We start from the raw sequence: 55,951 nt of genomic DNA on the forward strand, positions 1-55,951 counted from the left end.
CTTCATCTGTCCGTCCCTTTCCGAGGTCGGACTCTAGCTTCAACTGGAGGAAAAAACGGGGGTCACGTCAGTGTAGTGGCCATTCGTCTAGACATCACCGCCGTCCCAATTCGCTGACGGAAAGCTGCCTTCCGTCAAACCACGATATTCCCGAAACTCGATTTCAAGCTGGAACTCTGGTCAGGAGCTAGGGCAAGAGCCTGGGTGTCCTAAGGCGCGGTCGGGGAAGCAAAGATGGCCGGATCGATCCGCCCACATTGGAACGAAGCAACGGTTCCCTGATCCATGACTGAACCATCAGGTCCGAAAACGTCCAGACGATAAGCGACCATCAGCCCGCCCGCGCCACGACGGTAGTCACTGGCCTCAACTCTGACGGCGGGCGTCCCCTGGGTATCGACGACGCGCTGAATGAGATGGGTGCGGCTATCGAACCAGACCTCAAGAGGGCGGCCGCCCTTTGGCGTGATTTCGACGATATCTAACCGCCGCTTATCTTCTGCTGCTGTCCGGACAAACTTGAAGGTGGCCGGGAAACGATTGGGAAAGAAGAAGCCGTTGATGCTGAGGTAGTTGGTTACGATCGCCTCTTGCAGCGACGCCGGATCCGACCCGATATCCGTCTTGCCGGGACCGGCCGTCTGCCATCTTACCTTACCATTGAACCCCATCGAACGAACCTTGCCGCCCCGATCGCCATCTGTTCGCATGCCGTACTCGCGCAGACTGAACCGGGTCAGGTAGGTGATGGCACCGCTGGCATGGGTCCCACGTTCGATGCAGCCCTGTGGCTTGTCCCACGCGACACCACCTGTCGCGCGCTTCGACGCCGCGACGATCATTTCGGCATTTGGTGTAGCGGTGCGGGCCTCGCTAATCCCAGCGACGGCAGGACAAAGCGTCAGCGCTATGATGGTGCGTACCGAGGGCATTATGAGCTCTCCTGAAAACGCCGGTGCCGACGATGGAGCCAAACGAGCAGCACTGGCACTGCAACAGCCTGCATAAGCAGCGCATGGAACTCCGAAGGTACGCCCGCGTCATTCGGAATGATCGATAGCTGGATGGCAACGGCGATGCCGGCGATCAGGCAAGCAGTACACCAAGCTGTAGCGAACAGGCGAAATTGCCCGCGGCTTAGAAACCAAGCTGTCGTGAGTTGGACAATCCCGAGCGCAAGAAAGCAACTGACCACGATTGGGCGAGCGGTTTCATAGTTGGCTATGATCGTTGACGACGCTCCGTTGCGAAGAAGGGCCTCCAACATCCCGTCGTGCCCGCCAAACAGGACGGCCACTCCATGAGCCGCGCAGACAAGCTGGACCACGGCATAGAGCGCAGTGACCACGGCAATCGTCCAGAGGGTAGCCATAATATGCGTGTCAGCGTCGCACGCGCGCTCACGCAGGGCCGCAACGAGGCATCCGCTCGCGAAGTTCAACGCCGCCCGATTATCGTCCGCATGCGACAATTCGGCAATCATGGCATCGGCCCATAACCGCCTGCTAGCGGGGAGCAGGCGGGTTGCGACGTTACACAAGATAAGCGGAAGGCGGTCCGTCATGCCGGTACCGGCGTGCGCCCAACCTGCGCGCTGGCAGTGGCATCGATGTTGGCCGAGGCGAAGGCAACGCCTGTTTGGGTAAGTCGATAGGCATGCCGTGGCGGCGCGCCGGGGCGGTCGGACTCGTGCCAAGCAGATTCAAGCAGCCCCTTGTCCGCAAGGCGCATCAGCACTGGATACAGCGTGCCTGATTGCAGACCGATTTCCTTGGTCAGATCGTAGCCATATCGCCACTCGGTAGCCCGAACCAAGAGCGCCCGAAGCACGAGGATCGTCTGTGGAGAGGGTCGGCGCTGACGCATTCCATAACTCTACATATATGGATTATGATGTCAATTGTTTGTTGTTGTCTGTCGAATACTCTTTCCCAATTCCGATCCGGGCAGCTTTCGGGAAGGCCGGCGCGTTCTCTTTTTCCGATCGATTGTGAGAACACTCACGCGGTCTCGGTCGTCCTTTTTAATCGGGAAGGTGAGGGCCGTATTGCGGTCAGGTGATGGGAGCGGCATTTTGGATGCAAATGGAACGCCTCTTTTGGGGGAACAGCAATGGAAACGCGCGCCGCATCGGCAGATGATGCCGAGGGAATGGGCCAGGTGCTTCGGGAGATCATCGAACATACCGGCCGTGAGCGACCGAACGACGTTGATTTTGTGATGGGTCGCTACATCGCCGATCCTACAAGCATACGCTGCACCGTTGCCATCGGCGGATCAGGGAATATCGTCGGCTTTCAGTCATTGAAGAAGGCCGTTGCGGGCAACCCATATGATACACCGGAGGGATGGGGCATCATCGGGACCCATATCAGCCCCAAGGCGCATCGACAGGGCGTCGGCAAGCTTTTGTTTTCAGCTACGAGCGAGGCCGCACGCGAAGCCGGTCTAGAAAAGATCGACGCCTACATCGGGGCCGACAATACATCCGGCCTGAAATACTATGAAGCTATGGGTTTCCGTACCTACCGGACGCCCGATGGAATTGTGCAGAAGGTCCACGACGTCTAGTTTAATCGATCGTTCCGCGTAGCGAGAGCATTTCCCGACTAACCATCTTAATCGAGAACGCGACGACCTTCTCGATTGCCGTTCCAAATGGAAAAGGCAGTCTGTCAGGGCGGTCTCGGATTTGCGAATGAAGGAGACGGTACAGCGCCTAAGCGCTTACGGCTCATTTAGCATTCGGCACTAAATCGGGATCATGTCACTCACCAACCTCCCCGGTGTCGGGTTGCCGAGCCGCCAGCGTCTTACACTAACCGAACGCATCGTGTTCGGGCTCTATGCAGCGGTATTCTGTCTGTGGGTGTTCGACATCAATGCGGCTGATACTGCTCTGGTCACGCCGATCAACGGGCGCTTCCTTGGCGGGGTGACTTGGCTTGGCGCGTTTCTTGGAGTCATGCTCGGCTGGTTCGTCGTCCGCTACTCTACGCGAACGCGAGCGGAGGCGTCACTCCGACGAAAGGCTATCATGGCCACGCTGGTGCTTGTTACGTTCGGGACGTTCTACGCGGTCATTTTCGACCATGTCGCGTGGCGCGCAGCCAACATGCGAGCCTTTGCGGATAGTAGCTCCCCGATTACCTGGGCGCACTTTCCGATCGTCTCATATCGTATGCGCAAATCGCAGCCTGTTGTTTTGATCGACAGGCGGGGGGAGGAACGCCCGATCCCGATCTCACTAGCCGACTATCAATTGCTGGAGGCCACGGCCCACTCGTCCCGTTACTGTCTCAACCTACAACGTCAGCAGGTCGGAAGCGCCGTTCGCGTTTTTCGCCCTTCGGGTGCCACGCCTAACGTTATCCCGGTAGAAGCTTGCGTTCCCAGCTAAGGTAAGACCGAAGGGTGTGACACCGCATACAGATGGCAATTTGTTTTCGGATCAGACAGGTCGGGGGGCGGCTGTTTCTCAAAATACCATCGAATTTCGGGAATTAACCGCCACGTCGTATTGTGGTGTCGAACAAGGATATCGGACCGAGTTGTGCAGTCTTACCCAATAGGCATGATCTTACCGGTGCCAGGCATCGGGCGTCTGGTGCTGTTCGAAGCGTATCCGGCGAGAAATGTCATTCATCGGGAGATCTGGGGCCGAGAGGTGTTCCTGTTCGACGCCAGCAATCGGCCTGTGTGGCAGATTGCGCCGGAACAGGGCGCGACGGACGACATGCACCGGAATTTCGATGCGACCCGCCCCGCGACCGACACCTTCTCCGCCATCAGCAATATCGACGGAAGGTTCTATGCGAGCCGGATCGGCGGTGATACCTTCGTGATCGATATGACGACCGGCGCTGCCTCGTATAGCGGCTGGGCACGGACATAGCCCGTCCGTAGCGGTCAGATGGCGGGATTGACCGGAAGGCGACGACCTAGATGGTAAGAGCTTTAGCTGCCATGTTAACAGTTGCAGGTTTAACGTTCATGGACAGCCCGATCCCAAGTCAGGCGATTGACCCGCAACGGCTCTCTATCCATTTGAAACTGGCGAATGATGATTTTGGCATCGAAGGCGAGACGTTCCAACTCTATGATGTCGAGGACGCGATAGGCGCTGCCATAGAGCCTGCTGGCGTTATCGAGGGACACGAGATCGGGAACGGCTTCTTCGTCGTGTTTGTTACCGGAGCGCACCCCGATAAACTCCTGTCATCGATCCAGACCAGCCTTTCGGAGGTCAGTGTTCGACCGGGCTCATTCATAGAGCTGTGTCGGTCTGACGGCTCTTGTTCACGGTATTTGCCCTAGCTTCGCGCGAAGGCGTCCGCGTCGGAACGACGGACCTTGACCTTGTGGTAACCCATAGCTTTCGGCGACATAGGTGTCGATTGCTGCGTCTTGCTGCATTACCGCCATTCCCAAAAAGGATCAAATTTCGAGAATGTTCGGCTTGGAGAGGAAGGCGGTAGGGATCGCTTACGTAGGCTCCGCCACCGGGTCGATAATTGCCATCGGCTTTGTTGATCCCGGATTGCCGGATAGCTACATACAAATCAGGGAATGGAGCCTCCCTTGTAACCGCGCTGATGCTGATGGCCCCTGATGATCGCCCAATGGGCGCAGGGGAGTACGCGCGTGGAGTTCCTGCTTGTTTTTCTGGGTTCGGGCATTGGTGGCATGTTGCGCCACGGGGTCGGTCGCACCGCCCTCGCACTGTTCGGCCCATCGTTTCCCTACGGCACGATGGCGATCAACATCGTTGGATCGTTTGCGATGGGCATCGTCGCGGGCTGGTTCACCGCTCGGGGCGGTGCCGATCAAAGCCTGCGCCTGTTCCTGACGACCGGCGTCATCGGTGGCTTCACCACCTATTCGACGTTCAGCCTCGACTATGCCTTTCTGTGGAAGGGTGGCCATGCCCTGTCCGCGATCCTGTATGTCAGCGGCTCGCTGGTCATCGGCATCGGCGCGCTTTTCGTCGGCCTCGCGCTATCGCGCTTCCTGTAATGCGTGATCGACCCTAGCGATCTAGCCGATTGGGATCGACGCGGGCGCGCCGGTGTCGGGCTGTTCCCACGGCACGACGCAACGCCGGATGATGTCGGCAAGTCGACGATAGGTCGCCTCCCTCGGTGACGATGACCGCCACACCATCGTAAGGTCGCGCAACGGTGCCCGCTTCGCCAGCGGCCGTGCGACGATCAGCTTCTCGCGGAGCACGTCTGATCGGACATACAGCGCGGGGAGGAGCGACAGGCCCATGCCGGTCGTCACCATGAGACGCAGCGTATCGAGCGTGGTCCCGGCGTAATCATCGACCTCGATCGCGCCAAACTCGGCACAGAGTGAAGCGATCTGGTCATGCAGCCGTGGTGAGCGATCCATGACAAGAACCGTTTCACCGGCAAGATCCTCCGGACACGCTACCTCACATCGGGCAAGCCGGTGATCGCTTGGCATAACGAGATGCAGCGGCTCCCGGATCAACCGGGCAGAACTGAAATCGGGCTGGGTGGGTCCATGCGGCAAGAGGAGCACGTCATGCGTGCCGTCCGACAATTTCCCCGGCAGGCTTTCCAGCCTGTCCTCACGCACGACGATCCGCAGATCAGGGAACGTCTCGCGAAGCGCCGGCATTGCTAGCGACAGGACGTACCCGCCGACTGTCTGGAGAACACCCATTTGAAGCGTTCCCTGTAGTGCGGCGGGATCGTCACGGCGCGCGATTTCCCGAATATCCTCAATCTCGGAAAGGACGAAGCGCGCACGGCGGGCTATCTCGGTGCCAACCGGCGTCAGCACCACGCGGGCGCGCGTACGCTCCACCAATTGCGTGTTCAGTCGGCCCTCTAGCTCCTTCAACTGCATGCTGAGCGTGGGCTGGGTGACACGGCACTGATCGGCTGCACGGCTGAAACTGAGCGTGTCGGCGACGGCCACGAGGTAGCGCAACTGTTGGATGCGAGGCATTACCAACCTTATAGCCAACCTCTATAAGCGGCAATGTAACTTCCGATTTTCTCATGATGATCGGGCCTGCTACCGATAGAGGGTCCACGACGATCGGCATTCCGACTGTCGTTCGGACAACTTCTCACCATTGATCCGCACGTCCCGCCGGCGGTGCCGATACCGCAAAGGGCAGGACTGCGCATGGCCGCTCATCTTCAGACAGGTGCCAAGGTGCGCTTCGCCTTCCTTCGTAGCGAGGCTGCTGGCGGCCTGCTGCTTATGGGCGCTGCGGCGCTGGCGATGGTCGCCGCGAACCTGCCCGGAACGTACGCTTACAACGACGTGCTGCACATGGTGGTTGGGCCGACATTGTCTGACCAGCTAGGCCCAATGACGGTGCACCTCTGGATCAACGACGGCCTCATGGCGCTGTTCTTCCTGTTGGTGGGGCTGGAACTGAAGCGCGAGTTTTTGGAAGGCCGGCTGTCGCGCTGGTCCGACCGGATGATGCCTGCGCTCGCTGCCGCGGCTGGCATGGCTGTCCCGGCGCTGATCTATCTGCTCGTGGCGGGGTCCGACCCGTCGCTGCACGGCGGATGGGCAATCCCCGCCGCTACCGATATTGCCTTCGCGTTGGGCGTACTGGCGCTGCTTGGCAACCGCGTGCCGGCCTCGCTGAAACTCCTTCTCATGTCGGTTGCGATTGTTGACGATCTCGGCGCGGTCGCGATCATCGCGCTGTTCTATACGGCGTCGATCGACGCTCTCGCGATTACCGCTGCCGCGACGCTCTTCGGGATTATGCATCTGCTCCGCTGGCGGAGGGTGAACGCACTGACGCCCTATCTAATTCTGACCGGGTTGCTTTGGTACGCCGTGCTTCTGTCCGGCGTCCATGCGACAATTGCGGGCGTCCTTGCCGCAACCGCTATCCCGCTTCGCGCGAGCGGCGACGGAGACGCACCGCTCTATCGCCTCGAACACGCGCTGACGCCGTTAGTCGGGCTACTAATCGTACCGCTGTTTGGGTTTGCCAATGCCGGCGTATCGCTGGGCGGTATCGGGTTGCAGGCGATCATCGCACCGTTGCCGCTGGGCGTCGCTGCCGGCCTGTTCCTCGGCAAGCAAATCGGCATATTCGGCGCATTGCAGATCGGCAGGCGGCTGAGGCTGTTCGGTGCTTTGCCCGGTGCCAGTATGATGCAGACATACGGTGTCGTTCTGCTGTGCGGCATCGGCTTCACAATGAGCTTGTTCATCGGTGCCCTGGCATTCCCGGCATCTCCGCATCTCGCGGAGGAAGCGAAGATTGGCATCCTGCTGGGATCGATGATGTCCGCTCTCGCCGGATATGGCGTTCTGCGGTTCTCCCGGCCCAAGGCCTTCTCGGCGTCAACGATCTAGTTGCCGGCGCCCGACTGACCACCGCCACCAAGCCTTCATCATTCTACCCGCTGTTGCGGATACCCAAGGACGCCTGCCATTTCCCGCGAACATGTTCCCGTCGCGATCAAGTCGCTGCCATGGTCGATGCTTCTCGCCGTCTGCATCGTTATGTCTGCAAGTTTGCTCACGCTCTACTCTGCGGCGAACGGAAGCATGACACCGTGGGCATTCAATCAGGGTCTCAGGTTCGGCTTCCTGTTCGTAGTCATGCTGCTGGTGTCGTTCGTCCCAGTGTCGTTCTGGCGCGATTATTCGCTGCCCTTCTACGGCATCACACTCGGGCTGCTGCTGATCGTCGAGCTGTTCGGCAAGATCGGGATGGGTGCGCAGCGCTGGATCGATCTCGGGATCATCCGCCTGCAACCCTCCGAGTTCATGAAGATCGCTATCGTGCTTTCACTGGCCAGCTATTTCGACCGTGTGCCCCCCGGGTTCATCCGCCGCCCCATGACCCTGCTGCCACCTGTGGTGATGATCGGGCTGCCGGTCGTGCTCGTCCTGCTGCAACCCGATCTGGGCACCGCGATGATGATCGCGCTCGCCGGCACCGCCGTCCTCTTTCTTGCCGGCATCCCGCTACGCTGGTTCATGGGGGGAGGGCTGGTATTCGCCTGTGCGCTTCCCGTCGTCGTGAACAACCTGCTCCACGACTATCAGCGACACCGGGTGCTGATCTTTCTTGATCCCGAGAGCGATCCGCTCGGCACGGGATACCATATCGCGCAGTCAAAGATCGCGATCGGATCAAGCGGCATCTGGGGCAAGGGCTTCATGCAGGGCACCCAAAGCCACCTCGCCTATCTGCCTGAGCCTCACACCGACTTCATCCTTGCGACGATGATGGAGGAATGGGGCCTGGTCGGCGGGGTCGTGATCCTGTTGGCCTATGCGTGGATCATTCGCTGGGCGAGCGGGGTGGCGATGCGTTCGGCCAGTCGCTTTGTGAAACTCGCTGCGGCGGGTCTGTCGTTCACGATCTCATTGTACGTCGGGATCAACATGGCGATGGTGCTGGGGCTTGCCCCGGTCGTGGGCATCCCGCTGCCGCTCCTGTCCTACGGTGGATCGGCAATGATGACGGTGCTGATCCTGCTTGGCATCCTCATGTCGTTCGACAGGGCCGAACGCAAAAGGGGAGACTCCTCCGTCCTTGGCCTTTCATTGCCCTGATAGATTCTCGATTACGATCGACTTTCGGGAACCGCTGGCGACGGACCTCGTATGCTAACGAGCTGGTAAGCTGCTGCCGGTCCCATGGACACCAGGTTAGGCTAGCCTGCTTCTCGAAAGCTATGGCGCGCGCGAAGCATCCCCTAGGTACAATGGCGGCAATGATTGAACATCGAATCCGAAATTTATTTTGAGTAGATTATCTATATAAGCCTTGCGGACCGCAGCCAGGCGGACAGGACTCTTACCCCCGAGATAGTCAGGGCCTTCTTTGCCGCGACGCACTGCGATTTCACGGAGGTACTGAAATTCGTCGTCAGAATTTACACCGGTGGTTGGCGTAAATCCAATCTCGTCATGAAGACCACGTCCGTGGTAGCGCTCAATGTCCAGCATGGCGTAAATATAGGTTGGTGGATCTTCCACTTCGTCAATTACGCGTGCGGCCCAATCGGCAATTTCACTCCGATCGACAGTGCCAGTTATCAAAGCGGCGACTGCGAAGCCGAGGTCGATTGAGTCGTTGAATATCACGCGCACACTACTAATCCTTTGAGATGTGCAATGTCTTGATTGCTGCATTATGAGCACACCGACTGTCTCGCAAACGATCGCATTTTGGGAATGCGCGCGCTTTCCGAGCGCCGGTTAGCGGAGGCGGCAAGCAGCTTACCCTCGTGGAGTGTCCACGTAGGCCCTGTACGGGTTCTGACCATCGGTCACTATGAGCGTGATAGTACCGCCGGATGCATCAGGGGGTGGAATAAAGTAAATACTATCCACATCCTTATTAATATTGGCCAACGGAAAATCTTCAATAATAGCCCCGTCTCGAACGACATAATGACCTAGATGGCTAGTATGATCGCTCCGTTCTATTCCAAAGAAGGATTTTTCATTTCCAAAGCTGCTACACAGCTTCAGGCTCGAACTGATAGATGCTATTGTATTGATGCAGCTATCTGTCTGAACCTTTTCACGGGGAATGTCTTCATATTTCATCGTATAGGACTTTTCGATCGGATCACTAAAGCCAAATGCGGGTGCGAACCCGAACGGGTTATTTTCAATGTAGCGCCTTACCTCGCTACCGTTGGTTAAAAAGAGACTCCAACCGGATCGGTCATCTATTTTGAAGCCACATGGCAATGTCAGCATTGCGATGTCACGAACCTGAATACCTTTTTGCAGCGGTACGATAGATTTCTTGATACGGCTCGTGATATTCGAACCCACCGAAGCATGGACAAGTTGATCAGTAGTGCATGCGCTACCATTTGAATCACGCTTGAGCACTGGCGTTCCAACGTCTTCCGTAGATTGCTTGCTGCGCGAAGACGCTTGCTCGTTTAGCACCTCATAGAGCGTTGAGGCTGACCGATTGGCTTTGTGTTCGGAAGCTTTGTCATTGGTTTGCGCAGTCGCTTGAGGGGCGGCTCCCGCCCCGCCAATCGATATAAGCACGGCCATCATCATGACAGTCTGGGTTCGCATTGCTTCGATCCTAGCCTCCGCAGATTTTGCAGGGTCACCCGCCATCCCGCAAACCGAGGCGATGATCAACCGCCGAGGATTAAGCTTTACCAAGACGGACGGCTATCTAGCCGCGGTTTGTAGAAGCCGAATTTGCTTACCGTTTAGGCCTTCGCAGCTGTTGGCTCATTTCCCCAAAAGGAACGGCTTGCGAGGCGGCCGGGGCATTTCCATTGGGATCGAGATTCGGGAATGTCCAACATGGGCAGGAAAGCGGACAGGCTGCTTTCGGGAATGCGGGTGTCGATAGCAGACATTGGGCGGCTGCCGGCTTTCCCAAAAAGGATCGGATTTTGGGAATGTACGAGTTGGGGAGGAACGCAGATGGTCTGCTTACGGGATCGGGGGCGTCTTCCTTACTTGCTGGGCGCCAGGGGCGTACCATGGTGCGTTCAAATCATCCCGTTCCGTATAATTTTATGGTCAAAAATCCGTCCTGCCACATGGCCCGTAGGATTGGCTCATGATCTTCATCATAGGGACAATCGTCATATCCCAATTTTTCGCTACTGGCGGCGTTAGCGCCAGCGGTTCGGGCTCTTTCGTACTCCAGAACGTGATCTGCCACACACCCCCCTCTTTGTTAAAAAGGATGTTATGATAACGACTTAAGCTATGTTCTGATCCCACCTTTCCACTTTGATAAACGAACGTCTGCAATTGGAAGCGGGGTGAATGCGAGTGCGCGACCACAACCGCTGTCGGTTAGGCAATCGGTATCGGTCGTAACCAAGTTCTCGCTTCTAAACGTCCTTCTGCGTTACACCATTACCCTCTGCATATTCGCGCAGATCGTGAAATATCTCACGCCACAGTTCGTCACTCATATCGAAGCTGAACAGATCGCGGAGGTAGTACGCGCCTTCGGCCGCAAGAAAGGCGATCCGCAGACGGCGTGCTTCTTCGGTGTTCGCCTCAAGCGTGCCGGCACGTGCACGATACCAGCGCGTCGAACTCGTTTCCGCCTCTCCCGCGCTAACCAGGGCAGCCATGAGGGCTGCCACGCTGATACTTTCCTCGCGAGTAAGTTCGGACGTGATGCGGATGTGGGCGAGCATACGATCACGCTCTGACGTGCGACCGCCAAGTTCCGCGTCAAACCGCGCTTGCTCGCGGGTCAGCCAGCGGTCGAGCACCGCGTCCATCAATGCTTCCCGGCTGCCGAATGCCGATTGGATACTCGCCTTCGGAACGTCGGCAGCGGCCGCCAGACTACCAAACGTCAGCCCTGCGGCACCCGCCTTGGCAACGATCGTCTCCGCTGAATCGAGCAATCGCGCACGGTCGATCGTTCTTGGGCGTGACATGCTTTTACCATCCTCTTGCGTTTGAATACGATCGTATCTAAATAGGTGTGACTGGATCGTAAAGCCCGAACCACGAAAGGAGCCCTACGTCGTGAAACGCAAGCAGGTAGTCATCGTGGGAGCCGGCTTTGGCGGCCTCGCTGCGGCCAAGGCGCTGAGCGGGCGCGACGTGACGGTGACGCTGATCGATCGCACCAACCATCACCTCTTCCAACCTCTCCTCTATCAAGTCGCCACCGCGGCATTGGCACCGTCGGACATCGCGACAGCGACCCGGACGCTGATGGCCGGTCACGGCAACGTCACGACCCTGCTGGACGATGTCACCGACGTTGATGATACGAAGCGGGAGGTGCTGACGGCATCGGGGGAGCGCATTCCCTATGACTATCTCGTACTGGCGACGGGGTGCAGCTACAGCTTCTTCGGCAACGACGCGTGGGCTGAGCACGCCCCTGTACTCAAGACCCTCGCAGACGCCCTCTCCATACGCGAACGGTTGCTCGACGCCTTCGAGCGCGCTGAACGCAGCGTCGATGCCAGCGAGATCGCGTCGTTACTGACCTTCGTCGTTGTCGGTGGTGGTCCAACCGGCGTCGAGATGGCGGGTGCGATTGCCGAACTCGCGAAGACGGCGCTTGCCCGGGACTTTCGCAACATCGACAGCAGAACGCTGCGGATCAAGTTGGTGGAAGCCGGCACGACGATCCTTTCCACTTTTCCGGACGATCTGCCCCGTTACGCCGCAGCCGCGCTAACCCGCCTCGGAGTCGAGGTCATACTGGGTGCTCCGGTCCTCTTGATCGACGCGGAAGGTCTGCAGGTCGGTGACACGCGGATCGATGCGGCCACAGTCATCTGGGCCGCAGGCACACGTGCCAACGAGGCGGCTACATGGCTCGATGCCGACGCGGCCCGTAACGGCGCATTGCGAGTGTTGCCCGATTGCTCGGTCGAAGACAGGCCGCACGTCTTTGCCATCGGCGACGTCGCCAGCTTCACCGGAAGCGATGGAAAGCCGCTCCCCGGTCTTGCACCCGTCGCCAAGCAACAGGGTCGATATGTCGGCGATCTGATCTGGTCCAAGGTTCAAGGGCGCAGGACCTCTGCACCCTTTCAGTATCGGAACTGGGGCTCCATGGCCGTTATCGGTCGTTCGCATGCGGTCGCCGACTTCGGGACCATTCGCCTGCGCGGCTTCGTCGCCTGGCTGTCCTGGTCGCTCGTCCACCTCATGCTGCTGGTCGATTTCCGAAGTCGGCTCACCGTCTACGTCAACTGGGCATGGTCCTGGTTCACGCGAGGTCGCGGCGTGCGCCTGCTGACGCGCGCCACACATCTGCCGACCGCCAAAACGGCAAGCGCTTCAAACCTGATTCCTGAAGGACATATCTAATGGCGTGGATTTACCTGTTGCTGGGTGGCGTGTTTGAGGTCGGGTTCACGACCTGCCTGCGCTACACCGATGGCTTCAAGAACCTGACATGGACGGGCGGTTTTGCCGTTTGCGCACTGCTGAGCTTCCTGTTTCTCGAGGTCGCGACGCGCACTATTCCCCTCGGCACCGGCTATGCCGTGTGGACGGGGATCGGCGCACTCGGCACCGTCGTCATCGGCATGGTCTGGTTCGGTGAACCGTCTACGCCCATCCGCATCCTTCTCATCCTTGGGCTCGTCGCCTGCGTAGCAGGACTGAAGCTCACCTCCGGGCACTGACGATGGCGGGATCGACATGCTCCTTCCTGAGCGGGGCGGCACTGTGCGTCTATGCGCTCTTCTCGTACCTCTTCCGTCACGCCTTCTCATTCTGGGGAATGGCCGTCGTCGTCGTGCTCGGCATCGGCACAATCTGCATCGGGTTGTTCCAGTTGATGATCGAGCGATGGGGTGTCCCCCTTGAGCTGCCACCAGAACCGCCTCGGCAGGAGTTCAACGGCGGCAAACGCCAAATCTGAGATTCCCGTGCGAAAGCAATCCCTTCGTGCATTTCAAATTACCCGATCAGGAGGATTAGACATGGAACAAAGCCCCGGAGATCTTGCTCGCTACCTGGCTTATGCGGGCACCCCTACATTCTGGCGTCTTGATCAGACTCGCGACCTGTCGAACGTCGATATCGCCGTCATGGGCATCCCGTTCGATCTTGGCACGAGCAATCGGCCTGGCGCGCGATTTGGTCCGCGCGCCATCCGCGACATCTCGCTGCACACGGGAAATTTTCATTATCCCTGGTCCTTCGATCTGAAGGAGCGGCTGCGACTGATCGACTACGGAGACGTAGGGGGCGGCGTACAGACCGATCTTACAAACTTCATGATCCAGGATGCGTACGAACATGCGGGAACCATCTTCGCAGCAGGCGCGAAGCTGCTGACGCTCGGCGGGGATCACACCATACCCTACGGGCTTATCAGGGCTGCCAAGGACAAGCATGGCCCGATCTCGCTCGTGCATTTTGACAGCCATCAGGACTCCGAAAGCAGCAACGGTGGTCGGTCGATCTTCCACGGCTCGTTCGCCCACGACCTTGCGGAAGAGGGGACGGTCGATCCAAGCCGGTCGGCTCAGGTGTTCATACGCACAGATATGGAGAACCCTGGTTATCAGATCATACACGCCAACGAGGCGCTCTATCTCAGTCCGAAGGAACTGGCTGAGCGCATCAGAGCCGTGGTCGGGACGAACCCTGTCTACATTACCTTCGACATCGATGCGCTCGATCCGGCCTATGCACCGGGAACCGGTACGCCCGTAGTTGGAGGCCCGACGACATTCTTCGCACGCGAAGTGCTCCGGAATCTGCTCGGTCTCAACGTCGTTGCGGCGGATGTCGTCGAGGTGCTGCCTGCGCTTGATCCGTCTGCGATCACGGCTCTTGCGGCAGCGACGATCGGGGTCGATCTTCTCTACCTCATGGCAGGTGAAACCGGCACCGACGGACGATAGAAACACGTATCCGCGGCTCTTCGAGTAACTGAGGTGTTCATGACGAAAGCCCCCTCCATCGATCTCGATCGCGTCCGTGCGGACACGCCCGGTGTCACGCATCGCACTCATCTCAACAACGCCGGGGCGGCTCTGATGCCGCAACCGGTCATCGATGCGGTCGTGGCCCACATAAACCGCGAGGGGGCTATCGGCGGTTACGAGGCGGCAGCGGAGGCCGCTGACCGTCTGGGCCGTGTGCACGACAGCGTCGGTCGGCTCGTCGGCGCTGACGCCGGCGAGATCGCCATTACCGAGAACGCGACGGTCGCCTGGCAGCGGGCGTTCCAGTCGCTGGAGTTCATTGCCGGTGATCGCATCCTGACGACGACTGCGGAATTTGCCGGAAACTACATTCCGCTGCTTCAACTCGCACGGCGAACGGGGGTCTCGGTCGAGGTAATCCCCGACGACGCGAGCGGCGCGCTTGATACCGCAGCGCTCGAAAGCATGATCGATGAACGGGTCAAGCTCATCGCGATCACCTGGCTCCCGACGAACGGTGGTTTGGTGAACCCTGCGGCCGAAGTCGGCCGGATCGCTAACGCGCACGCCATCCCCTATCTGCTCGACGCGTGTCAGGCGGTCGGTCAAATGCGCGTAGATGTGAACGCCCTCGGCTGTGACATGCTGACTGCTACGGGTCGCAAGTTCCTGCGCGCCCCTCGCGGGACAGGCTTCCTCTACGTGCGGCGGGCAATGCTGGAGCGTACCGAGCCTGCTCTGCTCGACCTCTTCGGCGCGGTTGTGGATCGTCCGGGCCACTACGCGATGCGTGCCGATGCACGCCGCTTCGAAACCTGGGAAACCAATTATGCGACACGGTTGGGAATAGGGGCAGCGGCCGACTACCTTCTAGATATTGGTATCGACGCGATCGAAGCGCGATGCGGATTTTTGGCCGAGTTGCTCCGGGTTGGCCTTTCAGCCCTCGCCGACGTTACGCTACGCGACGCCGGCACCGTTCGTTCGGCGATCATATCGTTCACCGTTGCCGGCATGGAGGCGGCGGACGTGATGCAGCGACTTGCCGCACAAGCGATAAACGTCTCGGTGTCCCCCCCCGTCAGTACGCCGCTCGATGCAGTCGCGCGGAGACTGCCACCGGTCCTCCGCGTATCGCCCCACTATTACAACAGTGAGGAAGATATTCGCCGGTTCCTCACCGTGATTGCGACTTTGTGAGCCAGGAAGTTGGCAGGGTCCCATATTCATGGAAGACCGAGAGCTGCCAGACGAAGCCATTCACAACTGGCGCCGATGGCCCAGCTCGACAGTCCACCCCGCCCATTTGACCACCGTTGGCGAAGATGGGAGCGAGTGCGCCCTATTACCGCGGTCCTTTCTGCCAGCCTGTTAAACTACGAAGCCGGTGGATCGTACCGTATTGATGCGTAGGACGGGAGATCGACCAATTCATACAATGAAACCGATGCGCTCTACCCGAGAGAATGAATATGATTTTCAGTGGGTTCCCCGTCATACGATCGTCCGGGTTAACTCGATCGTAGCGGAACGGCGGTAATTTGCCACATGAGCTTCTCGTCCGATCTGATGTACCGCCTCCTGGTCAAAAGCGTCAAAGACTACGCGATCTACATGGTTGATCGCGACGGCAAAGTCCTCAACTGGAACGAAGGAGCACGACGGGCCAAGGGCTATTCGGAAGACGAAATCGTCGGCCGCAACTACGACATCTTTTACTCTCCCGAAGATCGGGCAGCTGGAATACCCCAGCAAAATCTTGAAACGGCCCTTACACAGGGGCGAGTAGTGCTCGAAGGGCGACGGTATCGAAAAGATGGCTCATGCTTCTGGGCGAGCATCACCATCGACGCGATTTACGACGATAATGCCGAATTTCTCGGCTTTGCCAAAATAACCCGAGATCTGACCGAGCACCATGATCTCGTTTCGCGGCTGGAGTATAATGCGACACATGATCCATTAACTGGGTTACTGAACAGAGCTGGGTTTTTCAAAAGACTAGAGACCGATATGGCGATACAAAGGCCCATCACCGTCTTCGCCGTAGATCTCGATCACTTCAAACCGATCAACGACAGATATGGCCATGCCGTAGGCGACGCAGTCCTGAAAGCGGTGGCCGAGCGCTTGGCGGATCGGTTGAACATGGATTTCGTCGGAAGGCTGGGGGGCGACGAATTCGTTGCCGTACAGTGCATCGAAGCTGATCCTGCCGCGATGATCGGAATGGGTTTGGCCGTGACCAAGGAGATTCGGATGCCGATCGTCTTTGGGCAACATCGAATGACGGTGGGGGCGAGTGTCGGCGTGGCTTACGCCACTGGCAACGAGGACAACGCGGACATGCTACTCGCCAGGGCTGACGTCGCCCTGTACCAGGCTAAGGCCCGCGGGCGAGATGCAGCCTGTCTGTATGGCGGCGAGGCAGACACAAAACCGGCGTCGGATCGCTATCGTCGATAGCGGAACTTGATACGATATCCGCAGGAATGCGGCCCCTTGACCTCGAACCATGGCGGGATTTCGCGAGCCCCTGCCACCTCCACCAGACAAAGCCGTGGCTTCACGGGCCGGCAGGACCGGCACGGCTCTTGATTGGGCTGGAGTTATCATCGCGTCACGGCGTGGGCTCAAAAAATGGTACCGCAACCATAAGATGGTGATACATGCAATGGAGCCTCGCAGAAGGCTATTTTTGGGAAGGATCAGAGTCCATGCGCCATTTCGGCTTATCGGCGTTCCTCGCTGCTGCATCCATGACGTTACTCGCGGGGCACGCATGGTCTCAGAACGATCGCGCCACACCGTCGAACGGCAAGCGTGCAGCGATGCCGGGGGGCAGCGTCGAGCCACGAAGCCCGGAAGGTCGCGGCTACCTGGCGCAGCCGCTGACCACCGAGATCTACACCGCCGACCCTTCTGCCCGCGTGTTCAACGGGAAGATCTACATCTACCCCAGTCATGACATCGACGCCGGCATCCCGGACGACGATATGGGTAGTCAGTACGCTATGCGCGACTATCGGGTCCTGAGCATGGATCGCCCGGGTGCGCCAGTCACCGTCCATCCTGTTGCCATCAGTGTGAAGGACGTACCATGGGCCGCCAAACAAGCTTGGGCACCCGACGCGTTGTTCAAGGACGGCACCTACTACCTCTATATGCCTTTGAAGGATAAAGAGGGCATCTTCCGTATGGGAGTTGCCACGTCCAAGTCGCCTGTTGGCCCCTTTGTTGCCGAAAAGCAGCCCATTCGGGGCAGTTTCTCTATCGACCCGGGCATGTTTACCGATGACGACGGCCAGAGCTACATGTATTTCGGTGGTATCTGGGGCGGGCAACTTCAGCGCTGGGCAACGGGCAAGTACGATGCTGCTGCGGGAAACACCGATCGGAAGCAGGATGACAAGCCTGCGCTAGCTCCCAAAATGGCGCGTCTGTCGGCGGACATGAAGCAGTTTGCCGAACCGGTGCAAGACGTGGTTCTACTCGATGAAGCCGGCAAACCTATACTGGGTGGCGATCACGACAGGCGCTTCTTCGAGGCCGCATGGGTGTTCAAGCGGGATGGGAAATACTACTTTACCTATTCCACCGGCGACACGCACTTTATCAACTACGCAATCGGCGACACACCTTATGGCCCGTTCCGCTACACGGGGCATATTCTCGCGCCAGTGCAAGGTTGGACATCGCACCATTCGGTCTTCAAATTCGAGAACCGTTGGTGGTTAGCCTATCATGATACACAGGTAGGCAAAAAGAACTCGCTTCGATCCGTAAAAATGACCGAAGTGTTCTTTAACCCGGATGGCACCATCCGCCAGATAGATCCGTTCAAGGACTGACTATTTGGTAAAGCATCCGAACTGCTTCACGATCGTAAGGCAGCCATGTGGCTCATTTCAAAGCCGGAAGATTTTGAAATCGCTCACCTGGTTGCCGTTCGTGGTGCTTATCCTCGCTGCGACGGGTGATGATGCGGCTATCTGCCGCAATACCACAGGTGATCGGGACGGGTTATTTCACACCTTTTGGCATGACAGCGGCGAGGGCTGCCTGACGCTGGCCGATGATGGTGGCTACAAGGTGCAATGGAAACTCGGACCACAGGGCAATCTCGTAGCGGGCCGTGGCTGGCGGCGAGGCTCTGCTGACCGCATTGTCGGCTACCGTGCCCGGCATTTCGATCCGGGGGCGAATGGCTACCTGGCTTTATACGGCTGGTCGAAAGATCCCCTGGTCGAATATTACGTCGTAGATAGTTGGGGTCGCTTCACGCCTCCTGGACCCGGCGCGGTGGCGTTGGGTACGGTGCAGAGCGATGGCGGGACCTACCGCCTATACCGCACTCGTCGGATTGATCAGCCTTCGATCGCGGGCACTGCTACCTTCGATCAATATTGGAGCGTTCGCACCGAACGACGCCCATTTGACCATGAAAACATCATCACCTTAGCCAACCATGTCACCGCTTGGCGACGTGTGGGGCTGACGCTCGGAGTGCTTGATTATCAGGTGCTGGCGACGGAGGGTTTTGGCAGCACGGGTGCCTCAGCAATAAGCCTCCGGGATGCGCGAACTCGTCCGCGCCCTATCTCTCGGTCGCAATGATGATTTCATACAGTCGCTTCGCGGACGCAGTGCGCTCGCCCAGCGCGAATCCCAGCAGAAAGGTGGTACTAGGCGTGCTTGCTTCGCCGTCGTCTGCACGTCGCATTGCCCAATTACCGAACTGGCGGGACACTACTGCGCGATCAAGAACCACCTCGATATCGGTGTGCCTCGGATCGGATCGGATTCGGTCCATCGTGGCACCAACTTCGTCATGATCACCTTCGATAACCTGTGCGAAATTCGCACCGTCTGACCACAGCATACCCGTAATGCCAACCTTGGTATTACGGGCAATCGATTCCGCTACGATGGCATCAAGCTCAGCAAGGTTGGCTTCGGTCAGGGGTCTGCTGGTGTAGATTATTCGACGCATCGGTGAGAAACGAGTCTGTGGGCATTTGGAAGCCAAACGCCATTGATTTTACGCGATCATCCGAGCCGGCGGTTGGGATGCCCGGTAAAGAAAACGGACGTTTTGCAAACAGCCTTTCATAATTTTAGCCGCTAAAATTTAGGCGTGGGGCGACGCTAAACGGTACCCGCTTCTCGTTTGAAGCTGCCGAATTGCAGTATCACCAACACAAACTAGCGTTCGTTTATATATCGGCTATGCTGGATTTATGGATAACAATTCGGCTATCGCTGCGCTCAGTGCGCTTGCGCAAGGCACACGGCTTGATGTGTTCCGGCTGCTGGTACGACACGAACCGGACGGCCTTGCGGCCGGCGAAATCGCCCGCCAGCTCGATGTGCCGCAGAACACCATGTCCGCGCACCTTGGCATTCTCGCTCGCGCCGGGATCGTGCGCTCGGAACGGCATAGCCGGTCGATCATCTACCGGGCCGATCTGGACGGACTGCGCGCGCTGACGCTGTTCCTCGTCAAGGATTGCTGCGCCGGTTCGCCTGAACTGTGCGCGCCGCTGCTGGCCGAACTCACCCCCTGCTGCTGAAAGGACGCCCCATGGCCGTCGATATCGTGATCTATCACAACCCCGAGTGCGGCACGTCGCGCAACACGCTGGCGATGATCCGCAATGCCGGCATCGAGCCGCATGTGGTCGAATATCTAAAGACACCTCCCTCGCGCGCGTTGCTGGTCGAGCTGATCGATCGCGCCGGGATCACGCCCCGCGATCTGCTGCGCGAGAAGGGGACGCCTTACGCTGAGTTGGGCCTTGGTGACACCACGCTTCCAGACGCGGTGCTGGTGGACGCGATGATGGCGCATCCGGTCCTCATCAACCGGCCACTGGTCGTCTCGCCACTCGGCGTGAAGCTGTGCCGACCTTCTGAGGCGGTCCTTGATCTGCTGCCCGGGCCGCAACAGGAGGCGTTTGCCAAGGAAGACGGCGAACAGGTCGTAGACGCTTCGGGTCAGCGCATCGCCTGATGCTGCTCGCGCTCGCTATCTTCGTCGCCACGATCACGCTCGTCATCTGGCAACCCAAAGGCCTCGGCATCGGCTGGAGCGCGCTAGGCGGCGCGGCCATCGCGCTCCTCGTTGGTGTCGTCTCGCTCTCCGACGTGCCTGTGGTGTGGGGCATCGTCTGGAACGCGACCGCGACGTTCGTCGCGATCATCATCGTCAGCCTGTTGCTCGATGAAGCCGGGTTCTTCGAATGGGCCGCGCTCCACGTAGCGCGCTGGGGCCGGGGGCATGGCCGACGGCTGTTCGTGCTGATCGTCCTGCTTGGCGCGGCGGTATCGGCGCTGTTCGCCAATGATGGCGCGGCGCTGATCCTGACGCCGATCGTCATCGCGATGCTGCGCGCCCTGGGATACAAGGACAAGGCCACGCTGGCATTCGTAATGGCCGCGGGGTTCATCGCCGATACCGCCAGTCTGCCGCTGATCGTTTCCAACCTCGTCAACATCGTGTCGGCCGACTTCTTTCGGATCGGCTTTGCCGATTATGCCTCGGTAATGGTGCCGGTCGATCTGGCGTCGATCGCCGCGACGCTGGTCTCACTGCTGCTGTTTTTCCGGCGTGACATACCCGCCAGCTATGACGTGGCACAGCTTCGCGCGCCTGCTGACGCGATCCGCGATCCTGCCACATTCAAGGCGGGGTGGGTCGTCCTCGCTCTGCTGCTCGCAGGCTTCTTCCTGCTCGAACCCCTCGGCGTGCCGGTCAGCGCCGTTGCCGCTGCCGGCGCGGTCCTCCTGCTCGTCATCGCCGCGCGCGGCCATGTCATCCAGACCCGCAAGGTGCTGGCCGGCGCGCCGTGGCAGGTCGTGATCTTCTCGCTCGGCATGTACCTGGTCGTCTATGGCCTCCGCAATGCGGGCCTGACTGACCACCTTGCCAGCCTGCTCGATCGTACCGCGCAAGGCGGTGTGTGGGGTGCAGCGTTCGGGACCGGGATCATCGCCGCGCTGCTCTCGTCGGTGATGAACAACATGCCGACCGTGCTGGTGGGCGCGCTGTCGATCGACGCGACGCACGCCACGGGCGCGATCAAGGAAGCGATGATCTACGCCAACGTAATCGGGTGCGACCTCGGACCGAAGATCACGCCGATCGGCTCGCTCGCGACGCTGCTCTGGCTGCACGTCCTGGGGCAAAAGGGCATTCGGATTGGCTGGGGCTATTACTTCAAGGTTGGTGCGACACTAACGATCCCGGTGCTGCTGGTGACACTCGCGGCACTTGCGATCAGGATCAGCATGGTATGACAGCACTCGTATATTTGGCCGCGTCGCTCGCGGAAATAGCAGGCTGCTTTGCCTTTTGGGCATGGTTGCGGCTGGGCAAATCTCCCCTGTGGCTGGTTCCGGGCGTGATCTCACTTATGCTGTTCGCTTGGCTGCTGACACGCGTGGATAGCGATGCAGCGGGGCGGGCCTATGCTGCCTATGGCGGCGTCTACATCTGCGCATCGTTGATCTGGCTATGGGCTGTCGAAGGGGTAAGGCCCGATCGCTGGGACGCGGGTGGGGCCGCACTCTGCCTGATCGGCACCTGTATCATTCTGCTTGGCCCAAGGACCGCCTGATGCCGCTCCGCACTCTCTCCGATCCTGATAATCTGCCCGCGCTCGATCAGCGCTATGCGCTCGATCGTCCTGCCCTTGGGCTCGGTGCTGGCGATCCACCTCCACGCATCCTGTTGCTCTACGGCTCCCTGCGGGAGCGGTCCTTCTCGCGGCTGTGCATCGAGGAAGCTGCTCGCCTGCTGCAATTCTTTGGCTGCGAAACGCGTATCTTCGATCCTTCGACCCTGCCGCTACCCGATCAGGTGACGGGGGACGACCACCCGGCCGTCCACGAGCTACGCGAACTGTCGATGTGGTCAGAGGGGCATGTGTGGTGCAGCCCTGAACGACACGGCCAGATTACCAGCATCATGAAACTGCAAGTCGATCACCTACCGCTGTCGATGGGCGGAATGCGCCCAACGCAAGGCCGCACGCTCGCCGTCATGCAGGTGTCGGCCGGATCGCAGTCGTTTAACAGCGTGAACACCCTGCGCGTCCTCGGCCGTTGGATGCGAATGGTGACGATCCCCAACCAGTCGAGCGTCGCCAAGGCGTTCAACGAGTTTGACGACGCCGGCCGGATGAAGCCGTCCAGCTATTACGATCGGATCGTGGATGTGATGGAGGAACTGGTGCGCTTCACGGTCTTGCTACGCCCGCACAACACGCAGCTCGTCGATCGCTATTCCGAGCGAAAGGAAGCAGGCGTGCCGATCGATAGCGCCACGGACCTTTCGAGCATCGCAACCTCACCGGCGTACCGGAAAGGCGAGTAAAGTCCGCTTAGTGTGGCAAACGGCTCCTGCGACATTGTGCATCACTGAGTGGGCTTCTAGATGCATCCAATGAAACGCCGGGCTCGCCCACTCCCCAAGATATTGCATTCCATGGCGTTTTTCGTCCTGGCGGTAATGTTGCTGGTCCGGCTTGGCCCGCTCTGCGAGACGATGGCGATGGCCGCGCCTCCGGCTGCGTCCGCGATGATGGACTGCGCCAGCATATCAGCAGGCGCTCCCGTCAAAAAGGCGCCTGCGTCGGCCTGCGCCATACCGTGCGTTGCGGTTGCCGGCGAAACCGTCGAGCATATCGAGCTGGTTCCTTCCTCCCGTCTATCGCCTTGGCCGGCTCCACAGACGGGCCTTTTAGGCATGGCATACGCTCCGGCCACACCCCCTCCGCAAACCGTGTGACGTCGAACACGATCACACGTAAATTTCGGAGAATATCATGACCAAGTTCAAGCTCATCAGCGCTGCCTTCGCCCTCACCCTGTCGACTGGCGCATTCGCCGCTGTCGCCAATTGCTGTGCCGACATGGCGTGCTGCAAGGACGGTGCGGACTGCTGCAAGGATGGCGCAAAAGCCAAGGCTGCTGACTGCTGCGATCATGCCAAGGGCGGCATGAAGCACGGCTAAAAGCTGGATAGGGGCGGGCAACCGCCCCTATTTTTCTAGTCTACGTCTACTCGGCGCGGCACGCCGTCCCGCCACGGTCGCTGCGACGAGCGAAGAGTTACCCTCAGGGTTGAGGCTCTTCCCCGAACCGCATCCATCGTTCGTCCCATCTCGCGCGCGATTACCGCCAGAGTCTGCTTGGCCCCGATACGCCGACGAAGCTCGGCGTCATCATCATCGGTCCAAGACGTTCCACGTCGAGCGGTCAGCCCAAAAACTCCTCAATCAGGAGCAATCCCAAAAACCCGATGGAAAACATCGCACTGATAAGCGGGGTGTCTGGTTTCTCGTGCGCTTCGACCAACAGCTCTTCCGTCACGAGATAGAGCAGCGCCATCAGACCGAAACTGAGAAACCCGGCGATGACGACGGGCGGAAACGTCGCAACGGGCGTCGCTATCGCCGCACCGATCGGCAGCAACAACGCGATCCCCATCGTAATCGCGATGATCCGCGCCTTGGACTTGATCGTCTCGCCCAACTCGGTCGTCACGGTCAGTCCGAGAAACAGCACCTCCAGCGTCAACGCGATCGTCAGCAACACGCCAGCCTTCCCGCCAGCGACGAACGCCAACCCGAGAACAAGCCCGTCGATCAGAATATCGACTGCGAACGCGCCCAACATAGCGATCGGTCCACTGGCGCGACCCTCAAGGGCTTTGAGCGACAGCATCACAAGGATACCAAGCGCGCCGCCTGTGAATGTCGCGATCGGTGAACCTTCGTGCATCACCTGGGGCAGGATCTCGGCTGCCGCTGCGGCGAACACGACGCCTGCCGCCAAGTGTTGCATAGCGCTTACGAAGGCATCGCTTGGCCGTCTCGATACCGCGAATAGCGAGCCGATCAGTACGGCAACGACGGGAATGAGCGTGAAGGCAACGGCCTGCATAGCTTAGGCCCTCACGCTGTCATGAGCCGAAGGCGGCAGTTCGATGTGTCCCCCTGATGGGGCTGGCAGCTCGCACCGTCCGAAACGAGCATAGAGGGTCGGCAGCACGAACAAGGTGAGCAGAGTTGCGGATATCAGGCCACCAATGACGACGGTCGCCAGCGGCTTTTGCACCTCTGCTCCAGCACCATGACCAAGTGCCATCGGCACGAAGCCAAGCGACGCAACGAGCGCCGTCATCGCAACCGGCCGGAGGCGCGCCAGAGCGCCTTGATGCGCCGCTACCGCACGATCCATGCCTTGCCGCATCAGATCATGGATGGACGACACCATGACCAGCCCGTTGAGGACCGCGACACCCGATAGCGCGATGAAGCCGACTGCCGCTGAAATGGAAAACGGCATGCCTCTTAGCACCAGCGCAAGGATGCCTCCGACCAGCGCCAGCGGAACGCCGGTAAACACGATCAACGCATCCCTGACGGAGCCAAGCGCGCCGTAGAGCAGGAACATGATGACCACGAAGCAGATCGGCACGACAACGCTGAGCCGATCACGGGCGGATGCCAGGTTCTCGAACTGACCGCCCCATTCGAGATACGTGCCGGGCGGCAATTTCACCTGAGCGTCGATGGCTGACCGGGCATCAGCCACGACACCGGCCACGTCCCGATCGCGCACGTTGGCCTGCACCACGACACGCCGCTTGCCGTTCTCGCGACTGATCTGGTTGGGACCATCGACCACGGCGATATCCGCCACAGTCGATAGCGGTACGAAGCCGCCACTGCCGGTCGGCACCGGGACCTGAGCAACCGCCGTCAGATCGGATCGTGAGCTTTCGGCCATCCGGATCACGACAGGGAAGCGACGATCGCCTTCAAAAATCACGCCAGCCTGTCGGCCGCCAATGGCTGCTGCAACCGTGTCTTGCACGTCACCCGCCGTCACCCCGACGCGGGACATGGCAGTGCGGTTCGGCCGGATATCGAGCATCGGCAAACCTTCGGTTTGTTCAACCCGCACGTCTGCTGCACCCCGCGTCTTTCGAAGGATGCCGGCGATCCGATCTGCGGTCGCGTTCATCTCACCAAAGTCGTCGCCAAAGACCTTGATCGCGATATCGCCGCGCACGCCCGCAATCAGCTCGTTGAACCGCATCTGGATCGGCTGAGTGATCTCATAGGCGTTGCCCGGCAAAGTGGAGAGGCGCTTTTCCAGCCGCTCCACCAGCTCTTCCTTCGATAAACCGGGATCGGGCCACTCCTTCTTCGGCTTCAGGATGACGAAGGTGTCGGTCGCGTTAGGCGGCATTGGGTCCGATGCGATTTCGGACGTCCCGGTGCGCGAGAAGGCGAAACGGACCTCAGGTGCCTTGGCGAGCGCCTTTTCCACCTGGAATTGCATTGCCTGGCTCTGATCGACCGATGTGCCGGGGATGCGAACTGCCTGCACGAGAATGTTGCCCTCATCGAGCTGCGGCAAGAACTCTTGCCCCAATGTCGTGAAGGCTGCCCCGGCAAGCGCCAGCGCACCGATCGCGACGCCGATGGTAAGGGTGGGCCGGCGCATCGCCGCATCAAGTCCCGGCTCATAGCGCTGCCGGAGGAACGTGACGACGCGGCTTTCCTTCTCCTCGACCCGCTTGCTGAGCCAGATCGCAATCGCTGCCGGTATGAAGGTCAGCGACAGGATGAAGGCGAACACCAAAGCAATGATGACGGTGAGCGCCATCGGCTCGAACATCTTGCCTTCGACACCCGTGAAGGTGAGCAACGGCGCATAGACCAAGATGATAATAGCCTGCCCGTACACCGATGGGCGGATCATCTCGCGCGCCGATGCCGCGACAATCCCGAGACGTTGCTCGATCGTCAGCACGTCATCGCGACCATGCTGCGCCTCGCCCAAACGCCGTAATGCGTTCTCCACGATAATGACCGCGCCATCCACGATCAGACCAAAGTCGAGCGCGCCAAGGCTCATAAGATTGGCCGAAACGCCCGCCTTCAACATGCCGATGCTGGTCAGCAGCATCGTGATCGGAATGACGCAGGCAGCGATCAGCGCCGCGCGGAAATTGCCAAGCAGCGCAAACAGAACGACGATCACCAGCACCGCACCTTCGGCAAGGTTGCGGGCAACCGTCGAAATCGTGGAGTTCACCAGCTCGGTCCGGTTCATGACCGGCTTCACAACGACATCGACCGGCAACGAGCGGCCGATCTGTGTCAGCCGTTCGGCAACGCCAGTCGATACCGTGCGGCTATTCTCCCCGATCCGCATAACCGCCGTGCCGACGACAACCTCATGGCCGTTTTCCGACGCTGATCCCATGCGTAGCGCCTGCCCGGTACGAACGGTCGCGATCTGGTTGAGCAGGATCGGAACGCTCTCGCGAGTGGCAACGACGGTTCGAGCCAGCTCGTCGGCGTTGCGGACACGCCCATCTGATCGAACCGCCAACCCTTCGCCGTTGCGGTTGACCACGCCAGCACCCGCGCTGGTATTGCTGCGCTGAAGAGCGGTGGTGAGATCCTGAAGCGTCAGCCGCATTGCCGCCATGCGCTGTATGTCCGGAACGACGAGATATTCCTTGGTGTAGCCACCAAGGGAGTCGACACCAGCAAGCCCGGCCGTGCTTTTCAGCTGCGGCGTGACGATCCAATCCTGCACCGTGCGCAGGTAGGTCGCCTTGTCGGCGTCGCTGACAAGGTGATCCCCCTCGGGGGTGATATAGCTGGCATCGCGTTGCAGGCCGGGTTCGCCGTTGCGGTGATGGACCTGATCCAGCTCGCGATATTCGACCGTCCACATGAAGATATCGCCAAGGCCCGTGGCGATCGGCCCCATCTCGGGATTCACGCCTTCCGGAAGGTCTTCCTCTGCGGTTCGCAGGCGTTCCGCGACCTGCGCCCGCGCAAAGTAGATATCGGTCTTTTCACCGAAAACTGCTGTGATCTGGGCAAAGCCATTGCGGCTTAGCGAGCGGGTATATTCAAGGCCGGGAATGCCCGCGAGCGCGGTTTCGACGGTGAACGCAACCTGCTTCTCGATCTGATCGGGAGACAGGGCAGGAGCAACGACATTGATCTGCACCTGGTTGTTGGTGATGTCGGGTACGGCGTCGATCGGAAGCTGACGCAGCGCGCCAATCCCGAGCAATGCAGCCGCGATGGTGAGAAGCAGGACGGGCCAGCGCTTCTCGACGGAGAGGGTGACGATGCGACCGATCATGGCTCAGTCCTCATCCCCGCCCGCACCCTTGCCGAGTTCGGCCTTGAGCGTGAAGCTGTTGGTGGAAGCGATGCGCTCCGAGCCGGTAAGGCCGGCCGTGACCGTGACCTGTCCGCCATTGGTGCGGCCAAGCGTCACAGGGATTGCCCGGAAACCTGTCGCGGTCCGGACAAAAACAAACGACTTGTCCTCGATCATCTGAACTGCGGCCGATGGCACAGCGACGGTCCGATCCCCGGTCGCAGGAACGAGGATCGATACGTTGACCGTTTCGCCGACGCGCCATGTGCTGCCGGCGTTGTCGAGGGTGGCGATCACCGGCACCAATCGGGTCGTCTCGTCCAGAATGGGGGACACGAAAGTGACGCGCCCCTCCTGACGCCGCCCCGGTGCCGTTACTTCGACACGCACACCGGGTTTCACCCGACCGGCATCCGTGGGAACGAGTGATGTGGTGACAGTGACCTTCGACAGGTTGGCGACACGGAACAGCTCTGCATCGGCCGCGACTGCCTGCCCGAGGGTCGCCGATCGCGCGATCACTTGGCCGGCGATCGGCGAGCGGACCGCGATGCGGTTGAGCGCGCCGCCTCCGCTGCCCGTCGCTGACAACTGCTGCTGCGCCAGGCGAAGGGCAATGCTGGCCTCCGTTGCGGCCGTTCGCGCCGCGACCAGATCCTGCTCCGGCGAAACGCGTTCGGCGAACAGGCGCTGTTCGCGGCGAAGGTTCGATTGGGCGAGTGCGGAACGCGCGCGCGCAGCCTCTACCTCCGCTTTCAGTGATGCCGCTTCCCGGCTTTCGATGATAGCCAGCGGGTCGCCCCGGCTGACTGACTGCCCGAGATTGCGGGTGAGAGAAACGAGCCGACCGCCTACGGAGGTGGACACAACCTGCACACCCTGAGGATCGCCCTCGATCGTTGCCGATAGCTCGATCGCTCCGGCCACGCCGCCTACTGTAGGACGCGTAACCTCTATCCCGGCATCCGCGATCTGCTGGGCGGACAGGGTAACAATATCCTTTGGGCCCTCCTTGGCTTCGCCGGCCTCGGCACCTTCCGCCTTCTCGGCTCCGGCTTTCTCACCGGCCTCGCTGTTGCCACCCCCGCCGCATCCGGCAAGGAGGATAGCCAGGGTCACAGGCGCGAGCGCCCGCATGATGGTCTTCGTCATTGATTGGTTTCCTCGGGCGAGGGCGCTGCGGCAACGAGCCGTTCGAGGCGTGCCTTGGCGTCGTGATAGGTGGCGAGCGCATCGATCGCGGCGGTTCGTGTTTCGGACAGGGTGCGTTCGGCATCGAGCAAATCGAGCTGACCGAACTTGCCCTCCCGGTAGCCGATCCGGGCAATCCGAGCGGCTTCGCTTGCCGATGCCAATGCCGGCCCGCTGGCGTTGCGAGCGGTCGTCGCGGCATTCGCGACGTTCGCCTGTGCGCTTGCGATATCCTGCGCGGTATCCAGCTCGGCCGCGCGACGTAGCGCCTGCGCCTGATCGGATTGCGCCCGCGCCTGCGCCACTGCCGCCTTGCCATTGTTGAACAGCGGAAACGGGATCGACAGCCCGAACACTGCTGCCACGTCGTTCGTAGCCTCAAGCCGGCGTGCGCTGGCACTGAGTGTCACGTCGGGAATGCGCTGCGACCTGGCAAGCCGCACCTGTGCCTCTGCCGTTGTCACGTCCGCGCGCGTCGCCGCCAATGCCAGCGTCCCGGCAGTCTCAATCGGCCGCGCTGGACCAAAGCCCTCGACACGGCCGAACCACGCCAAGTCCAACGGTCCTGTGAGAGGTTGTCCGATCCTTCGGGCAAGATTGCTCCGAGCGACCTCGGCAAGCCGCTCCGAGCGCTCCACAGCCGTCTCCGCGTTGATCCGCAATACATCAGCGCGCTGCTGTTCGAGCGGTGATGCTCGCCCCGCCTGAACGCGGACGCCGGCTGCGCGCGATGCCTCGCGGGCGATGCCGGCCTGCTCGCGCGCGGTTACAAGACGGCGTTCCGCTGCGGTCGCCTCGATGTAGAGCTGCGTGACGGCAAGCCGTAGATCAGCCTCGGCCAACGCCGTGCCTATCCGCGCTCGATTACCGATTGCATCCGCGACGGCAATCCGTGCCGATCGTTTGCCACCCAGCTCGATCGGTAGTGCCAATCCTGCCGTTGTCTCCGCACTGCGAAGGCCGCGATATTGACCGCTGCCGGCAATGTTCTCGGTCTCTGCGACGATTGACGGGTTCGGCCGGTAGCCAGCAATCGTGCGGCCTGCTTCTGCTGCCCGGACGCCCGCTGTGGCGGCCTCCAAGCTAGGGGCAGTCGCTCCGGCAAGTGAAAGCGCCTGCTCAAGGGTGAGCGGGGGACTGGTCGATGTTGGATCGGCTGACTGCGCCTGCGCAATCGACGCGCATGACGCCACGGCCAATAAGGCCGCAATAAAACGGTGCATGGGTAACGGACTCCTGACGAACCTTGGGCATCCGCACGGGCTTTCCCGGCGAGATTAGGCGTCGATCAGGCTTGGGGAGGACGTAGGGCTGGGTCCGACGCTACCGGGGCCTTGGGCGCATTGCGCCACACCGATGCCGTCATACGAACGCTGCCGGCTGGTCCGGTTGAATCGGACGCGATCGGCACGCCCACATGATGGCCGTGGCAACCGCCATGATGGTGAGGATACGCCTTGTCGGCGTCTGCCGGCACTTGGTCAGCGTCGCCGTCGCAATGATCGAGGGAACTGACCGCTGTGGTATCAACGCACGTCACGCCTTCTGTCGCATGCGCGACTGATCCAAGCCCGAGCATAAGCACGAGCATGAAACTGAGGAACAGAGCGGAAAGGCGGTGCATCGGCCCGCGCCTTAGCAGCTTACCGACTGCCATGTAACGACTGCTGGTAAGTAGCGGGGGCGGGTGAGGGCTCGCTACGCATTTCGGCGCGTGCCTGCCGCATGATCTGAACACCGCCCGATATTCCCAACACAGCCATCAAGGCGGCGACGGCAAGATCAGGCCACGCGCTGTTGAGACCGAACACCCCGCCTGCGGCTAGCACGACGGCGATGTTGCCGATCGCGTCGTTGCGCGAACAAATCCACACCGACCGCATATTCGCATCACCGCTTCGAAAGCGGTACAGCATGACCGCAACGACAAGGTTCGCGATCAACGCGGCGATGCCGACTACGCCCATAATTTCGGCATGGGGCGTTGCGTCGTAGAGCGCTCCCCATCCGGCCGCGAACAGGACATAGACGCCTAGCAAAGCGAGCGTCGCCCCCTTCAACATGGCCGCGCGTGCGCGCCAGGCTATCGCCATCCCGGCAACGCCAAGACTAATTGCGTAGTTCGCAGTATCGCCGAAAAAGTCGAGCGCGTCGGCTTGGAGCGCCTTCGATCCACCCGTGATGCCGGCAACAATCTCGATAACGAACATGCCACCATTGATGGCGAGCGCAATCCATAGCGCCCGGCGCCACTTGGGGTCGTTGAGAGTGCCCGCCTTGTCGGACGCGCAGCTTGTGCAGGCCATGTTCGCCACCTCGATAGAATCGATCTGACAGCCTATATGCACCCTCTAGTCGCTAGAGGGTCAAGCGCTGTGTCTGAGAAACTGACGATCGGAAAACTGGCTAGTGCGACCGGCACAAAGGTCGAGACGATCCGCTACTATGAGCAGATTGGCTTGCTGCCAGCGCCTGCGCGATCGGCAGGCAATTACCGGACCTATGAGGGCGCGCATCTGCGCCGCCTGTCCTTCATTCGGCGTGCGCGCGATCTTGGCTTTTCAATCGACCAGGTGCGCGAGTTGATGGGGCTTGCCGATCACCGCGATCAGTCGTGCATCGCTGTCGATGTCGTTGCCAACCAACACCGCGACGCGATCAGGCGCAAAATCGCAGACCTTACTGCGCTCGCTGGTGAACTCGACGCGCTGATAGATTCCTGTAGCCGCAACACCGTCGCCGACTGTCGGATCATCGAAGCACTTGCTCCTTCCGCGTAGCGCCTTGCGACGGACCAACTTTCTCAAAAGGGAACGCCAATTGAGAAGCCTATGGCGTTCCCGATCGGGATTGCCAGCCAGGCAGTGCTCGTTACCGGGTGCTCTTCGGCGGAAGCTTGAACTTGACCCGCTGAACACAGCCTCGACGGCCTGAATCGCTTTCTACTACCCGCGCATTGGAAAGCGCATTGCGCGCGGTATCGCCGAACGCCTCGTCCGGTTCAGAACCTAGAACCCTTACGTTCCCTACCGCTCCCCATGGCGCCGTATCATAGCCAATTACGGCCGCCCCTTCGATTCCGCGGCGCCAGAACGCTCTGGGGTAGGCGCTTCCGTCGAGAAGACCCGGGATCGATTTGGGATCCACGATACAACCGGGCTGGTCTCCAGTATCCAGGGGCGTGTCTGGCACCGGTACGGGGGCCGCCAGGTTGGCGCTTCCGTTATGGTAGAAGTGATAGGTGCATCCGTGAAAACCCGCTCCCGGCTCATAGCGGTTGGCCAGCAAAGCTTCTCGGCCGGCTCGCTCGAGCCCTGTATCGCCGGACGTACCCAATGTCTGGACGTTGCCAGGCTTACCTGCGGCGTTCACGTCGAATGCCAGAAACACCCAAGATGGTCGGCGCGCCGGTTGCGACAGTTTTTCGAAGGCCGGCAGGTTAAGACGCCGGTACTGGCCTGGCTCGCGGGGGCAGTTTGAGTCTGCGGGGCGAACTCGTTCAAACAGGGCAGGCGCGAATCCTATGGAGTCCGGACGGCTCGCCAGTTCGTACAAATCCGGCATCGACGCCTTCTCGATCGGCGTGACCGATACCTTGAAGGACACGCTGCATTTTGCCTGCGGCATTCCGGTTGGAAAGCTCGAAGCCGCCAGCGCAGGGGCAAGATCGCTCGTGTCGACATACCAACCCGGCGATTCCGTCCTATCACGGCGGATCGTGCGGGCGCGCCCCTGCGCATCGATTACGAAGGAGAACCGATATGTGGGTGAGGGGCTTTCGGTAACGGCGGGACCGTAACGCGTTGCAACGGCTGTGAAAGGCCGAACGATGTTAGCGGCTACTATCGGCTCGCCTGAACAGGTGACATCGCTGGCGGTGAACGCAACGACCTCCGTCCGCTGTGTGGCGAACGGTACCGGAGGGGCAGGGACACTGAGCAGCGCGAGCAGCGCACCAGGCATGGCGTGATCTCCAAATTTACGACATCGATTATCCCGCTGGCGGCAACGTGCCTAGCGATCTCACCAATGAATAATCCTCGGCGAGCACAGATGATAGCCGGCCTGGAATTCCACTTTCTCAAAATATGTTCTCATTGTTCATTCTCATTGAACGCCAACTTTGTTGACTAGCTGAGAAGGGTCGAACCATGACGATCGACGACGCACTGCGCGCCTATGCCTCAGGACACCGTTCGGCCAAGGAAACGAAGGACCGTACCGGGCTGGGTTATGTTCAAGTCCTAGACGGCCTTGGCCGGCTAAACCTTCGCGTACCACCGCCCGCCTTCGACGGCCCCGACGGCGACGCGCTGCGTGAGAGCGCAGATCGCTTCGCCGCATTCCGAGGCAGGCGCCCTAACATGGCGGATTCCCCGCTGATGCTCATCGGATATGCCCGGGTCTCGACATCTGACCAGAATTTGACGTTGCAAACGGACGCTCTGACCGCTGCGGGATGCGAACGGATCTGCAGTGACAAGGCGAGTGGCGCGAAAACCGACCGTCCGGGTTTGTCAGAAGCGTTGAACGTCGCTCGCCGGGGAGACACGCTCGTCGTCTGGAAGCTCGACCGCCTTGGCCGTTCGATGAAGGGCCTTGTCGAACTGGCAGCTGACCTTGCTACCCGCGGTATCGAGTTACGGTCCCTAACCGACGGGATCGACACAGCGACGCCGACCGGCAGGTTGCTCTTTCACATTCTGGCGTCGATCGCAGAAATGGAGCGTGAGCTGATCCGCGAACGCACAATGGCCGGGCTACTGGCGGCCCGTCGCAAGAACGGGCCGGGCAGGGGGCGCAAGTCGGTCCTGACGCCAAAGAGGGCCACGGCTATGAAGCTGCTCGCTGCGGGCGATCGTCCCCGGGACGTAGCCGAGGCGATCGGCGTCTCGGTCGCAACCTTTTACAGGCATTTTCCGGCTGGTGGCAGCGAGCCGGGCCCTTGAAGACCCGCTACCTGCGCATCGTGCCCTTTAGTGGCCATGATCGCCGTCTGATGACCCTGGAGGCCCTGAGGACGCGCCTCCAGGGACGTAGACTGCATTTCCACAGGGGCTCGGCTCCCGTTTTCCGGGAAGCTATGCCATGGCTTATTCGGCTGCCGTTTCTTCGGTCTTGCGCTTGCGCGGAGCCGGGGTGGGCTTGGCGTCTGCCTTGGCTGCATTGGTTTGACCGGGCTTGCGACCCAGGCCAATGCTTTTCGCCATCGTGCGACGTGCTTCCGAATAGGTCGGAGCGACCATGGGGTAATCAGCCTTCAGGCCATAACGCTCACGATACTCCATTGGCGTCATGCCGTTAGTCGCAAGGTGGCGGCGCAGCGTCTTGTACGGCTTGCCATCGATCATGCTGATGATGTGATCGGGGCTGGCAAGCGACTTACGCGCCGTCACGGCCGGGGTGTATTCTTGAGCAGGTGCCTCGGGTTCAGCAGCCGTAGCGTTTCCGCCGACCAGTACCGAAACAGTTTCGTACATTTTGTTCAGGAAGGCCGGAACGTCGTCAGCATTGGTACGCGTGTTGGGGTTTGCTAACCACGCGATGGTCAATTCCGTGGCGAGCTCAACGGGGTTCAGATCGAGGGTAGTGTCAGACATAGCAGGGCTCCATTTCTGGAGGCGCATCTAGGTATTTGATTGGTTACTGGCAATCTTAGTTTACCCGAGGCCACATATTTAAGATTGGTGCATGGAAGGACCGGAAAATGCGGTGATCACAAATGGTTCGATATGCAGATCCTACTCACCGCCCACTTGATGTCGGGCCTGCTAGCAACGCGCCGCATCGGACGTTTAGTGGCACAGTAACGTACTTCTCCGCTTTGCATCTCGATCGTGGCGGACCGGTTGGTCCGGCTTCACTACTGGCCACGCCGGCCCGGCTTTGTATGACCGGAATGGTTGCTCACGAGGCACTCTGGTATGCGGCCATTTTTGCGACGGCGGGATTAGCTCGCGCTGATAGTTTCCTCGGTAGATTCGGGATGACATACCGCCGATCCTGCGCGTGAGGTATCAAGCTTGGGCGGATTGCAAATCTTTTTTGATCGCAAAAGGATTTGTTAGCCTTGTCAGCGGCATAGGCGCTGAACATGCTGGAACGACGAACCATCCGAGGCGCCGCCTTTCGCATCGGTCGCCGTGCCTCGCGTCTCGCGCAAAACGAGATAGGTCCGGGGCCGCAATTTGCATGTTCAGAAGCTCGCGCTCAATGCTTTGCTGACCTTGTTCAACCAGATGATGGGTTGACCAGCCTTAACGCTGTTTCCGAGATCGAACGAAAGTCGCGGCTACCGCAGTATATAGCTGGCCCCAAGGCCGTGATCATATTGCTCGTGCTGGCAGTGACACTTTGCCTTGGCACGCTCATCTACGTTCAACATGCCAACAGCCTCATCGTTGACCATGACATGCAGACGGCAGTCTCATTGAGCGAGCTTGCCGCGCGCTTCGACCACGAAGATGGCAACCTGTACCGCCTGCTGGTTGATGCGTCGGCTAACGGCCGCGCCGCTGACAGCACCCGACGCCTGATCAATATCCGCCATAGGATCAGTCAGATCAGCGCCGATCTGGCCAGGCAGCGGGAGGCGCTCGACCCTCGGGACATCACTCGTGCTACCCGGGTCGTTGCAGAGCTCGGCAAATATGATGAAGCGGTTGGAGTGGTGTCGTCGATGCTGGAAGTCGACTTCTCCACTAGCGTTGCCATGCTGCGCCCGTTTCGTGCCAATGCAGACCGTGTGCTGGCCGAGGTCAAGGCAATCGCAGCCTCCGGCATTGCCGATGCGCACCGTCATGCCGAGGATGCTGCGTGGCGGACGCGATGGCTTGTCGCATTAGTTACGGCTGCGGTGCTGATCGTCGCCGGCCTATCCTATGCTTGGCTCGCATTGGCAGCCGAACGTGGTGTCCAACTGACAGCGGAGATCACGCGCCGCGGTATCGCCGAGCAGGAGGCGCTGAAGCTCGCACGCACTGACGCGCTGACAGGTCTCGTTAACCGACGAGAGTTCGGTAACGCGCTTGAGATTGCCATTGACGCTGCCATGACCGCTGGCAGAGGATTATCAGTGGTGCTGCTTGATCTCGATGGCTTCAAAGATGCCAATGACATGCATGGACACGCTGCCGGCGACACGGTGCTCATGACGGTTGCACACCGACTGCATAGCGTCTGTGGGGATTATGCCACTATTGCGCGCCTGGGCGGGGACGAGTTTGCTATAATCGTGCCAGACGAAGGGAGCACAGGCGATGCCATGGCGTTGGCCTACCAAGCTAGTCACGTGCTTCATCAACCGCTCGCCTGGCGCAGTAACACGATTACGGTCGGTGCCAGCATCGGGGTCTCCCGCTTCCCGAATGATGGGGTCGCTGGGAGCGAGCTACTGCATGCCGCAGACATCGCGATGTATGAAGCCAAGCGGGGCAGCAAGGGCGGCGTCTGCCTATTTTCCCCTTCAATGGAAGCCGAGCGGTTCGAGCGCCGACGCATGGAGCAGGAATTGCGCGATGGTATTGGCCGCAGCGAAGTAAAGCCGTTCTATCAGCCAATCGTCCGTTTCTCAGATGGGGGGCTATGCGGCTTTGAGATTCTGGCGCGCTGGCATCATCCTCGTCTCGGGCTACTAGCGCCTGACGCCTTTATCAGACTTGCCGATAGCACTGGCCAGATAACGGCGATGACCAATTCGATCCTGCGACAGGCGTGTATTGATGCGCGCCAGATCCCCGCTCACTTGCGTTTGGCCTTGAACATTTCGCCGACCCAGTTCGAAGAACCGGGACTGGCCGAGGCACTGATCGCCATCATCCTCGCTGAAGGCGTCTCGCCATCGCGTTTTGAGATCGAGATTACCGAGGATGCGGTGATGGATGACATCGTCGCGGCCGAACGTGTGCTGGCAACCTTCCGCCAAAGCGGGATATCCGTGGCACTGGATGATTTCGGTACTGGGTATTCCAGCCTATCCAACCTGCGACGCCTCCGGTTCGACAAGATCAAAATCGACCAAAGTTTCGTCACATCGCTCACTGACAGCGTCGAGAGCGAGAAGATTGTCGATGCGATCATCTCGCTGGCGCTCAGCTTCGGCATGAAGGTTACGGCCGAGGGTATCGAGGACGCGGCGGTAGCAGCGATGCTCTCACTAAAGGGATGTACCCAGGGGCAGGGTTACTTATTCGGCAAACCGGCATCATTCACTGAAACTGTCCGATTGTTCAGCACAGCCTGTCAGGTGGCCGCCTGAGCAAAAACAGGTGCCGTCCATAGGTTTCGAAAAGACATAGCCACAGGCCAGAACGGTTCATTCGATCCGCCGCCACATTCCCGGCGGGTATTAACCACTGGCACACATCCCGTTGCTATCCGGCGGGACAAACGATCGGGATACGTGTGAAACATCTATCTTTCCTCGCGGGGCCAGTCCTCGTCACTAGCATGATTTGGCCAGCGGCGACGGCCCCGTCGGCTGTTCTCAACGTCCCCGTTGCCGCCCGTATCATATCATTCGTTCAACCATCGCCTGTCGGACTGGTACCGGTCGGCATTGTTTATCAGCCCGGCAACGCTGCCTCGGAGGCGGAGGCGTCTGACATGGAGCGCATGTTGACTGGTGGCTTCACGCTGGGCCGTGCGACGCTCCGCACGCGGCGGGTGGCAGTGAGTAACCTAGGCCAGCTGACTGGCACGAAGGCTGCGTTCGTTACCACGGGTCTACGCGCGCACCAGGACGAAGTGGCCGCAGCTGCCAGCGCGCAATCTATTTTGACAATCACCGCCGACGCTGGCTGCGTCGTGGCGGGAAAATGCATTGTGGGCATCAGCGGAGCGAGCAAAACACAGATCATCGTGAATAAGGCTGCGGCGCGTCGAAGCGGTATCAGGTTTGGGTCCGCTTTCCTCATGCTCGTCAAGGAAATCTGATCATGGGGCGCCTTCTTACCCTTGTGGTCGCCACCGCAATCGGTGCGATTGTACCCACCGGGCTCGATGCACAGATCGTCGACTATGCTGCGTTGGGTGACGCCTTCGGTGAGCCGATTACGACCAGCGTGACTGGCAAGCCTCAGCGAGCGTCTGAAGCTCCCGCCTCAATTACTATTATTACGCATGACGAGATCGAGCGGTCACCAGCCCGCAGTGTACCGGATCTCTTGAAGGCTTATGCCGGAATTGATGTCAATCGCTGGACCGCGGGCCAGAGTGACGTTGCCGTTCGCGGCGGTGTCCAGACCTATAACGCCAGGCTACTTGTTCTAGTCGACGGGCGACAGGTCTATCTTGATCATTACGGCATGACAAACTGGAACCTACTTGGTGTGCAGCTCAATGACATCCAGCAGATCGAGTTGGTCCGAGGTCCTGCTACTGCGCTGTTTGGCTTCAATGCCGCCAGTGGTGTCGTCAACATCATCACCACTAACGCTGGTTCAGATCCGCATCTTGGTGCAACTGCAGAACTTGGTACCTATAGTTATGCCCGCATTGGCGGATCGTTCACCATACCTGTTAGCCCAACTATCGGCTTGAAGGTAACTGGCGGACATCAAAAGGAAGACGAGCGCGCGATCCCAGGCGCACTTTACCAGCCGCCACGTACATTGGGCATCTATGCCGATCAGGTGAGCGCGACGCTGGCAATTCAGGCTGGCGCCTCAACCTCCATCGAACTTAATGGTGGGCTGACCGGCAACCGGCAACTGGAATTCTTGCCGAGCCAGATTCTGACCGAGCAACGGTTCCGCAATCAGACCGCCGGACTACAGGTGAACCACGACACCAACTGGGGCAATCTCTCTGGCCGCGTCTACACTAATTGGTTGCAGGCGGACTATGGGATTACCACGCCCATTTCTGACCCCTACAGCAGCGTTGCCGATCTTCGTACGAGCAACCGCATCACCGTGATGTCCGCGTCGGCGCTCGTTAGAATAAGCGCGGCAGACACCCTTCGAATTGGTACCGAATACCGCAACAACCAGCTCGGCTCCGACAGTCTGTTTTCACATCGCATTGGTTATCAGGTTGCAGCGGTCAGCGGAATGATCGACATTCGTCCGCTTGCCCGCCTCTCGCTGACGGGCGCTTTGCGGCTCGATCATCTTTGGTTGGGTCAGGGGGGGGCGCCGGCAGCACCTCAGATTGATCCTGCCTCAGCCTATAACCGCACGATTACGCCGGTCAGCTTCAACGCCGCTGCAACCATCCAGGTCAGCGAAAATGGCCGGTTCCGGGTTAACGGCGGACGTGGCCTGCAGTTGCCATCGCTGATCGGCTTTGGCCTACGCGTGACCGTTCCGGCTCCTGAAGTTCCGATCCCGGTATATCTAACTGGCGATCCCCGTCTTGCTCCAGTCACCGTCTGGAGTGCAGAGACGAGCTATTCGCATAGCTTGGCGTCAGGCCTAAGGTTTGATGCATCCCTCTTTTATACCCGGACCGACAAGTTGATCGCCTCGCCAGGGGGGTCTGTTGATGTAACGGTAGTGCTGACACCGGAACCGATCGCCGTCACTCGGTTTGCCAACGTGGGAAATTTTGAAAGCTACGGCGTTGAACTGTCAGCGTCCGGTAAGATCGCGACCAACTTCGGTTGGTCATTTAACTACAATGTGACCCGGGTGGATGAGAACATCCCGGCCAACCGTAATACCACCTTCTATGCTCTCTTTCCTAAGGCGGCCACACCGCAGCATCGGGCCAATCTGAGCCTCGATTATGCCGCAGGTGGATGGTCAGCGACCACATTGGCGCATCTCACAAGCGCCAGTCGCCAAAGCAGTTTTCTTCCGTCGACAGAATTGGCGATGATACGCGTACCGGCAGCCATTACGGTCGACGCTAAAATTGCCCGGATGCTAACACCAAGGGTGTCGATCCATGTGGCAGGAGAAAACTTGACACAGGCTCGTGGTGCTTACGGCTCTCCAATACCGGCCGATCGTCGACTTAGATTGGGAGTAAGTGCTAAGATATAAGCTAAATACGTAGCTGGTTGCATGATGAATGGTCGGAAGGGCGACGGTTTCGCTCCCCATCGATCGACGTTCTTGATCATCACCCCACCTGTTCGAAACCACATGATTGTCGTCAGCCATCAGATCCGGCGACCGGGGGCGCCCGAATCTATGTGTGGCACAGGCGAAAAACCCTATCGCTTTGTCCGAGTGTACGGAAACCAAAATCCAGAGATTTTTCCGTCACCGACAAAAAGGGCGGGAGGTCATTACGCTCCGCATCAATCCGGGTATACCCTGAGTGAGCATCGGCTTCGGTACACAAAACCCGTTCAAACAGGGTCGGTAGCAGAGAAATCGGACACCTCATTATGAGGGTCTAGAGTCTGCCTGAACACGTTAGGGTCAGGTGACGTGACCCCCGTTTTTTCCTCCAGTTGAAGCTAGAGTCCGACCTCGGAAAGGGACGGACAGATGAAGCGGAAGCAGTTTTCGGAAGAGCAGATCATCGGCATCCTGAAGGAGGCCGAAGCGGGCGCGGTTGTGGCGGATCTGTGCCGACGGCACGGGATGTCGAGCGCGACCTACTACGCCTGGAAGGCTAAGTTTGGCGGCCTGGAGGTGTCCGATGCGAAGCGGCTGCGGGCGCTTGAGGAGGAGAACGGCCGGCTCAAGCGGCTGTTGGCGGACACGATGCTCGACAACGCAGGTCTGAAGGACCTGCTGTCAAAAAAATGGTGACGCCTGCTGCGAAGCGGGAAGCGGTCGCGCATCTCCAGACGACGCTGGGGATGAGCGAGCGGCGGGCGTGTGCTGTCGTCGGGGCGGATCGCACGAGCATGCGGTATCGCTCGAGCCGGGCAGACGATGGCGACCTTCGGTCGCGTCTGCGCGAGCTGGCGCAGCAGCGCCGACGGTTCGGTTATCGGCGGTTGCACATCCTGCTTCGGCGGGAGGGCATCACGATCAACCGCAAGAAGACCCAGCGGCTTTACCGCGAGGAAGGCCTGACAGTCCGTCGCCGGAAGGGACGAAAGCGCGCCGTCGGCGCGCGGGCACCTGCGCCGGTGCTGGCGCTACCCAACCAGCGCTGGAGCCTGGACTTTGTTCATGATCAGATGGCCACGGGGCGGCGGTTCCGTATCCTCAACATCGTCGACGACGTGACACGCGAGTGTTTGCGGGCGGTGCTCGACACGTCGATCTCGGGCAAGCGGGTGGTGCGCGAGCTGGGCGACCTGATCGCCGAGCGTGGCGCGCCCAAGATGATCGTCAGCGACAATGGCACCGAGCTGACCTCAAACGCGGTGCTGGCGTGGTCGGGCGATGCCGGCGTCGAGTGGCACTATATCGCTCCGGGCAAACCGACGCAGAACGGGTTCGTCGAAAGCTTTAACGGTCGCATGCGCGACGAACTGCTCAACGAGACGCTGTTTTTCACGGTCCGCCAGGCGCGGGCGATCCTCGCCCGCTGGGTCGAGGACTACAACACCGAGCGGCCACACTCGTCGCTCGGCTACGCCACACCGGCCGACTTTGCCGCCGAACTCGAAAAGCAACGGTGGGGTTTACACCCGACCGTTGCTTCACCCGCGCTCCTGCGCGACAACAACGGTCGGTCTCTGGTTGCCGCTGGATGAAAGGCGGGGGGCACGTCAATCGGTTAAGATTGACGGCGACAATTCTGGCGCGCGTGCGCAGATTACACGGCCGCGGCCCGACACAATCGTTGAAACTGACTTATCAGAAAATGGGAGGCGTGATGCCGTCCTAACAATGCAGCTTATGCCTGATAGGAACACCATCCATGCAACTGCACTAACTATTCGAATGAAAACATCAACCACGTTTTATGTTCGTAGAGTAGATAAAAAGTCTGAGTCTTTCAACAAACCTGAGGTTCGTATTTGCCTATCTATAGATACTTGCAGGTAGGGATTGTGGATGGCCCGTTTGCTGCACTCCGAATTGCAGATAAAGTATTTTCTATCCGGGCCAGCTCCGGAGCCTCTACCCGTAGGTGTCCCGTACCGCTGCTCCATTGTTGACGCCACCATTCGCCTCCCGAGCGTCCGTCTATTTGAGGCAGCATCGTTCGAGCGTAACGGAGGAGTTCATCAGGCGGGATCAGGTGGCGACCATCGGCAAGCGCGTGGGACAGGTCTTTGGCTATCTCTACGTTCGCGGCCATTGGCATCTCCGCTACTTGATGCTCCAGATCGACGACCAGGTTCTGCTTGGCTGCCGCCCATTCCTTCGTTGTGAATCCTTTGGTGGCTAGGTCGCACGCGGAATTCCGCAAACCTGCAACCGCCGGTTTCCACCGGTCCTCGACAAAGTTGTCCCAGAGCATGATCTGACGGTGACCTTGCTCGCCATTCTCGATGAATATACCTACCTTACCCGGTGAGCTACTAGGCTGCAGAGCCGCGAGCCGATCGTTGATCGCGCGCGTTACAAGCAAGTCCATAATTTCCGCCCGCGCCTGAATAGCGCGGGACGAAGGCGGTCTAGGTGTCGGCATAACGACCGTCATGAACGCGGTCCGACGCCCCTCTGGAAGAGCAGAAAAGCTGATCGGATGGATGCGGTTAGGCTGGAATACCGGGAATGGCGTTTTACGAGAGGGCGGGCCGATGGGCTTCCAGTCTCCAAAACGCCTTTCGATCAATGACCGAACTTCATCCACCTTCACATTTCCGACGATGACGATCATCATATTCGCAGGCCGGTACAGGCGCCGGTACAACCCACGAATGGTGGTGATGCTGGCGATGGGCACATCATCCGAATTCTGCGCATCTATCACGTCGTTGGGCGAGCCAGGCGCGACCTGCCCGATGTAACTGGCGTAAATCTGGTTACCGAGCTTCTTGTCTGCCATCTCCCGAACGACTTCGCCGCGGGAGGTATCAACGGCATCCGTGCGTAGGTTCATGCCCGATGCGGCGTCCTTGAGCAGGGTCAGCAGTGCGTCAAGATCACTCGAAGCCGTTGTTTTGGTTGAAAGGTAGTAATTTGTTTCTCGCCACGACGTAGAACCCGCATTTGCTGCCGGGAAGGTCAGCGGCAAACCAATACGCTTCAGGTGGTCAAGATCGTCCGGGGCAGCGGTGGTGGGGCTGTGGAACGCGATATGCTCGATAAGATGTGCCAATCCCCGCTCTCCGGCGCGGTGCTCGGCAATGAACCCGCCTTCATTTCGCATGAGCAGGCCGACGCCAGGATCGTTGCCTTTTCGGGGCAGGATCGCAAACCGCACGCCGTTCGCAAGACGTCCGATAAGCGGAGTGCGCCAATCGGAAGACCGGCCAACCGCGGGTCTCGCACTGTTTTCATCAGTAGCTCGCGCCCTATCCTGAGCCAATCCGGAAGACGAAAAGGCGAATAAGGGAGTAAGGATCGAGATTATTGCCGCTTTGCCGCTATTTCGCATGAACGCTCCTCGACCCTACCGATCGCCGCTGATGCGATCGCTAATAGGCAGGTCGTAGATGGACATCATTTTGAGGCAGAATGGTGGCTGCCGCCTTGTGTCAGGAGCCTGATCGGCATTGCCATCAAGGAACGGCCAGCGAGACGCCCGGGGCATTCTCGTGATATCGCAAGCGGGAAAACGGCCGAAGCCGATCTTGAAGCGCCAACCGTGCTCTACAAGCCGCTGAGAGTCCGTGAGCATTCTGGACTTATCGCGTTCGTGATGTGGACCTGCTGCACCGTGTGCCCCTCCCGTCCCTGCGGCAGATACCGGATCGTACGCTGTTTACCCCTATCCTCTACTAGCAATGCATAAGGCACCAACGCGTTGTCCGGCTGGCCTTCCGTTCGCTCGAGTATCCTCATGCCATTCCGCAACCCTGCCGCATATGCCGGCAACAGCGGATCCACGCCGGTCGCGACGTTGCCGATGTTGGCAGTAGCGTCCGCGTCGAAGCCTCGCGAAAAGGATGGGCGTTGTTCGGTAACGATGGTGGCACATGGTCCGAACGTATCGGCCGGCAGCAGGATCGGCTCGCCTTTCGCGAGGTATCGGTTCGCATCGGCAACGATGCTCATTTCCTTCTGACGGACTAGCGACTTGAACAGGAAGGTCGCCTGCTCCTTCGAAGACCGCGCCGCAGCGATCTGAGCGTGCAGCACCGTATCCAGGTTCACCGCACCTTGGCTCGCTGACCGCAACCGCGCGTTCCATATCGCCGCCAGCATCGCACCGCGCTGATAGGGTAGCTTCTGCGCCGCCTCGTCGTCCCAGAAGGCTGCTGCAGCCTGCACGCCTGGCATGGAGCGGACGGGAGAACCGGCATAGGCAGCCAGCATCTCGTTCCAGATTGTCGCAAACTCCTCAGGCGATATCAGGCCGGCGCGCACCATCAGGGCGCGAGCATAGTAGTCGGTAAAGCCCTCGCTGAGCCAATAATCCGCCGGCCGTGCTTCCCGACGCTCGGGCATGGCCCCGAGTTGGCCCGGATTCCACGTATGGAAATATTCGTGGGCAAGGAGCCATTTCATGCTCGCCAAGGGCGTTCGCTGATCGACCCAAAGCGCAAAAGCATCCCCGCGTCCGGTGCCGCGGAAACCCATTGCCGTCGGGCTGCCGACAATCGGAGCTGCGGTCACAAGAAAAGGAGCACTGCGATCCGAGTTCCAGAAGGCGCGCTCGACGGCGATCACGCGGCGCGCAAGGCTGTTCAATTCATCCGGGGTAAACGCGTAAGTGCCGACGGCTGCAACCCTTACTCCTGATCCGTCTCGGGCCGCAAAGGTGCGAAGATTACGCCCGCCGATCACGACGCTTTCCAGTGCATCGGCCACGGTGCCGGCGCGGCCGGCCCCGCGACCACGTCCGGCAAGGTGTTCGAGGTCTGAAGCGAAGCCGATGCCAGGTGTGCTAGACCAATCGAACGTAGCTGGCGCGTTCTCGCGATTGTCGGGATAGCCGAACAGCGCATTGCCGACCGCATAGAACCACGTCGGCCGGATAACCGGTCGTGGCTGGTCGCTGTCGTCGACGGTTGGATCGTGATCGTAGGCGGATGCGATGTGGTAGGAGACGGTTAGCGGCTCGCCCGGCGCAGACTTGATGCGCCAATGACCATCCCCGTTCTTCCCGACCGCCGTTGCTCCCGCCACCTTTAGATCGCGCGCCCATTGCCAGAGCTTTCGCTCTCCCGCCCAGCCCTTACCCCATTTAAAGTTCGTCGTCCCTGAAGGATCGGCATGGAAGCGGATCTGAACCTCCAGGCCGGTCAGCGCACCGTCGGACAGATCAGGCGCAAGCGTGAACTGCACAGATTGGGAGACGGGATCGGGCGGGGCGGCAGCGCCTAGAAATACCAGAGCGAGGCTTAGCAAACGCAGACGCATTCGGCCATCCTAGCGACTGATGTGCGCTCGGCAACATGTTGCTGCTTCCCCAAAAATAGAACGGCCAGCGAGACGAACGGAGATTTCCTGTTGGGATGCTGAAACGGGAACGGCTGCACGCCAACGCGACACTACTTTGGTAGTCATCAAGCAACGTCGTTTGCGACTTTCATCTTAGCCAAGGCAGCGCCACGCTCGGCTATTTGGAATAAGATAGGCGCTGCCTGATCTTGATCCTTGTCCCTCAATGCAGATTTGGCTCGCTCTAGAAGGTAGCGATCACCTATCTTATCGTCGTTCAATTTCACCTCCAAGGGGCTATTCCGGGCAGATGGATTAGTTCACGCCTCACATAGCCGCGCGATTCCGCGCAAGTTCCCTCTTGAACTTGTCCAATGCGACAAGACGCTGGTCTATTTCGGAAGCAGGAACCCCATTCCATACAGAATGATCGTAGTTATCTTTCAAGGGCTTGAGGTCATCGCCAGCCTGAAAGCGCTCGGACATATAGAGCGTTTCGAGAAGTTCTGTCGGCCGCTCACGCTCGCTCGTTTTCACAAGAGCATATTTCACGAGGTACTCGGACATGATGCCGTCGTTGGATATGCTGACCATCGCTGTCCCCTTTCAAACGTGAATATGGGGGTGTTACGATCACCAATCTAGGCCACGTGTACAAAGGCGACGCGCGTCTGATCGGTTAATTCAAGGTTGTCTTTTGGAGGCAGCATTGGGCGAGCAGATTGGGGTTTCGGATGATGAGTGGGCTTTGATTAGGCCCCTGCTGCCGTCGGAGCGAGGACGTGGCTGCCGACCCGCGGGAGACAACCGGCCCTATTTCGAAGGCATGGTGTGGATGGCGCGGACAGGCGCGCAATGGCGGCATTTGCCGGATGAATATGGTAAGTGGAACAGTGTGTTCCGGCGGTATCGTCGCTGGGTCGTGACGGGCGTGTTCGAAGCCATGCTGGAGACCCTGACCGCTGTCGCCGAGCGGGATATCAGCGCCGACATAATCGACAGCACCGTAGTCCGGGCGCACCACTGTGCCGTCGGGCTAAAAAAAAGGGATCAAGAATTCGAAGGGCTCGGCCGTTCGCGAGGCGGTTTCACAACCAAGGCTCTCCTGAGCTTGTCGAAGGGCTGCACGCCCGCTGTGATGGTCAGGGGCGACCGCTATGTTTCATCCTGACGCCGGGCCAGGCCCACGACGTGAAGGGCTTCGGGCCCTTGTTCGGGATGCTGACTGACCGGATCGAGCCCCTGCTTGCCGATAAAGGCTATGACGCCGATGCCATCCGCCAGGAACTCGCCAAGGCGGATGTCGAGGCGGTAATTCCAACCAAAAGTAACCGCCGCATACCGATCCCGCATGATTGCGAGTAATGCAGTTGGCGCAATCTCCTCGAGCGCTTGTTCAGCAAGCTCAAAACTGGCGCCGTGTCGCAAAGCGTTATGACAAGACAGCAGAGTCATATCTCGGCTTCGTCGCGCTCGCATCAGTTACGCTGTGGCTGCCCTTTGTGCACGTGGCCTAGTAGCGAATGTATGTCCGGTAACGGGTCACAGATGCCGTTACCGGACCGATTGCCCTTTTGCCCAACCCGGACATTCCCAAAACTAGATGCTTATTCGGGAATGCCGGGCATGGTGAAGAGCGGATATGGACGGCGATTAGGCTTCGGTCGGTTGTTGATATCGACGATAAGACTCTCGGTCCTACCATGCGCAGCTATTCGATATCCATAGGCGTAGCCTAATCCAGACGCGAGAAAGTGCAATTCGACAAAGCGGTTGAACACGTTTTCACCAGGATGCTATTTTGGGAATTACCGCTCCAGGTTACTTAACCCTTCCCGCTGCGGGCTCTACCGGGCCAAGTACCGTAGCGTACAAAGCCAACAGGCCCGAAGCGGCAACCGCTAGCCAAATATTCGCTGAGCGGAAATAGACATAAGCGGTCGTACCGAGAACCGCACCGCCGACAAGGCCCAGCCATAATAACAGGTATGGCAACCACGCAAATGGCGCACCACCCATCAACGCCCCCGCTATACGTTGACCAAACTTCACTAGCGTCCCGGTCATGTAAGTAACGCCGATGGTTACCTCACCGTCGCGTTGAAAGATGGCGTTTGCTGATCCCATTGCCATCGCCATTACTGTGGTGGTCCACACGTCCGACACGTTCGTGTTTATGACCGCTGCGACTACAAGAAGGGCGGAGACAAAACCGAGCGTAGCCGGCTTCCTGCGTGAGCCTGCCAGAGCCGCGACAATCGTGCCTGCGACGACGCCAACGACGAAACCGCCAATCAGGCGGCCAGCGACGATCGAAACCTGTGGATCCATCATCGTTCCAACCGCCAGACGGGTCGAGTTTCCGCTCATGAACGAGACGAAGAGGCCGCCCAGCTTTAGGAAACCGGTAGCGTCGACGTACCCGGCAATACTGGAAACACCGGCCGCCAAAAACCAGAACCGTTTGTCGTACCGTGTCAAATTAGCAGCCTCCGGTCCGATCAGGCATATATGCGTCCCGAAGTGATTATGAAAATTCGATAACGCCGCTGATCGTTAGCGTGTAACTATGGTCGTTCTATACACCGACCCCACCTAGAGATCCTTGCTAAACTCGACCGCGTTGGCGCGATCGTAACCCGCAGCGTGGCCGCCCTCCGCTATCTCGGGTCGTTCGCCTAATTCTATGCGTTTGGCTAAGTCGCGGTGAAGCATCGTCAGCTCGGGTTGAACGGCGTCGCCTGTGAGGGGCTCTAGCCTGCTTTCCAAGGCATCGAACAGGTCGATTGCGCCGGCCAATTCGGGCTCGGCGTAAAGTGCTGCGCTTTCTCCGGCTCTCCATAACTCGGCAAGTTCCTGGGATCGTTCAAAGCAGGTCGCTGCCGATCGATCCGTCGCTCGTGTGGTGGTCGGCCGCGTAGGAGGCACCGCTCCAAGCTCCTCAATCTTCGCTCGCGTGATCGCGGCGAGACGATACCGGAGGACGCGGGTCTGTGAGGTGTCGGTTGGCGATGGCATCTGCTGCTTCTGAAGAAGCGTGATGAGATCGGCCGCGCTGGCGGAGGCGACCGTGTTCCGCCAGTCGACCAGGGCGCGGTCGGTTGAAGTAAGGTCGGCTGGCTGGGCGAGGATGAAACGCTCCAGCATAGGATTGTCTTCTATATGGACTGGCAACGGCAGAAGCTGGCCTAGGACTGCCGCACGGGTGAAGCTGATCAGCTCGCCTGTTGTCACGAAATCGGCGCTTTGCCTCCTGCGGCTCTCGCCAATGGCCGCGGTCAACTGCTCCGCGACACCCTCCAGGCCGGAGGCAATTCCAGCGGTGTGCCTCTGGCCTGTGTCGGCAACCTCGTAGATCCGGACAACATCCTGGTGGAGTGCGCCGATCGCGGCGCGGCTGCCATCGGACTGTTCGACGATCCTGTCCAAGACCGGCGTGAGCAGCCCTAGCCACTTGTGCGTAGCGTCGTCTCCCTCGATGGTCCTCGCGAGGATTGCCTCCTGGAGGGGCAAGAGGTTCGCTATGGGGGCCAGGCCCGTATCGAGCATGTCGAGGCGACGTTGTATCTCCAGTTGCGCTTCCTCCACGCGCGCGTTGCTCCTGGCGAGCGCTGCGACCTCGCCCCTGAGCAACGTCACAGCGTCCATCAGGGCCGCCAGCGCTACCGCAGACCCTTCGGAACTCATCGGCTCGGCCCGCCCCTATCTTTCGTTCGAGCGCGATCCAGCCGCTCGCGGTTTTGCTCCTCGGCTTTCCGAATGACCTCGTGGGCACGCATGAAATCTGTGGGCTCGCTAGGCCCGCTGATCCTCTCGGTGATAGCTCGCAGCCGATCACTCAAGGTCCCGGCCAAGTCTGGATCCTCATCGTTGCCCGGGCCGCTACGGCTCTTCTCGACAATATCGCGGATTCGCTTTGCAACGTCGTCTGTCGGATCAACACCTCGCTCACGCTGATCGGCAGGCGACTTCGGCGGAACGGTCGGCTTCATCAGTCGATCGTGCAACGTTTGGAGTCTGTCGATGCCGGTATCACCGCGCGGCGCCGATACATCCGGGATACGAACGGGTGGTCGGACAGGCGTGGAGACAGATGGCTCCACGTCTTTCTCGTGGGCGAGGCGCATCGCCCTGACCGAGTTTGGTTCGGGTGGCGGCATTGTCGCGACAAACCGTTCCAGGCTTTTCGCAACGAGCTGATCGGCAGCGGAAGGCGACGCTGACAGTTCGGTAATGACGCGAGTGCACGTAGCGCGAACCGCTGCCTGCCGCGTCGCCAGCATGGCAACAACCGGATCTTCAAGACCCTGTTTACGGAGGCGTTCTGCCCGAGCGATACGGCTCTTGTCGATCCGCGGAACCTGCCCCTTCTCGCGCATCTTGACCGCGGCGATCGGCTCATGTTTCGGGTCGATGCCGCGGGCCTTTGCTGGCGTTGCGTTCGCCTCGATGCCGCGATCGCGAAGCTTTTCGGCGAAGCGCTGACGATAACGGAAGAGGTCATCGCGGTTCGGATGGAAGCGCCGTCCGTCATGATCCCGACGCGCAATCGTAAGGTGGACATGCGGGTGTTCGCGGTCGATGTGGAGCGAAGCAACCCACGAACGGTTTGCAAACTCGTCCCGTGCAAAGTCGAGGGCCGCGCTCTTCAAGCGCTCTGGATCGGTGCCGGTGGGCATCGATAGGATCATGGAAATCGACGTCGCGCCTTTCCGTCGGGCGTCGCCATCCATCTCCCAGTCGTTCCATTCCCTGGCGAGCAACTGCATGTCTCGCCCGTCGCGCAGCACCTCGCCATCGCTGGTTTCAAGACCCACTTCGCTTTCCTCGCCGTGGCCCAAGCGGCTGATGTAAGAGAAGTTTGCGAGAACATGGCCGCCACCATGTTGACGCCCGGTGATCCGCACTACCGCCTCCGGAACACGGCGCGATGAGCGCTCGGCAGTCATCACTGCGCGACTGCTCATCCGGCCATGCGATCCGCCCCCGAACGCGTGCTTCGCCTGGATACTAGGGCGCGATGCCCCTGACGAAGACGCAGGTTTCGGGAACATCGATCCGACGGCAATTCTGAGGATCGCGCTCCCGGTCTTCGGACCCTTGGCGCTTCCCCCACCCGATCCCATGCGGTACTTCTTGGGGGGCGCAAAGACGCGTGCCATCGAGTCCAGCGTATCAGGGGAAAGGCGCAAGCTCACTTGGTTGATCCCTCGTCCTTGCGGGTCCAGTAGCCGATTTCACCGCCGATCGATGACGCCAGCTCGCGCCTCGTTTCGACCAGCAGGCCACGCAACTCCGCGCAAGTCTCGAGGAACGAGCCGGCGATCCGGGCGGTGTCGAGCGAGCTTTCCGGCATATTCGCCGCGTTCATCGCGTGGACGGCCTGGTTGATTTTCCGCCCTATCGCCAGAACCTGTTTGCGGACTTTACCGATCTCCGTCTGGGTCGAAGGAGCAAGCCGTAGATGTGCAGCCCTGTCCCAGAGCTGCCAACGGATTGTCCGCTTGATCCACTCGTTCCGTGTCAGCCGTAGAGGCGCTGCCACGGTGTCGATCGCTTCGATCTCGCTGCGGTTCAAGCGGACCGTCACGCGGAGATAATCGTCGGGATGCCCCCTCCCCTGTACGGGCATGATCGGCATGCTCCCGCTCTCAGGAGAAACGGCCGCGACCGTAAGCGCGGTCGCGATCCAGCTGCTGCGCGTCTGTCCATTCGCCGTGGCGATGCGATCAATCTCTGCAACAAGCTTATCCGTCAGTCGGACCGTTACTTTCATTCAAAAGCCCCGCGCAGCGGCGTCTCATAAGCCAATGTCCGACATTGGTGTCATGAGGCATATCCTGCCATCCCTTACCGATACCAAATTAGCTTCTAAAGCACTTCCTTACAATCATATTCATTGCAGAAGACTCGGAGTGGGATGTTACCGCTGCAACGCAACGCTATCCACTATCATCTGCCGACCGCGAGAAACGCTTTGTTACAATACGGTACGTGCTATTGAAATACGCCATGAATTTGCTTCAGCTTGCCGTATTTTGCCATGGCTGATCTGGATATTAGCGCCGCCCGTTGCCACCATCGGCGCGTCTCGCATAAACAATCCGAAGGTATTCCGATGCCCCGACCATCGTCAAAACCGGCAGACCTTTCGACGATCGAAGCGCGCCGCGAGGCACTGAAGGCCGAACTTGCAACACTCGATGAACAAGCCAAGGCAGCAGAACTGGCAGCTAGGGACGCAGGCCGACCAACCCTCTTGGCCGCCCTAGATCGCGTCAAGATCGCGGCGATCGACAAGTCTGACGCGCGGGCTATCGCTGCCGCAATTCGGCGCCATGGCGGTAAGGCCGTAGCGGGACATCTTGCAAAACTTGAGACCGCATAACTCGACCGGGGTGTTCGGCCTGTGAGCAAGCTAGGCCGGCATGTCCTCGGTTACCCGTTCGCGCGGCGCTCGGTCGGCAGCGACGAACGCGCTCGAGGATAATGTGCTTTAAGGGCGGCTACCAGCGTTGGCGGGATAGAGGTTGGAAGACCAGCGTTCCGCGACGTCGGCCGGGAAGGCAAGCCCGAGCGGCACGCGGTGGGTCGTGGCGGTCAGCATGCCCCGCTCGACCAAACCGGCAGTGACGAGGCGCGCGGCCCGCTTTTCGTAGCCCGTGAGCGACGGAACTTTGGAACGCTCGACCTCGCCCGATAACACTGCCTCGCGCAGCACGGCAAAGCTGCCTCGCTGAAGGCGCTTCAGCCGAATCTCTTCCTCGACATGGATCTCGATCCTCGAGCAGAATGTCGGGTTCCACGAGGCCCGCCATAAGCCGGACCCGGTCAATCGCTCGTTCGAGGAAGAAGCGGGAAAATTTGAGCAACCCGCGCTGGGTGAGATTGCCCCGCCCATCCCGGCCTCCCTCGCGCGGACCGTCCGCCTGGATCAACAGAGTCTTGTACGTGCGCCCTTCGCGGGCAAGGCCGCGTGCGACGGACCAGAAGCTTGTACCAATCCCCAGGCGCTTGAGCAGGGCATGGGACATGAGACGGGCCACGCGACCATTCCCGTCGAGGAAAGGATGGATCCACAAGCAGCGATGATGCGTGGCACTGACCGCCTGAACCTGCCGGGGCTTGGACAAGGGCGACGACTGATAGGCACGATCGAACCGCGTTAGGAAACGGGCAGATCGGCGGGTTTGGGTGGCAGGTGTCGCCCGATCATGACGTCGTATTCGCTCCAGCGCCCGGGTACGACCGGGATCCGCTCACCGGAGTCCGGGTGCGTGACGATAAGCACTTGAGCCGGGAGCCGCGAACAGAATTTCCGGTGCAGCCAGGCGGCATAGGCTGCAGTAGCAGGCCAGATATCGGGGTCCTGACCGCTGTCGATCAGCCGCTGAACATGGATACGGGCGACGGCCTCTTGCTGTAGCTCTCGTCGCTTGGGCTCTTCGACAAAGTCATTGGCAAGCGCGCGGTCGATGTCACGGGAATGTGTGTCATGGCCTTCGATCAGGTTCGAACAATAGCAGTTCATCGATCGGACGAGATCCCGATCAAGGCGCGCAAGATGGAATGAACCCGTCCGGCCAACTGGTTGGCCTCGCCGTCAGTGTGAAGGCTTCATCCTCCAAGGCATGGGAGGCTTCCTCGGGCACCATGGGTTCCATCGTGAAGATACCCACGCCGGTTCTTATGCCGGTTAAAGGGTTCCAGAAACGGCGCTTTACCGGGATATTTGGCGCTATCTCTGCCGGTTTTCGGTTGCTTCTCTGCCGGTTTCCAAGGTGGTTTGATCTGATTGGGGCGAAACCGGGCGCCTCAGATCAATCGACGGCGAAGCGCTTTGCCAAGCGTGCGCTGGCGCCACTTTTTGCGGCAAGTTTGGCGCCGTAGCGCATGACAGTGTTGGGATCGCGCCAGCGATAGGCCTGCATGATCGCCGGAAGTGCTTCGCCCGCGGCGAAATTGTCCTGCGCCACGCCTACCCGGATCGAGTGGCTCGACACCGCCGCGATCCACCGCTCGAGTTCGCTCTCGCCCATGGCGCCGAGCAGCTTCTTCGCAAACGCCTGGCGGACGAGCCGCTTGTAGATAATTCCGATAGTTCCTGGATGTAGCGCGCCCGGTCCGACCGATCGCACAGTGCCATCGAAGTAGGTCTCAACCCGCCGGAATAGCGGCCCCTTGTCGATCCCGCCTTTGTCCCGCCAGCGATCAATCGCGCGCATCGTCGCCGGCGACAGATAGGCATGTGCGCCCTGCCCTTCGCGATCGGTCTTGCTCTTGGGGATGAGCAGCGTCCCCGCCCCTTCCCCATCCGGCCCATCGATGTGCATCACGTCGATCGCGACCAGTTCGGAACGCCGGCAGCCGGTATCGTAGGCAACGCGGAGGAGCGCCTCATCGCGGGCGCCAAGCATATCTTTGCGGCAGGCTTTGATCAGCGCTGTGAGCGACACCCCGGCCGCAGGCCCATCGAGATCGGTAACATCGCCTTTGAAACGGATCGCGCGCGCCTGGGCCTGTCGCGTCCCTACTGCCTTACGAGCGGCTTTGAGTTCAAGGCGCACGAGCGGTGCGGCCGTCGGGTCCTCCCGACCGGCCATACGGTAGGCCCACCCGATGTGGACGAGGTAACGACTGATCGTCGCGGCTGAGCGCGCCTCGGTCGCGCGCGCAGCCTCGGTACTGACATCTTGGCCGGAGAGCGCGCGGACATAGGCGGCGACGGTCTGCGCGGTCGCCGCGCCGGTCTGCACATGCGATCGTCGGCACCATAGATCCCACAGGCGCAGGTCCGAAAGAAATGCGCGCACGGTGTTAGCCGACCAGGCGCGGGAAGCCGCGGCGACGACCTGCGGATCAAGAAGGCGCCGCTGCGGCGCAAGTGCTGTAACTTCGCCCACGATGGCATCAAGGCTGGCGCTGGAGCCATAGCGAACGGGAGAAACGGGGTAATCAGCCATCTTTACGACGTTAACGCGATCCGCTCCAAACAGCTAGGGTCGCGATAACCTTTTATTATCACGGGTATTTGCAACTTCGACATAGACGGATCATCCCTGTCGCGGATATAACTTGGTCGTGGACGCCATCTCAAATCCCTCAGATATCGGTCCGCTGGCAGAGACGACGGACTACCTGATCGAACGGGCAAGCGTTTCGATCGGGCGGCTCGATGCCCTAGTTTCCGCCAGTTTTGCTTCTCCGGCCTGGACCTTGCGGGCATCGTGGACCGGGTACGCACGCGCACTCCGACTACAGGGTGTAGAGATTGACGATATAGATGTATTTTCCTGGGGTTCTGGCGTTCCTGTGCCTGGCAGACCCCGGTTTCAAACCACCATCGATCATTTCGCTGCCTTCACACCGTGGCGTGACCGGCTTGACCAGACAGGTCGCCATTGGGCCGAGGATCTTCCTTTTACGGTGAGGCCTGAACCTGGACGAGGCCGAGTGCCGGTACTGCGCCGGGCGCTCGACCTGCTGACGGACTTCCTAAAGGCCGACCCATCGATCATGGCGTGGCTGGCATTGCCCGTTTTCCTACACCGACTCGGTCTGACCGAGGTCCCCCTCCCCTGCCTCGTCGCGGGTGATCGGCAGTTACTCAACGCGACCAGAGAGCGCGACCGCGGTGCTGCCGTCCGGCGGATCCTCAGGATGCTCGAAACCGCTGCTATTGCAGGTCGCCAAAGTCTGAGGGCAATCGAGGATGCGCACGCGATCAGCATCGCGGCCCTGGTAGGCGAACGTCGACCAAGTTCTCTGGGACGCCTTGCAACCCTGCTAATGGTCGCGCCGGTGCAATCGCCCGAGGCGGTTGCGCGGCGATTAAGACTGACACTTTCTGGAGCGGGAAAATTGCTCGCTCGCGCCGCTGCCGTCGGTCTGGTCGTAGAAGTCAGCGGACGCCGGGCCTGGCGAGTCTACATCGTCCCAGACCTTGCGATCACCTTGGGATTCGTGGCGGCGCCGAAAGGTCGTCCCGCGTTGCGGCCCCGCCTTCCCTCACCAGACCGCGGTCTTGCAGAGATTCTGGCACAGTTCGACAGTGAACTGGCGGCTTTCGACGCACGGTTTCCGAGCGCGTCGAAGTAGCCAAGCTCTTACTCCAAGCGGATGGGGCACAGGTTTTGGTACCCGGCCCCGACAACATTACTCCATCTCCGCTGCCTTCCGCTTTTCCTCCGCTTCGAGAAGGTCGAGCATAATTCCGAACACCTCCCCCTTCGCCATGCGATGACGGTACGCATATTCGTCGAGCCGATCGCGATCGCCCTCGCGCAGTCGCAGATTGTAGTGATCTGGGTACTGCGAAGGCTGACGAGTACGTTTCTTGGAAGCGGCAGGCGCTTCTGGCGCTGCCGGCTTGTCCGACTGGAACCCAAGCAACTCCCCCCCGGCTTTCGCCTTGTCTCGAATGTCCCGCGGTGGCGGAGCGATATAGTCACTGTCATCGAGCCCGAAGCTCGTCACGCCCGCGAGCCGTGATGCGGGCTTTGCTGCCTTGTCATTCATGCGTTGGTCCTCGCCGCTTTCAGAGCCTCAAGAACATCATGGGCAAACCCCGCGGCGTTGACGCGCGCATTCTCAATCGAGGCGCTGGGCGTACCTTGGAGACCTGCTAGAGTACCCCCTTGAGCGAACAGGCTACGATAGACGGTTCGTTCGGCAATCGACGTCGGGAGCGTAGTAATCCCCGCCTCCTCAACGCCGTCAGCGATCTGCTGCGAGACCCGTGATCGGATACGCGAACTGGCAGGCGTTCGCGTAAAAACGCCCGCAAATGCGATATCACGACGTGCCGCGGTTGAC

58 protein-coding genes and 1 pseudogene (1 of these 59 cut by a window edge) are annotated in these 55,951 nt (G+C 60.0%); 30 read left to right on the forward strand and 29 right to left on the reverse strand.

Features of this window, described 5'->3' with window-relative positions; genetic code table 11:
* Positions 1–209: 209 nt before the first annotated feature.
* The 3 genes from IFT67_RS15940 to IFT67_RS15950 form a co-directional block, all read right to left on the reverse strand.
* Positions 210–932, reverse strand: coding sequence for a LolA family protein (locus tag IFT67_RS15940; RefSeq protein WP_192239179.1), 723 nt, complete (start codon positions 930–932; stop codon positions 210–212).
* Positions 932–1,483 (reverse strand): hypothetical protein, encoded by a 552-nt coding sequence (locus tag IFT67_RS15945; protein WP_192239180.1) that lies wholly within the window; start codon positions 1,481–1,483, stop codon positions 932–934. Before IFT67_RS15945 ends, IFT67_RS15940 begins: the two co-directional genes overlap by 1 nt.
* 77 nt (positions 1,484–1,560) lie before the next feature.
* The gene (locus IFT67_RS15950; protein WP_192239181.1) at positions 1,561–1,866 is read right to left on the reverse strand and encodes a PadR family transcriptional regulator; all 306 of its coding nucleotides are present in this window, start codon (positions 1,864–1,866) and stop codon (positions 1,561–1,563) included.
* Positions 1,867–2,112: 246 nt separating this feature from the next.
* On the opposite strand from IFT67_RS15950, the gene IFT67_RS15955 reads away from it, so the two are divergent.
* From IFT67_RS15955 to IFT67_RS15965, 3 genes are all read left to right on the forward strand, one after another.
* Entirely contained in the window at positions 2,113–2,571 is a 459-nt protein-coding gene (locus tag IFT67_RS15955) for a GNAT family N-acetyltransferase (RefSeq protein ID WP_192239182.1), read from the forward strand.
* Between the two features lie 193 nt (positions 2,572–2,764).
* Positions 2,765–3,400, forward strand: coding sequence for a hypothetical protein (locus tag IFT67_RS15960; protein WP_192239183.1), 636 nt, complete (start codon positions 2,765–2,767; stop codon positions 3,398–3,400).
* Between the two features lie 207 nt (positions 3,401–3,607).
* On the forward strand, positions 3,608–3,895 hold the full coding sequence (locus tag IFT67_RS15965; protein WP_206757935.1) for a hypothetical protein: 288 nt from the start codon (positions 3,608–3,610) through the stop codon (positions 3,893–3,895).
* Positions 3,896–3,984: 89 nt separating this feature from the next.
* Here the strand turns inward: IFT67_RS15965 and IFT67_RS15970 are convergent, their stop codons facing one another.
* Entirely contained in the window at positions 3,985–4,203 is a 219-nt protein-coding gene (locus tag IFT67_RS15970; RefSeq protein ID WP_192239185.1) for a hypothetical protein, read from the reverse strand.
* Positions 4,204–4,611: 408 nt separating this feature from the next.
* On the opposite strand from IFT67_RS15970, the gene crcB reads away from it, so the two are divergent.
* Complete coding sequence (crcB, locus tag IFT67_RS15975; protein ID WP_192239186.1) at positions 4,612–5,016, forward strand: fluoride efflux transporter CrcB; 405 nt, start codon at positions 4,612–4,614, stop codon at positions 5,014–5,016.
* A gap of 21 nt (positions 5,017–5,037) precedes the next feature.
* Here the strand turns inward: crcB and IFT67_RS15980 are convergent, their stop codons facing one another.
* On the reverse strand, positions 5,038–5,979 hold the full coding sequence (locus IFT67_RS15980) for a LysR substrate-binding domain-containing protein (RefSeq protein WP_192239187.1): 942 nt from the start codon (positions 5,977–5,979) through the stop codon (positions 5,038–5,040).
* A gap of 183 nt (positions 5,980–6,162) precedes the next feature.
* On the opposite strand from IFT67_RS15980, the gene nhaA reads away from it, so the two are divergent.
* Together nhaA and rodA are read left to right on the forward strand one after the other, a co-directional pair.
* Positions 6,163–7,365 (forward strand): Na+/H+ antiporter NhaA, encoded by a 1,203-nt coding sequence (gene nhaA, locus IFT67_RS15985; protein ID WP_192239188.1) that lies wholly within the window; start codon positions 6,163–6,165, stop codon positions 7,363–7,365.
* 126 nt (positions 7,366–7,491) lie between these two features.
* Complete coding sequence (gene rodA / locus IFT67_RS15990; protein ID WP_192239189.1) at positions 7,492–8,577, forward strand: rod shape-determining protein RodA; 1,086 nt, start codon at positions 7,492–7,494, stop codon at positions 8,575–8,577.
* Positions 8,578–8,697: 120 nt separating this feature from the next.
* On the opposite strand, the gene IFT67_RS15995 is transcribed toward rodA, so the two are convergent.
* The 3 genes from IFT67_RS15995 to IFT67_RS16005 form a co-directional block, all read right to left on the reverse strand.
* Positions 8,698–9,117: a hypothetical protein gene (locus IFT67_RS15995; protein WP_192239190.1), complete on the reverse strand. Its 420-nt coding sequence runs from the start codon at positions 9,115–9,117 to the stop codon at positions 8,698–8,700.
* 129 nt (positions 9,118–9,246) lie between these two features.
* A complete protein-coding gene (locus tag IFT67_RS16000) occupies positions 9,247–10,071 on the reverse strand; it encodes a hypothetical protein (protein ID WP_192239191.1) in 825 nt (274 codons plus the stop codon).
* A 782-nt stretch (positions 10,072–10,853) separates the two neighbouring features.
* Positions 10,854–11,384, reverse strand: coding sequence for a TetR/AcrR family transcriptional regulator (locus IFT67_RS16005; RefSeq protein ID WP_197983120.1), 531 nt, complete (start codon positions 11,382–11,384; stop codon positions 10,854–10,856).
* 124 nt (positions 11,385–11,508) lie between these two features.
* Here IFT67_RS16005 and IFT67_RS16010 point away from each other — a divergent pair, with 124 nt between their 5' ends.
* The 8 genes from IFT67_RS16010 to IFT67_RS16045 all read left to right on the forward strand — a co-directional run bounded on the left by IFT67_RS16010 (position 11,509) and on the right by IFT67_RS16045 (position 19,004).
* Positions 11,509–12,813, forward strand: a complete 1,305-nt coding sequence (locus tag IFT67_RS16010; protein ID WP_342450635.1) for an NAD(P)/FAD-dependent oxidoreductase — start codon at positions 11,509–11,511, stop codon at positions 12,811–12,813.
* Positions 12,813–13,133, forward strand: coding sequence for a DMT family transporter (locus IFT67_RS16015; protein ID WP_192239193.1), 321 nt, complete (start codon positions 12,813–12,815; stop codon positions 13,131–13,133). Before IFT67_RS16010 ends, IFT67_RS16015 begins: the two co-directional genes overlap by 1 nt.
* Positions 13,134–13,231: 98 nt before the next feature.
* Positions 13,232–13,372: a hypothetical protein gene (locus IFT67_RS20480; protein WP_206757936.1), complete on the forward strand. Its 141-nt coding sequence runs from the start codon at positions 13,232–13,234 to the stop codon at positions 13,370–13,372.
* 61 nt (positions 13,373–13,433) lie between these two features.
* Positions 13,434–14,363, forward strand: a complete 930-nt coding sequence (speB, locus tag IFT67_RS16025; protein WP_192239195.1) for an agmatinase — start codon at positions 13,434–13,436, stop codon at positions 14,361–14,363.
* 39 nt (positions 14,364–14,402) lie between these two features.
* The gene (locus IFT67_RS16030) at positions 14,403–15,587 is read left to right on the forward strand and encodes an aminotransferase class V-fold PLP-dependent enzyme (protein WP_192239196.1); all 1,185 of its coding nucleotides are present in this window, start codon (positions 14,403–14,405) and stop codon (positions 15,585–15,587) included.
* A gap of 348 nt (positions 15,588–15,935) precedes the next feature.
* Complete coding sequence (locus tag IFT67_RS16035) at positions 15,936–16,853, forward strand: sensor domain-containing diguanylate cyclase (RefSeq protein ID WP_192239197.1); 918 nt, start codon at positions 15,936–15,938, stop codon at positions 16,851–16,853.
* Positions 16,854–17,104: 251 nt separating this feature from the next.
* Entirely contained in the window at positions 17,105–18,238 is a 1,134-nt protein-coding gene (locus IFT67_RS16040; RefSeq protein ID WP_446740821.1) for a glycoside hydrolase family 43 protein, read from the forward strand.
* Positions 18,239–18,242: 4 nt separating this feature from the next.
* On the forward strand, positions 18,243–19,004 hold the full coding sequence (locus IFT67_RS16045) for a glycoside hydrolase family 11 protein (protein WP_197983121.1): 762 nt from the start codon (positions 18,243–18,245) through the stop codon (positions 19,002–19,004).
* Here IFT67_RS16045 and IFT67_RS16050 read toward each other — a convergent pair.
* Complete coding sequence (locus tag IFT67_RS16050; protein ID WP_192239198.1) at positions 18,985–19,380, reverse strand: BLUF domain-containing protein; 396 nt, start codon at positions 19,378–19,380, stop codon at positions 18,985–18,987. The two genes, IFT67_RS16045 and IFT67_RS16050, sit on opposite strands and share 20 nt — an antisense overlap.
* 247 nt (positions 19,381–19,627) lie before the next feature.
* Between IFT67_RS16050 and IFT67_RS16055 the strand changes: the two genes are divergently transcribed.
* The 6 genes from IFT67_RS16055 to IFT67_RS16080 all read left to right on the forward strand — a co-directional run bounded on the left by IFT67_RS16055 (position 19,628) and on the right by IFT67_RS16080 (position 23,404).
* Positions 19,628–19,960 carry an ArsR/SmtB family transcription factor gene (locus tag IFT67_RS16055; protein WP_192239199.1) on the forward strand — a complete coding sequence of 111 codons (333 nt, stop codon included), beginning with the start codon at positions 19,628–19,630 and terminating at the stop codon, positions 19,958–19,960.
* Between the two features lie 11 nt (positions 19,961–19,971).
* A complete protein-coding gene (gene arsC / locus IFT67_RS16060; RefSeq protein WP_192239200.1) occupies positions 19,972–20,400 on the forward strand; it encodes an arsenate reductase (glutaredoxin) in 429 nt (142 codons plus the stop codon).
* A complete protein-coding gene (arsB, locus tag IFT67_RS16065) occupies positions 20,400–21,686 on the forward strand; it encodes an arsenic transporter (RefSeq protein WP_192239201.1) in 1,287 nt (428 codons plus the stop codon). Before arsC ends, arsB begins: the two co-directional genes overlap by 1 nt.
* The gene (locus IFT67_RS16070; protein WP_192239202.1) at positions 21,683–22,006 is read left to right on the forward strand and encodes a YnfA family protein; all 324 of its coding nucleotides are present in this window, start codon (positions 21,683–21,685) and stop codon (positions 22,004–22,006) included. The genes arsB and IFT67_RS16070 overlap by 4 nt, the downstream gene beginning before the upstream one ends.
* On the forward strand, positions 22,006–22,764 hold the full coding sequence (arsH, locus tag IFT67_RS16075) for an arsenical resistance protein ArsH (RefSeq protein ID WP_192239203.1): 759 nt from the start codon (positions 22,006–22,008) through the stop codon (positions 22,762–22,764). Before IFT67_RS16070 ends, arsH begins: the two co-directional genes overlap by 1 nt.
* 451 nt (positions 22,765–23,215) lie before the next feature.
* The gene (locus tag IFT67_RS16080; protein ID WP_041394287.1) at positions 23,216–23,404 is read left to right on the forward strand and encodes a hypothetical protein; all 189 of its coding nucleotides are present in this window, start codon (positions 23,216–23,218) and stop codon (positions 23,402–23,404) included.
* Between the two features lie 244 nt (positions 23,405–23,648).
* Here IFT67_RS16080 and IFT67_RS16085 read toward each other — a convergent pair whose 3' ends face one another.
* The 5 genes from IFT67_RS16085 to IFT67_RS16105 form a co-directional block, all read right to left on the reverse strand.
* Positions 23,649–24,335, reverse strand: a complete 687-nt coding sequence (locus IFT67_RS16085) for a ZIP family metal transporter (protein ID WP_192239204.1) — start codon at positions 24,333–24,335, stop codon at positions 23,649–23,651.
* Positions 24,336–24,338: 3 nt separating this feature from the next.
* Positions 24,339–27,572, reverse strand: coding sequence for an efflux RND transporter permease subunit (locus tag IFT67_RS16090; RefSeq protein WP_192239205.1), 3,234 nt, complete (start codon positions 27,570–27,572; stop codon positions 24,339–24,341).
* 3 nt (positions 27,573–27,575) lie between these two features.
* Positions 27,576–28,745 carry an efflux RND transporter periplasmic adaptor subunit gene (locus IFT67_RS16095; RefSeq protein ID WP_192239206.1) on the reverse strand — a complete coding sequence of 390 codons (1,170 nt, stop codon included), beginning with the start codon at positions 28,743–28,745 and terminating at the stop codon, positions 27,576–27,578.
* Positions 28,742–30,007, reverse strand: a complete 1,266-nt coding sequence (locus IFT67_RS16100) for a TolC family protein (protein ID WP_192239207.1) — start codon at positions 30,005–30,007, stop codon at positions 28,742–28,744. Before IFT67_RS16100 ends, IFT67_RS16095 begins: the two co-directional genes overlap by 4 nt.
* Before the next feature lie 420 nt (positions 30,008–30,427).
* Positions 30,428–31,090 carry a cation efflux transmembrane domain-containing protein gene (locus IFT67_RS16105; protein WP_192239208.1) on the reverse strand — a complete coding sequence of 221 codons (663 nt, stop codon included), beginning with the start codon at positions 31,088–31,090 and terminating at the stop codon, positions 30,428–30,430.
* 69 nt (positions 31,091–31,159) lie between these two features.
* Here IFT67_RS16105 and IFT67_RS16110 point away from each other — a divergent pair, with 69 nt between their 5' ends.
* On the forward strand, positions 31,160–31,564 hold the full coding sequence (locus tag IFT67_RS16110; RefSeq protein ID WP_342450636.1) for a MerR family transcriptional regulator: 405 nt from the start codon (positions 31,160–31,162) through the stop codon (positions 31,562–31,564).
* A gap of 91 nt (positions 31,565–31,655) precedes the next feature.
* On the opposite strand, the gene IFT67_RS16115 is transcribed toward IFT67_RS16110, so the two are convergent.
* A complete protein-coding gene (locus tag IFT67_RS16115; protein ID WP_107956066.1) occupies positions 31,656–32,747 on the reverse strand; it encodes a TonB family protein in 1,092 nt (363 codons plus the stop codon).
* A gap of 419 nt (positions 32,748–33,166) precedes the next feature.
* On the opposite strand from IFT67_RS16115, the gene IFT67_RS16120 reads away from it, so the two are divergent.
* The gene (locus IFT67_RS16120) at positions 33,167–33,733 is read left to right on the forward strand and encodes a recombinase family protein (RefSeq protein WP_107956072.1); all 567 of its coding nucleotides are present in this window, start codon (positions 33,167–33,169) and stop codon (positions 33,731–33,733) included.
* Between the two features lie 144 nt (positions 33,734–33,877).
* Here IFT67_RS16120 and IFT67_RS16125 read toward each other — a convergent pair whose 3' ends face one another.
* The gene (locus tag IFT67_RS16125) at positions 33,878–34,384 is read right to left on the reverse strand and encodes a Ros/MucR family transcriptional regulator (protein WP_192239210.1); all 507 of its coding nucleotides are present in this window, start codon (positions 34,382–34,384) and stop codon (positions 33,878–33,880) included.
* Positions 34,385–34,878: 494 nt separating this feature from the next.
* On the opposite strand from IFT67_RS16125, the gene IFT67_RS16130 reads away from it, so the two are divergent.
* From IFT67_RS16130 to IFT67_RS16145, 4 genes are all read left to right on the forward strand, one after another.
* Positions 34,879–37,041 (forward strand): putative bifunctional diguanylate cyclase/phosphodiesterase, encoded by a 2,163-nt coding sequence (locus tag IFT67_RS16130; RefSeq protein WP_107956067.1) that lies wholly within the window; start codon positions 34,879–34,881, stop codon positions 37,039–37,041.
* A gap of 347 nt (positions 37,042–37,388) precedes the next feature.
* Positions 37,389–37,718, forward strand: coding sequence for a YfiR family protein (locus IFT67_RS16135; RefSeq protein WP_162236997.1), 330 nt, complete (start codon positions 37,389–37,391; stop codon positions 37,716–37,718).
* A gap of 2 nt (positions 37,719–37,720) precedes the next feature.
* A complete protein-coding gene (locus IFT67_RS16140) occupies positions 37,721–39,772 on the forward strand; it encodes a TonB-dependent receptor plug domain-containing protein (RefSeq protein WP_192239211.1) in 2,052 nt (683 codons plus the stop codon).
* A gap of 453 nt (positions 39,773–40,225) precedes the next feature.
* Positions 40,226–41,391 (forward strand): IS3 family transposase gene (locus tag IFT67_RS16145; protein WP_192239212.1). Its coding sequence is split into 2 segments (ribosomal slippage): positions 40,226–40,487 and positions 40,487–41,391, totalling 1,167 coding nucleotides; the frame shifts between segments, so codons are not numbered across the junction.
* Positions 41,392–41,666: 275 nt separating this feature from the next.
* On the opposite strand, the gene IFT67_RS16150 is transcribed toward IFT67_RS16145, so the two are convergent.
* The 3 genes from IFT67_RS16150 to IFT67_RS16160 form a co-directional block, all read right to left on the reverse strand.
* A complete protein-coding gene (locus IFT67_RS16150) occupies positions 41,667–43,187 on the reverse strand; it encodes a M16 family metallopeptidase (RefSeq protein WP_192239213.1) in 1,521 nt (506 codons plus the stop codon).
* Between the two features lie 215 nt (positions 43,188–43,402).
* A complete protein-coding gene (locus IFT67_RS16155) occupies positions 43,403–45,115 on the reverse strand; it encodes a M61 family metallopeptidase (protein ID WP_192239214.1) in 1,713 nt (570 codons plus the stop codon).
* A gap of 348 nt (positions 45,116–45,463) precedes the next feature.
* The gene (locus IFT67_RS16160; RefSeq protein WP_192239215.1) at positions 45,464–45,730 is read right to left on the reverse strand and encodes a hypothetical protein; all 267 of its coding nucleotides are present in this window, start codon (positions 45,728–45,730) and stop codon (positions 45,464–45,466) included.
* A 154-nt stretch (positions 45,731–45,884) separates the two neighbouring features.
* Between IFT67_RS16160 and IFT67_RS20685 the strand changes: the two genes are divergently transcribed.
* Both IFT67_RS20685 and IFT67_RS20995 read left to right on the forward strand, forming a co-directional pair.
* Entirely contained in the window at positions 45,885–46,307 is a 423-nt protein-coding gene (locus IFT67_RS20685) for an IS5 family transposase (protein ID WP_244647462.1), read from the forward strand.
* Complete coding sequence (locus IFT67_RS20995) at positions 46,259–46,501, forward strand: transposase (RefSeq protein WP_446740823.1); 243 nt, start codon at positions 46,259–46,261, stop codon at positions 46,499–46,501. The genes IFT67_RS20685 and IFT67_RS20995 overlap by 49 nt, the downstream gene beginning before the upstream one ends.
* A 456-nt stretch (positions 46,502–46,957) precedes the next feature.
* Here IFT67_RS20995 and IFT67_RS16170 read toward each other — a convergent pair whose 3' ends face one another.
* The 4 genes from IFT67_RS16170 to IFT67_RS16185 form a co-directional block, all read right to left on the reverse strand.
* The gene (locus IFT67_RS16170; protein ID WP_192239216.1) at positions 46,958–47,617 is read right to left on the reverse strand and encodes a YoaK family protein; all 660 of its coding nucleotides are present in this window, start codon (positions 47,615–47,617) and stop codon (positions 46,958–46,960) included.
* Between the two features lie 114 nt (positions 47,618–47,731).
* Positions 47,732–48,784, reverse strand: a complete 1,053-nt coding sequence (locus tag IFT67_RS16175; RefSeq protein ID WP_244647445.1) for a hypothetical protein — start codon at positions 48,782–48,784, stop codon at positions 47,732–47,734.
* 35 nt (positions 48,785–48,819) lie between these two features.
* Entirely contained in the window at positions 48,820–50,334 is a 1,515-nt protein-coding gene (locus IFT67_RS16180; protein ID WP_342450637.1) for a relaxase/mobilization nuclease domain-containing protein, read from the reverse strand.
* Entirely contained in the window at positions 50,331–50,912 is a 582-nt protein-coding gene (locus IFT67_RS16185; protein WP_192239218.1) for a ribbon-helix-helix domain-containing protein, read from the reverse strand. Before IFT67_RS16185 ends, IFT67_RS16180 begins: the two co-directional genes overlap by 4 nt.
* A 267-nt stretch (positions 50,913–51,179) precedes the next feature.
* Between IFT67_RS16185 and IFT67_RS16190 the strand changes: the two genes are divergently transcribed.
* Positions 51,180–51,524, forward strand: a complete 345-nt coding sequence (locus IFT67_RS16190; protein WP_244647446.1) for a hypothetical protein — start codon at positions 51,180–51,182, stop codon at positions 51,522–51,524.
* 108 nt (positions 51,525–51,632) lie between these two features.
* Here the strand turns inward: IFT67_RS16190 and IFT67_RS20695 are convergent, their stop codons facing one another.
* The 4 genes and pseudogenes from IFT67_RS20695 to IFT67_RS16200 form a co-directional block, all read right to left on the reverse strand.
* Positions 51,633–52,037: a hypothetical protein gene (locus IFT67_RS20695; RefSeq protein ID WP_244647447.1), complete on the reverse strand. Its 405-nt coding sequence runs from the start codon at positions 52,035–52,037 to the stop codon at positions 51,633–51,635.
* 127 nt (positions 52,038–52,164) lie between these two features.
* Positions 52,165–52,371, reverse strand: a pseudogene (locus tag IFT67_RS21000) (Fic family protein); the annotation flags it as partial.
* Positions 52,302–52,667 carry a hypothetical protein gene (locus IFT67_RS20440; RefSeq protein ID WP_197983124.1) on the reverse strand — a complete coding sequence of 122 codons (366 nt, stop codon included), beginning with the start codon at positions 52,665–52,667 and terminating at the stop codon, positions 52,302–52,304. The pseudogene IFT67_RS21000 and the gene IFT67_RS20440, both read right to left, overlap by 70 nt.
* Positions 52,668–52,956: 289 nt before the next feature.
* Positions 52,957–54,099 carry a tyrosine-type recombinase/integrase gene (locus IFT67_RS16200; protein WP_192239219.1) on the reverse strand — a complete coding sequence of 381 codons (1,143 nt, stop codon included), beginning with the start codon at positions 54,097–54,099 and terminating at the stop codon, positions 52,957–52,959.
* Positions 54,100–54,217: 118 nt separating this feature from the next.
* On the opposite strand from IFT67_RS16200, the gene IFT67_RS16205 reads away from it, so the two are divergent.
* Positions 54,218–55,234, forward strand: coding sequence for a hypothetical protein (locus IFT67_RS16205; protein WP_342450638.1), 1,017 nt, complete (start codon positions 54,218–54,220; stop codon positions 55,232–55,234).
* A gap of 57 nt (positions 55,235–55,291) precedes the next feature.
* On the opposite strand, the gene IFT67_RS16210 is transcribed toward IFT67_RS16205, so the two are convergent.
* Together IFT67_RS16210 and IFT67_RS16215 are read right to left on the reverse strand one after the other, a co-directional pair.
* Positions 55,292–55,654 carry a hypothetical protein gene (locus tag IFT67_RS16210; protein ID WP_192239220.1) on the reverse strand — a complete coding sequence of 121 codons (363 nt, stop codon included), beginning with the start codon at positions 55,652–55,654 and terminating at the stop codon, positions 55,292–55,294.
* Positions 55,651–55,951: the 3' portion of a nucleotide-binding protein gene (locus tag IFT67_RS16215; protein ID WP_192239221.1), read on the reverse strand. It continues 383 nt past the right edge of the window; the window shows 301 of its 684 coding nt (coding positions 384–684); its start codon lies off the right edge, out of view; it ends in the stop codon at positions 55,651–55,653. The genes IFT67_RS16210 and IFT67_RS16215 overlap by 4 nt, the downstream gene beginning before the upstream one ends.

Origin of the sequence: Sphingomonas sp. CFBP 13728 (assembly GCF_014841895.1) — a bacterium.
Taxonomy (GTDB): domain Bacteria; phylum Pseudomonadota; class Alphaproteobacteria; order Sphingomonadales; family Sphingomonadaceae; genus Sphingomonas.

What these genes read in the sequence shown, in the direction of transcription:
- IFT67_RS15940 (WP_192239179.1), bottom strand. Translation starts at nt 932, where the DNA reads ATGCCCTCGGTACGCACCATCATAGCGCTGACGCTTTGTCCTGCCGTC.
- IFT67_RS15945 (WP_192239180.1), bottom strand. Translation starts at nt 1,483, where the DNA reads ATGATTGCCGAATTGTCGCATGCGGACGATAATCGGGCGGCGTTGAAC.
- IFT67_RS15950 (WP_192239181.1), bottom strand. Translation starts at nt 1,866, where the DNA reads ATGCGTCAGCGCCGACCCTCTCCACAGACGATCCTCGTGCTTCGGGCG.
- IFT67_RS15955 (WP_192239182.1), top strand. Translation starts at nt 2,113, where the DNA reads ATGGAAACGCGCGCCGCATCGGCAGATGATGCCGAGGGAATGGGCCAG.
- IFT67_RS15960 (WP_192239183.1), top strand. Translation starts at nt 2,765, where the DNA reads ATGTCACTCACCAACCTCCCCGGTGTCGGGTTGCCGAGCCGCCAGCGT.
- crcB (WP_192239186.1), top strand. Translation starts at nt 4,612, where the DNA reads ATGATCGCCCAATGGGCGCAGGGGAGTACGCGCGTGGAGTTCCTGCTT.
- IFT67_RS15980 (WP_192239187.1), bottom strand. Translation starts at nt 5,979, where the DNA reads ATGCCTCGCATCCAACAGTTGCGCTACCTCGTGGCCGTCGCCGACACG.
- nhaA (WP_192239188.1), top strand. Translation starts at nt 6,163, where the DNA reads ATGGCCGCTCATCTTCAGACAGGTGCCAAGGTGCGCTTCGCCTTCCTT.
- rodA (WP_192239189.1), top strand. Translation starts at nt 7,492, where the DNA reads ATGCTTCTCGCCGTCTGCATCGTTATGTCTGCAAGTTTGCTCACGCTC.
- IFT67_RS16000 (WP_192239191.1), bottom strand. Translation starts at nt 10,071, where the DNA reads ATGCGAACCCAGACTGTCATGATGATGGCCGTGCTTATATCGATTGGC.
- IFT67_RS16015 (WP_192239193.1), top strand. Translation starts at nt 12,813, where the DNA reads ATGGCGTGGATTTACCTGTTGCTGGGTGGCGTGTTTGAGGTCGGGTTC.
- IFT67_RS20480 (WP_206757936.1), top strand. Translation starts at nt 13,232, where the DNA reads ATGGCCGTCGTCGTCGTGCTCGGCATCGGCACAATCTGCATCGGGTTG.
- speB (WP_192239195.1), top strand. Translation starts at nt 13,434, where the DNA reads ATGGAACAAAGCCCCGGAGATCTTGCTCGCTACCTGGCTTATGCGGGC.
- IFT67_RS16030 (WP_192239196.1), top strand. Translation starts at nt 14,403, where the DNA reads ATGACGAAAGCCCCCTCCATCGATCTCGATCGCGTCCGTGCGGACACG.
- IFT67_RS16035 (WP_192239197.1), top strand. Translation starts at nt 15,936, where the DNA reads ATGAGCTTCTCGTCCGATCTGATGTACCGCCTCCTGGTCAAAAGCGTC.
- IFT67_RS16040 (WP_446740821.1), top strand. Translation starts at nt 17,105, where the DNA reads ATGCGCCATTTCGGCTTATCGGCGTTCCTCGCTGCTGCATCCATGACG.
- IFT67_RS16050 (WP_192239198.1), bottom strand. Translation starts at nt 19,380, where the DNA reads ATGCGTCGAATAATCTACACCAGCAGACCCCTGACCGAAGCCAACCTT.
- IFT67_RS16055 (WP_192239199.1), top strand. Translation starts at nt 19,628, where the DNA reads ATGGATAACAATTCGGCTATCGCTGCGCTCAGTGCGCTTGCGCAAGGC.
- arsC (WP_192239200.1), top strand. Translation starts at nt 19,972, where the DNA reads ATGGCCGTCGATATCGTGATCTATCACAACCCCGAGTGCGGCACGTCG.
- arsB (WP_192239201.1), top strand. Translation starts at nt 20,400, where the DNA reads ATGCTGCTCGCGCTCGCTATCTTCGTCGCCACGATCACGCTCGTCATC.
- IFT67_RS16070 (WP_192239202.1), top strand. Translation starts at nt 21,683, where the DNA reads ATGACAGCACTCGTATATTTGGCCGCGTCGCTCGCGGAAATAGCAGGC.
- arsH (WP_192239203.1), top strand. Translation starts at nt 22,006, where the DNA reads ATGCCGCTCCGCACTCTCTCCGATCCTGATAATCTGCCCGCGCTCGAT.
- IFT67_RS16080 (WP_041394287.1), top strand. Translation starts at nt 23,216, where the DNA reads ATGACCAAGTTCAAGCTCATCAGCGCTGCCTTCGCCCTCACCCTGTCG.
- IFT67_RS16085 (WP_192239204.1), bottom strand. Translation starts at nt 24,335, where the DNA reads ATGCAGGCCGTTGCCTTCACGCTCATTCCCGTCGTTGCCGTACTGATC.
- IFT67_RS16090 (WP_192239205.1), bottom strand. Translation starts at nt 27,572, where the DNA reads ATGATCGGTCGCATCGTCACCCTCTCCGTCGAGAAGCGCTGGCCCGTC.
- IFT67_RS16095 (WP_192239206.1), bottom strand. Translation starts at nt 28,745, where the DNA reads ATGACGAAGACCATCATGCGGGCGCTCGCGCCTGTGACCCTGGCTATC.
- IFT67_RS16100 (WP_192239207.1), bottom strand. Translation starts at nt 30,007, where the DNA reads ATGCACCGTTTTATTGCGGCCTTATTGGCCGTGGCGTCATGCGCGTCG.
- IFT67_RS16105 (WP_192239208.1), bottom strand. Translation starts at nt 31,090, where the DNA reads ATGGCCTGCACAAGCTGCGCGTCCGACAAGGCGGGCACTCTCAACGAC.
- IFT67_RS16115 (WP_107956066.1), bottom strand. Translation starts at nt 32,747, where the DNA reads ATGCCTGGTGCGCTGCTCGCGCTGCTCAGTGTCCCTGCCCCTCCGGTA.
- IFT67_RS16120 (WP_107956072.1), top strand. Translation starts at nt 33,167, where the DNA reads ATGCTCATCGGATATGCCCGGGTCTCGACATCTGACCAGAATTTGACG.
- IFT67_RS16125 (WP_192239210.1), bottom strand. Translation starts at nt 34,384, where the DNA reads ATGTCTGACACTACCCTCGATCTGAACCCCGTTGAGCTCGCCACGGAA.
- IFT67_RS16130 (WP_107956067.1), top strand. Translation starts at nt 34,879, where the DNA reads ATGCTGGAACGACGAACCATCCGAGGCGCCGCCTTTCGCATCGGTCGC.
- IFT67_RS16135 (WP_162236997.1), top strand. Translation starts at nt 37,389, where the DNA reads ATGGAGCGCATGTTGACTGGTGGCTTCACGCTGGGCCGTGCGACGCTC.
- IFT67_RS16140 (WP_192239211.1), top strand. Translation starts at nt 37,721, where the DNA reads ATGGGGCGCCTTCTTACCCTTGTGGTCGCCACCGCAATCGGTGCGATT.
- IFT67_RS16150 (WP_192239213.1), bottom strand. Translation starts at nt 43,187, where the DNA reads ATGCGAAATAGCGGCAAAGCGGCAATAATCTCGATCCTTACTCCCTTA.
- IFT67_RS16155 (WP_192239214.1), bottom strand. Translation starts at nt 45,115, where the DNA reads ATGCGTCTGCGTTTGCTAAGCCTCGCTCTGGTATTTCTAGGCGCTGCC.
- IFT67_RS16160 (WP_192239215.1), bottom strand. Translation starts at nt 45,730, where the DNA reads ATGGTCAGCATATCCAACGACGGCATCATGTCCGAGTACCTCGTGAAA.
- IFT67_RS16175 (WP_244647445.1), bottom strand. Translation starts at nt 48,784, where the DNA reads ATGGACGCTGTGACGTTGCTCAGGGGCGAGGTCGCAGCGCTCGCCAGG.
- IFT67_RS16185 (WP_192239218.1), bottom strand. Translation starts at nt 50,912, where the DNA reads ATGAAAGTAACGGTCCGACTGACGGATAAGCTTGTTGCAGAGATTGAT.
- IFT67_RS16190 (WP_244647446.1), top strand. Translation starts at nt 51,180, where the DNA reads ATGGCTGATCTGGATATTAGCGCCGCCCGTTGCCACCATCGGCGCGTC.
- IFT67_RS20695 (WP_244647447.1), bottom strand. Translation starts at nt 52,037, where the DNA reads ATGGGCGGGGCAATCTCACCCAGCGCGGGTTGCTCAAATTTTCCCGCT.
- IFT67_RS20440 (WP_197983124.1), bottom strand. Translation starts at nt 52,667, where the DNA reads ATGAACTGCTATTGTTCGAACCTGATCGAAGGCCATGACACACATTCC.
- IFT67_RS16200 (WP_192239219.1), bottom strand. Translation starts at nt 54,099, where the DNA reads ATGGCTGATTACCCCGTTTCTCCCGTTCGCTATGGCTCCAGCGCCAGC.
- IFT67_RS16210 (WP_192239220.1), bottom strand. Translation starts at nt 55,654, where the DNA reads ATGAATGACAAGGCAGCAAAGCCCGCATCACGGCTCGCGGGCGTGACG.